The 44,707-nt window shown below is 41.8% G+C and carries 43 protein-coding genes (1 of these 43 running past the window's edge); 33 read left to right on the forward strand and 10 right to left on the reverse strand.

Translation table 11 applies throughout. From position 1 onward, the window contains the following. From dnaN to L5M28_RS05865, 5 genes are all read right to left on the reverse strand, one after another. Positions 1 to 746: the 5' portion of a DNA polymerase III subunit beta gene (gene dnaN, locus L5M28_RS05845; protein ID WP_263185290.1), read on the reverse strand. It extends 349 nt beyond the left edge of the window; 746 of the gene's 1,095 nt are visible here — the first part of the coding sequence; the start codon lies at positions 744 to 746; its stop codon lies off the left edge, out of view. Between the two features lie 71 nt (positions 747 to 817). Further along, positions 818 to 1,747, reverse strand: a complete 930-nt coding sequence (locus L5M28_RS05850; protein WP_263185289.1) for a hypothetical protein — start codon at positions 1,745 to 1,747, stop codon at positions 818 to 820. A gap of 2 nt (positions 1,748 to 1,749) precedes the next feature. Then, positions 1,750 to 2,664: a recombinase RecT gene (locus tag L5M28_RS05855; RefSeq protein ID WP_263185288.1), complete on the reverse strand. Its 915-nt coding sequence runs from the start codon at positions 2,662 to 2,664 to the stop codon at positions 1,750 to 1,752. Between the two features lie 9 nt (positions 2,665 to 2,673). Continuing rightward, positions 2,674 to 3,390, reverse strand: a complete 717-nt coding sequence (locus L5M28_RS05860) for a recombinase RecT (protein ID WP_263185287.1) — start codon at positions 3,388 to 3,390, stop codon at positions 2,674 to 2,676. Positions 3,391 to 3,450: 60 nt separating this feature from the next. Continuing rightward, on the reverse strand, positions 3,451 to 4,629 hold the full coding sequence (locus L5M28_RS05865; protein WP_263185286.1) for a PD-(D/E)XK nuclease-like domain-containing protein: 1,179 nt from the start codon (positions 4,627 to 4,629) through the stop codon (positions 3,451 to 3,453). A 224-nt stretch (positions 4,630 to 4,853) separates the two neighbouring features. On the opposite strand from L5M28_RS05865, the gene L5M28_RS05870 reads away from it, so the two are divergent. The 6 genes from L5M28_RS05870 to L5M28_RS05895 all read left to right on the forward strand — a co-directional run bounded on the left by L5M28_RS05870 (position 4,854) and on the right by L5M28_RS05895 (position 8,939). Continuing rightward, a complete protein-coding gene (locus tag L5M28_RS05870) occupies positions 4,854 to 6,200 on the forward strand; it encodes a hypothetical protein (RefSeq protein ID WP_263185285.1) in 1,347 nt (448 codons plus the stop codon). A gap of 11 nt (positions 6,201 to 6,211) precedes the next feature. Further along, positions 6,212 to 6,967 (forward strand): hypothetical protein, encoded by a 756-nt coding sequence (locus L5M28_RS05875; RefSeq protein WP_263185284.1) that lies wholly within the window; start codon positions 6,212 to 6,214, stop codon positions 6,965 to 6,967. A gap of 4 nt (positions 6,968 to 6,971) precedes the next feature. Further along, positions 6,972 to 7,424 (forward strand): metal-dependent hydrolase, encoded by a 453-nt coding sequence (locus L5M28_RS05880; RefSeq protein ID WP_263185283.1) that lies wholly within the window; start codon positions 6,972 to 6,974, stop codon positions 7,422 to 7,424. Between the two features lie 11 nt (positions 7,425 to 7,435). Next, on the forward strand, positions 7,436 to 7,957 hold the full coding sequence (locus L5M28_RS05885) for a hypothetical protein (protein ID WP_263185282.1): 522 nt from the start codon (positions 7,436 to 7,438) through the stop codon (positions 7,955 to 7,957). After that, a complete protein-coding gene (locus tag L5M28_RS05890; protein WP_263185281.1) occupies positions 7,947 to 8,399 on the forward strand; it encodes a hypothetical protein in 453 nt (150 codons plus the stop codon). The genes L5M28_RS05885 and L5M28_RS05890 overlap by 11 nt, the downstream gene beginning before the upstream one ends. Before the next feature lie 72 nt (positions 8,400 to 8,471). Next, entirely contained in the window at positions 8,472 to 8,939 is a 468-nt protein-coding gene (locus L5M28_RS05895; protein WP_263185280.1) for a hypothetical protein, read from the forward strand. Positions 8,940 to 9,368: 429 nt separating this feature from the next. Here the strand turns inward: L5M28_RS05895 and L5M28_RS05900 are convergent, their stop codons facing one another. Next, a complete protein-coding gene (locus L5M28_RS05900; RefSeq protein ID WP_263185279.1) occupies positions 9,369 to 9,938 on the reverse strand; it encodes a hypothetical protein in 570 nt (189 codons plus the stop codon). Positions 9,939 to 10,130: 192 nt separating this feature from the next. On the opposite strand from L5M28_RS05900, the gene L5M28_RS05905 reads away from it, so the two are divergent. The 6 genes from L5M28_RS05905 to traN all read left to right on the forward strand — a co-directional run bounded on the left by L5M28_RS05905 (position 10,131) and on the right by traN (position 24,085). Further along, positions 10,131 to 17,753: an Ig-like domain-containing protein gene (locus L5M28_RS05905; RefSeq protein WP_263202722.1), complete on the forward strand. Its 7,623-nt coding sequence runs from the start codon at positions 10,131 to 10,133 to the stop codon at positions 17,751 to 17,753. A 147-nt stretch (positions 17,754 to 17,900) separates the two neighbouring features. Continuing rightward, entirely contained in the window at positions 17,901 to 18,374 is a 474-nt protein-coding gene (lepB, locus tag L5M28_RS05910; protein WP_263202724.1) for a signal peptidase I, read from the forward strand. Next, positions 18,361 to 19,527 carry a TrbC family F-type conjugative pilus assembly protein gene (locus L5M28_RS05915; protein ID WP_263202725.1) on the forward strand — a complete coding sequence of 389 codons (1,167 nt, stop codon included), beginning with the start codon at positions 18,361 to 18,363 and terminating at the stop codon, positions 19,525 to 19,527. The genes lepB and L5M28_RS05915 overlap by 14 nt, the downstream gene beginning before the upstream one ends. Beyond that, positions 19,524 to 19,676 carry a hypothetical protein gene (locus L5M28_RS05920; protein ID WP_263202727.1) on the forward strand — a complete coding sequence of 51 codons (153 nt, stop codon included), beginning with the start codon at positions 19,524 to 19,526 and terminating at the stop codon, positions 19,674 to 19,676. Before L5M28_RS05915 ends, L5M28_RS05920 begins: the two co-directional genes overlap by 4 nt. Then, entirely contained in the window at positions 19,673 to 20,704 is a 1,032-nt protein-coding gene (locus L5M28_RS05925; protein WP_263202729.1) for a TraU family protein, read from the forward strand. Before L5M28_RS05920 ends, L5M28_RS05925 begins: the two co-directional genes overlap by 4 nt. A 6-nt stretch (positions 20,705 to 20,710) precedes the next feature. Beyond that, a complete protein-coding gene (traN, locus tag L5M28_RS05930; RefSeq protein ID WP_263202730.1) occupies positions 20,711 to 24,085 on the forward strand; it encodes a conjugal transfer protein TraN in 3,375 nt (1,124 codons plus the stop codon). A gap of 45 nt (positions 24,086 to 24,130) precedes the next feature. On the opposite strand, the gene L5M28_RS05935 is transcribed toward traN, so the two are convergent. Further along, positions 24,131 to 24,991: a hypothetical protein gene (locus tag L5M28_RS05935; protein ID WP_263202731.1), complete on the reverse strand. Its 861-nt coding sequence runs from the start codon at positions 24,989 to 24,991 to the stop codon at positions 24,131 to 24,133. Between the two features lie 244 nt (positions 24,992 to 25,235). Here L5M28_RS05935 and L5M28_RS05940 point away from each other — a divergent pair, with 244 nt between their 5' ends. From L5M28_RS05940 to L5M28_RS05980, 9 genes are all read left to right on the forward strand, one after another. Next, positions 25,236 to 27,101 (forward strand): ATP-dependent helicase, encoded by a 1,866-nt coding sequence (locus L5M28_RS05940; protein ID WP_263202733.1) that lies wholly within the window; start codon positions 25,236 to 25,238, stop codon positions 27,099 to 27,101. Positions 27,102 to 28,386: 1,285 nt separating this feature from the next. Then, on the forward strand, positions 28,387 to 29,082 hold the full coding sequence (locus tag L5M28_RS05945) for a hypothetical protein (protein ID WP_263202735.1): 696 nt from the start codon (positions 28,387 to 28,389) through the stop codon (positions 29,080 to 29,082). Positions 29,083 to 29,151: 69 nt separating this feature from the next. Further along, complete coding sequence (locus L5M28_RS05950; RefSeq protein ID WP_263202737.1) at positions 29,152 to 29,529, forward strand: hypothetical protein; 378 nt, start codon at positions 29,152 to 29,154, stop codon at positions 29,527 to 29,529. Between the two features lie 491 nt (positions 29,530 to 30,020). After that, a complete protein-coding gene (locus L5M28_RS05955; RefSeq protein WP_263185268.1) occupies positions 30,021 to 30,695 on the forward strand; it encodes a hypothetical protein in 675 nt (224 codons plus the stop codon). 75 nt (positions 30,696 to 30,770) lie between these two features. Further along, on the forward strand, positions 30,771 to 31,811 hold the full coding sequence (locus L5M28_RS05960; RefSeq protein WP_263185267.1) for an AAA family ATPase: 1,041 nt from the start codon (positions 30,771 to 30,773) through the stop codon (positions 31,809 to 31,811). Between the two features lie 23 nt (positions 31,812 to 31,834). Continuing rightward, positions 31,835 to 32,374, forward strand: a complete 540-nt coding sequence (locus tag L5M28_RS05965) for a hypothetical protein (protein WP_263202739.1) — start codon at positions 31,835 to 31,837, stop codon at positions 32,372 to 32,374. Between the two features lie 77 nt (positions 32,375 to 32,451). After that, on the forward strand, positions 32,452 to 33,567 hold the full coding sequence (locus tag L5M28_RS05970; RefSeq protein WP_263202740.1) for a DUF3150 domain-containing protein: 1,116 nt from the start codon (positions 32,452 to 32,454) through the stop codon (positions 33,565 to 33,567). Between the two features lie 6 nt (positions 33,568 to 33,573). Continuing rightward, positions 33,574 to 35,547, forward strand: coding sequence for a VWA domain-containing protein (locus L5M28_RS05975; protein WP_263202741.1), 1,974 nt, complete (start codon positions 33,574 to 33,576; stop codon positions 35,545 to 35,547). 319 nt (positions 35,548 to 35,866) lie between these two features. Beyond that, positions 35,867 to 36,970, forward strand: a complete 1,104-nt coding sequence (locus L5M28_RS05980; RefSeq protein ID WP_263202743.1) for a toprim domain-containing protein — start codon at positions 35,867 to 35,869, stop codon at positions 36,968 to 36,970. Positions 36,971 to 37,001: 31 nt separating this feature from the next. Here L5M28_RS05980 and L5M28_RS05985 read toward each other — a convergent pair whose 3' ends face one another. Then, positions 37,002 to 37,319, reverse strand: a complete 318-nt coding sequence (locus L5M28_RS05985; RefSeq protein WP_263185262.1) for a hypothetical protein — start codon at positions 37,317 to 37,319, stop codon at positions 37,002 to 37,004. Between the two features lie 320 nt (positions 37,320 to 37,639). Between L5M28_RS05985 and L5M28_RS05990 the strand changes: the two genes are divergently transcribed. The 12 genes from L5M28_RS05990 (at position 37,640) to L5M28_RS06040 (ending at position 43,189) form a co-directional block, all read left to right on the forward strand. Further along, a complete protein-coding gene (locus tag L5M28_RS05990) occupies positions 37,640 to 38,167 on the forward strand; it encodes a hypothetical protein (protein ID WP_263202745.1) in 528 nt (175 codons plus the stop codon). 194 nt (positions 38,168 to 38,361) lie between these two features. Then, positions 38,362 to 38,778 (forward strand): hypothetical protein, encoded by a 417-nt coding sequence (locus tag L5M28_RS05995; protein WP_263202746.1) that lies wholly within the window; start codon positions 38,362 to 38,364, stop codon positions 38,776 to 38,778. A 23-nt stretch (positions 38,779 to 38,801) separates the two neighbouring features. Then, a complete protein-coding gene (locus L5M28_RS24200; protein ID WP_411569120.1) occupies positions 38,802 to 39,053 on the forward strand; it encodes a 2Fe-2S iron-sulfur cluster-binding protein in 252 nt (83 codons plus the stop codon). Positions 39,054 to 39,063: 10 nt separating this feature from the next. Beyond that, positions 39,064 to 39,456, forward strand: a complete 393-nt coding sequence (locus L5M28_RS06000) for a hypothetical protein (RefSeq protein WP_263185259.1) — start codon at positions 39,064 to 39,066, stop codon at positions 39,454 to 39,456. Positions 39,457 to 39,458: 2 nt separating this feature from the next. Further along, a complete protein-coding gene (locus tag L5M28_RS06005; RefSeq protein ID WP_263185258.1) occupies positions 39,459 to 39,674 on the forward strand; it encodes a hypothetical protein in 216 nt (71 codons plus the stop codon). 79 nt (positions 39,675 to 39,753) lie between these two features. Beyond that, complete coding sequence (locus L5M28_RS06010) at positions 39,754 to 40,119, forward strand: hypothetical protein (RefSeq protein ID WP_263202747.1); 366 nt, start codon at positions 39,754 to 39,756, stop codon at positions 40,117 to 40,119. Positions 40,120 to 40,184: 65 nt separating this feature from the next. Then, on the forward strand, positions 40,185 to 40,421 hold the full coding sequence (locus tag L5M28_RS06015) for a hypothetical protein (RefSeq protein WP_263202748.1): 237 nt from the start codon (positions 40,185 to 40,187) through the stop codon (positions 40,419 to 40,421). A 70-nt stretch (positions 40,422 to 40,491) separates the two neighbouring features. Further along, positions 40,492 to 41,034 carry a hypothetical protein gene (locus L5M28_RS06020; RefSeq protein ID WP_263185255.1) on the forward strand — a complete coding sequence of 181 codons (543 nt, stop codon included), beginning with the start codon at positions 40,492 to 40,494 and terminating at the stop codon, positions 41,032 to 41,034. A gap of 73 nt (positions 41,035 to 41,107) precedes the next feature. Beyond that, positions 41,108 to 41,629 (forward strand): hypothetical protein, encoded by a 522-nt coding sequence (locus L5M28_RS06025; protein WP_263185254.1) that lies wholly within the window; start codon positions 41,108 to 41,110, stop codon positions 41,627 to 41,629. Positions 41,630 to 41,640: 11 nt separating this feature from the next. Then, on the forward strand, positions 41,641 to 42,531 hold the full coding sequence (locus L5M28_RS06030; RefSeq protein WP_263185253.1) for a DNA adenine modification methylase: 891 nt from the start codon (positions 41,641 to 41,643) through the stop codon (positions 42,529 to 42,531). Positions 42,532 to 42,637: 106 nt separating this feature from the next. After that, positions 42,638 to 42,901, forward strand: coding sequence for a Bor family protein (locus L5M28_RS06035; RefSeq protein WP_263185252.1), 264 nt, complete (start codon positions 42,638 to 42,640; stop codon positions 42,899 to 42,901). A 60-nt stretch (positions 42,902 to 42,961) separates the two neighbouring features. Then, on the forward strand, positions 42,962 to 43,189 hold the full coding sequence (locus L5M28_RS06040; protein WP_263202749.1) for a hypothetical protein: 228 nt from the start codon (positions 42,962 to 42,964) through the stop codon (positions 43,187 to 43,189). Between the two features lie 352 nt (positions 43,190 to 43,541). Here L5M28_RS06040 and L5M28_RS06045 read toward each other — a convergent pair whose 3' ends face one another. Further along, positions 43,542 to 44,153, reverse strand: coding sequence for a mobile mystery protein B (locus tag L5M28_RS06045; RefSeq protein ID WP_014610887.1), 612 nt, complete (start codon positions 44,151 to 44,153; stop codon positions 43,542 to 43,544). After that, entirely contained in the window at positions 44,150 to 44,638 is a 489-nt protein-coding gene (locus L5M28_RS06050; protein ID WP_263202751.1) for a mobile mystery protein A, read from the reverse strand. Before L5M28_RS06050 ends, L5M28_RS06045 begins: the two co-directional genes overlap by 4 nt. Between the last annotated feature and the right edge of the window lie 69 nt (positions 44,639 to 44,707).

Below are 44,707 nucleotides of genomic sequence, written 5' to 3' on the forward strand. Positions count from 1 at the left end.
CTATTGGGAATTACTCTATTTACATCGGGGTAACGACCTTCACCTAAAACTGATATGACAGACGTATCACTACTTGTAATCGAAGCGCGTTGTTCATCAAATGAAATGACAACTTGTGTTTCTGGTGGCAGCGATTGCGCTAACACGGCGGAAATCAAGGACGTAGGAACGAGATAGCTACCATTGCCACTACAAGTTAAATTCTCGTGGGTCAGTTGACTTAATCGGTGTCCATCAGTCGCGCAAACCTTTACCGTTTGGGCTTCTATTGAAACATTAACATGGCACAAGTAGGTACGAACATCCCCTTTAGCGACCGCGTAAGCCGCAGTATTAAATAGGGCTGATAACTCTGAAATATTGCAAATAATTGAAGCCTGAGATTCAATCACGGTAGGCGCGTCAGGGTAATCACTAGCAGGGCTTGCAGGAGATTTGAGTCGGCTTTTACCACTTTTGATGATGGCCATACCATCTTTTACCTCGAATTTAGCAGTATCAGCAGCGAGAGCACTTAACACTGTTGCCAACCTTTTGGCAGACAGGGTGAATGAGCAAGATTCACTTACCATTGCTTCAAGTTTAAAAGAATTAAATTGAGAGCCGTTAGAGGCGCTAAAACGAATCATATTGGCACAGGCATCGGCCTCGATTAGCACTTGCTCAAAGATAGGGTTAATTTTGCTGGTGGCATGGCTGCAAATTGACTGAATACGAGATTTTTGATCTAAAGGGAAAGTAAACATAGAAACGCCTCTTAAATGACTAATTGCTGTATTTCTATATATTTACACAGCCTTTAAAAGGCGCTACTCGGTTAAATAGATGAGATTTCCTCTTCAAATCCAAGAAATTTGAGGAATAAAAACTCCGAGGGTTTCCCATCCACAATAGAGTATTTCACTTCGGCATTTCCTGAGCGAGTCACGTTAGCTATCTCACCTTGATAAATTTGACAAAATTGTTCGTCACGGACACTGAATACTTTGCAGGTTGATGAGTATGTTGGTTTTTCAATATAGACCTTAGCATTCACCCAGGATTGAGTAATGCAGAAAATCAATTGGTTATCAGCATAGTAGGCAAAGTTCATACCTGCAGCTTCATCGAGTAGTAGGGTATTTGCATCCACCATGTCGAAAGTAGCGATATTCTTCGACAACGAGCGCAAATAGTGGAATGCATTTAGAGGTGTAGGTTTTGACTTAAACTCGAGAGATAATACCTTGATCTGGTTACCATCCACTACAGCAACCATATCAAACGGCAAAAAGTCGATATTTACCCTTATGCTTTCAAAGTAATTTTTTATTGTAGGTTCGTAAAACTGAGTGTTGTAACGCAAATCGATGAGATCTAACTTATGAAAGCTACATTCTATTTTTATAGGGATGTCTTTAGCTGAAATAGGCAGAACGTTGTTGTTGACTACAATCGAAACTTCGTCAGTAAAGCAGAAGGCGGTTGGCTTTGCGGCATTTTTATTTGGGGCCAAAGAGATCTCAGTTACAACGTCGAACCCCTTTTCTTCATACTGAGATACCCGGCATTCAAGTTCATCTTTAATTTGATACACAGAATGCCAAATTTTGTTGTTATAAAAATGGCGTGTTTTGCCATTGGTGACGGTAGAACATTGCAAACCATAGTTGCGGTTGCCATCGTGTTCGATCATCAATCGAACAATGTTCTTTGTTTCCGAGTGCTGTAGCACAGTGATTTTTTCAATGAAATCGTAATCAGGCATAATTAAAACCCCACGCCCATGACGTCAGATCCCCATGCAATGAAGTCTTCGCTGTTAGCTGGCGGCAGTGGTTCGTTTTTTGTTACCGACTTCTGAGCGAGTGGGGCAAACGGGATTACCACATTGCCTTGGTTGTTTTTAAAGAGCTGGTCAATGGTACTAGGTTGTTTAGAGCAACCGCGAAACTTGTAGTGATTTAAAGGCATAACTTTTCGCAATGCTTTGGCTTTATGGAATTGACGGTCATGCAAATTAAGCAACGTGGATACAATGTCGAGATCACCGTTGTTCTGCATTGCTGAAATCGCTTTAAGTCCACGACGTAGGCAAGAGGCTTTGTAGAACATCAATTTTTTAGTGTTAGTGATATACGGGTTCACACCATTGAGTCGGTCGTGAATGTTAGCGTACATGGCTTGCGATGCTTCTTCAGCTGACATTTGTGCAAAGAACGATTGGCCATTGTCTAAATCGATAATGCAATACAGTCCATGCAACTCACTGGGTTCAACGGCAACAGTGTGATGCACTTCTTGAGATGCGTGATTGATTTGCAGCGTATCATTCTCGTAAACAGGGTTAACTACAATCTTTGCAATGCTTGAATGCTCTAGTAATAACGCGGTTAAACCAGCAAAAGAATAGTCTAGTTCAAACTCAAACCTGAATTTTGATTCGTGATAACGCGCTTGCAGTTCCATCGTGTTGGTATCAATTTGCAAGCCAGCATGAACATAAGGGATAACAGCTTCGAGTAGCGTGGTAGGCACCACATCCTTTAGCAAGAAAAACTCATGACCAAATTGAAACCGACTATCCAAAGACGTCGATAAAAATTGGTTGATAGACTGCATTTCTGAATCGTTAAGCGAAAACATATTGCTAATGTCATTAATGGTGGTTTGAATAATATCCATAGCGAACTCCTAAAATTCAGTATCTAACAACGAGGATTGCATTTCAGGGGTAGCCTTGATTAGCTGACGCCAATCCTTTGCTGCGCGGCGGTACAAAGCGACCCGGTTCATTTCTGTTCTCCAAATACTATTCCAAGGGGTATTACCCATGTTCGCTTCGATTTGATGTTGTGCAATGCTATCCATTTCTTCGATGCTTAAATAGGACATAAGCACAGAGCCGTCCATCAGTACACTACGGCAGTACCCTCCAGAACATGCACCACGGACGCGGGGATCTATCGACAACGACGTCACAAAATGCTCAATTTCTCCGGTGGCTGCTTGAATGCGAAAATGGTCATTTTCATAAACCAGAACGGCATTAGCATTTTTGAGTACATTTGCGTTGGACGCGATGGCAATTTCTCCGCGATAGCCAGGATACAGTTTCATTATTTTCTCGCCAGTTTCAGTCAGCGATGGGATCACATAAGCCAGTTTTTTTTCTGGATCAAGTGAGAGCCCTAAACGGCAAACGTTGAGTAATAGCCTATACACTGACCATGATGCGGCGACATCCAAAGGGGAGGTGGTCGCAAGCGAATTAAACACGATTTGGTTGAGATAGCCGATTTCCTCATTGAGATCGACTTGATGGCCAACAATCTGTGAAGACAAGTAATTAAAATTATCTTGGAAAACCTGCTGGTGCGGTACTGACAATTTGACTTGTGCGGTTTGCATGGTGAACTCCTTAAACTGATATAGCCAGATTAAACTGGGCTGTTAATCCCGCAACTACAGTTAAACCTCTATAACCCAAGTCGAACGACTACGATCATGTCCGTACCAATTGCCGCTAGTCAGTGCTTCCTTAAACTCATCTAGCAAATCGAACATTTCTTCAGTGGATTCAATGATTTTTTTGCTAGACAGCTCAAATGTTTCACAGTTGTCAGCGTCCTTATATTCCGTTGCAATAAAGCAAAAGTGCTTAACTGGGATGCCTGCAAGGTTCGCGACGTAGCAGTAAAATACCTGCTGAAGATCATATCGAAGATCTCTAACTTGATAGCCAAACTTGGTCGGGTTGGTTGAAAGAGTTGTCTTTAAATCTACAGCAATGGCATCATTGCGTAGCCAATCAAAACGGACTTTGAGTAACAGGCCTGTGGTTGGGCAACGTGCGATAATCGATAATTCAGCGTAACCATCACTGAGCAGCCAATCCGCTTTTGGGTGGGCGCGAGTGCTGCGTTCTACTCGTATGGCATCGTCCCATACAATGTGATCGATAACGTGATGGTTGATTAAATTTTCCCAAATCGGTTGAGAAGGGCTAATCGCAAGAATTTCTTCTATTTTCTTTTCACGCGTCTGTGATGTATCTATTCCATAGAAGTACGCCATTTCATCCAGTTCAGCATCGGTTCGTAGATATTTGGCATAACGCTGGTCTAAAAAATTGACAATTAACTGTTCACGCAATTTTTCGAACAATGGCAATGTGGGGTCAAATGCGTAAAGACGTTCAACCAGTACGGCTTTTGCACCAGATACAGGTAAATTGTTTTTAGCTAATGCAGCCTTTAGTTGCGGAATGGATTCAATCAACTCTACATCGGGAAAATCTTCTGGCACAGGATTACGCATGAAGTTTCCATGGAAATTCTCAGGCTCTAATACTCGCATGTGTCCGAACGTACCTGCGTCGAATGTGTATTCTTGTTGCTTGGTTCTTAAACGACACACATCGGATAGATACTGACGAAAGTAGTAGTGACGTCCTTTAGCGAATGTCTTGATGCCTGTAGAGCTATGGGCGTCCAAGGCGTGATAGACCTCGTTAGGCATGTCAGTGTAAATCCCTTCAACGATTTCACCTTGAGCATCCAAAAAGTTAGGTTTGCCAGATGCGGTATATGCTGGTTGGATCATGTCTTGCCAATCTAACGATGTTGTTTGTATTAACGGTGCGCCCATAAATATTCTCTCATTCGTTCACTTCTTGTAATCATTATTTCATCAACCTAAAAACAGGCAACTGACTGTAAATCAGATAGATACATTGCAGTTGCGCGTTTTTAAATAGATGGATAATGGTTGGTGAAGAAATTTTTTATTAGCACGTCTTAAATTGTTTCTGAAATGAGATTTATGAACAATTTTCTTTGATATAACGGATTAATTGAAAATGAGGGGGCCAGATGAAATTTACGTTACTAGGGCTATCACTACTGTTACTAAGTTCGAGCAAGGTTTGCGCTGAAGAGCCGAACATTTATGAATATAAGGACATGGAAGTCTCAGTGCTAATGAGTGATAGCGAAACGGTGCAGCAGGCTGTTAATCGGGCTGAGTCATTGTTGCAGATAAAAGCTGTGACAATGACACCTAAATTTGTCACTCACACAACAAGTTACGATAGTCGGACCGATGAGATGTTAGAAAAAGGCGTTATTGCCCAAGGTGCTAATGTCTCAGTTACCAATACGCGGTACGTGAAAGCGTTGGACCATGATCAAGTGAATGTGATTGCCGATGTCACAGTTGATATTTCAGCGATGAAGTTGAAGATTTACAGTGAAAAACGCGAAAAACTGATGGAGTCAGCTATCGATGACCTCAATGCCGACTATCAAAAGCTGGTGGCGGTGTTAGACAAAATGAAGATGAACCTCACGTTAAGCACGCTTGACTCTGTGATCGTCGCTAACTACTACGCCAAATTGAACAGTAGGCTAGGGATGGTCGACGGCGATGTGGTTAAGGAACAGTTGCGAGCGCATCGAGAAGGGAAAACCCCAAGCGAAAAATTAAAATCAGAGATAGTTTCCGCGTATAAGCAGTTTGTATTCCCTTTCATGGCGAATCCAGTCATTAATTACCAAGTGATTGATATTATTCCACTTGAGCACTCAGTTGCGGAAATTAAAGTCAGGGTTACGATTGAAAGAAAGGGGGGCGTTAAAGACGCATGGTATCCGATAGCGGCTAATGAAAATGTTATTAAAAATTGTAAAAAGTTCTTTTTCGGATGTGACGCATTACTCAACCCTAATCAAAGCAATGTATCAATTGAGGTGAAAGAATTATTGGTACCCAAATATTGTGGACCCTCATTATATGAATTTCTGCCTTATCGATATCCGGGGGAAAGGTCGTTTATTGACGAAGAAGAGCAGGTTCGATGCGGAATTTCGAAAGGATTCGCTTTTGGAGACTCGCGTTTTTATCAATTGCACAAGCAAAGCCTGCTAACTCCTGAAATGCCGCTTCAACCGGAAGCTTTTGACAATGCGTTTCGAGAGTTGTCGAGAACGGCTTACTGGTTGCAAATCAACATTGGTAAGGAAAAGTTTAAAGTCAATATCAGTAATATTTGGTTGGATGACATCACATTGTCGGCTTACATGCCTGAGAAAGACGCCGAGGATGGAATAAAAATTAGCTTCAGGGTGCAGGAGGAAGAATACGATACAAATACAAGCAAGTGGACGAATACAGCAGGAAACTTTTTGCGATATCAGACCCGAAGAATCGGTTTTTATTAAGGAACATTAAAATGAAAAAATTATCTATCGCGTTAGCCGTTGCCTTTGTGTTGGTGGGTTGTGCATCTGATCCAGTGGAAAAATACGCTAAACAACAAGAAGCATTAAAGGACATTGCCGTTGAAGAAGCTAAGGCAAAGCTTGATAGTGCGCCAGATTGGTATATAGCCCCGCCTAAAAATGATGGTTATGGCTTGGTAGGGGTAGGAGCAGCATCATCTAAAGACATGCACCTTGCAGTTAAAAAGGCGCGTTTACAGGCTGAGTTTGAGTTGGCCAAGAATTATCGACAAGAGCTCTCTGGCTCAGAACGTTCTTATGAGCGTGAAGACGCGGCTGGTAATTTAGTGCAAGCTAGCCAGTTCTTAATCGATAAGCTGGTGGATTCAGTGCCGATTGTCGGATATGACCTCGTTGACCAAAAAGTGATGGTGTTGCCTGACGGCAAATTTCAGGCTTTCACGTTATTAAAGCTGCCATTTGATGAGTTTAATAAGGTTCTGCAGAGCATTAAGGCTGATTCGCAAGATGCCAAAGAATTAGAAGCATTTAACGATTTAGAGCGTCGTCTAGAGGCCAAGCGTGCTCGAAAATCGCAAGATGAAGAACGTGATCATGCGCGGAAATTAGAGTTAATGGATCAGCAAAATAAAGTGTTGTCAGGGGCTACCAGTCGAGCCATTCCTCCTGCAGCGGAGGAACCACAAGCAATGGATGTTCCGTCCAAGAAAACTCCGCTTGATGCTGCCATGGATTTGGTGAACTAAGGTGATGTTCCGCAACCATCTGATTGTTACAACCGCGGTCGCTATCGCTGCGGTGAAATATATTGATTTTGCTATGCCAGTGTGGGCTGTCATTGGTTGCGTATTTTTTGGCTCATTACTCCCGGATTTAGATCATCCAGGCTCTACAATTGGGCGCCGAGTGTTGTTTATTTCATTGCCGTTGTCGGGATTATTTGGACATCGACAAATAACGCACTCGATTTGGCCTTTTGTTGGTGTGCTATGGCTGTTTAATCTCGATATGCCTGAAAGCTGGCTGATTATGGCATTACTAATTGGTTACTTCTCGCATTTACTGGGGGATATGTTGTCAGATAGTGGCGTACCGCTATTGTGGCCATTTCCAATGCGATTTGGGATATCACTGTGTACGACAGGTGGTATTTTAGAACATATTACGGCTTATAGCTTGTTGGCTGCGGCTATCGTTATTTAAAAGGAAATATTATGGAAAAAACTAATATAGACGAATTTTTATTGGAAGTGTTGGAATGTAAAGTGAAGCCGAATGTCTCTGATAATTTCTCTGCGAGAGCGTCATCAGAACTCATTGAGAATATAACGACGAGGGAACTCATCAATTTACTTAATGATTTTAGCTTTTGTAACGCCAAAATTGACCTTGATGATAGCGATTCTATTTTTAGTATTACCGTTGAATCATCGAGACTTCTATTTTTCAGCAACGGCTCTTGGTCTGCTCATAATGGTGTTGATTTTTTCGGTGTGATGGTCACGCTCCCTGTTGGATTTGAGGGTGAGTTTATATCGAGATTTAATCAAAATACAAAAATCGGTCGGCTATACCGAATTAACAAAGAAAGCGAAGCAACGGTGTATAGAGTAGACGTCCATTTAACGGGTGGGGTTAGCAAACAACACATCTATTACATGATCAAAACGTTCATTGATTGTTTTAAGCAGTTGTACGCAGGTTTGTTGGCTCAGGAAGGTGTGTATGAACAATAAAATAGCATTGGTGAGCTTCATCGCGATATCGCTGGTTGTGGGTGGTGGAGGCTGGTGGAAACTAGAAGCCAGAAAGACTTTGATTGAATCGACACTGCACAATGAAGTCTATGGGGAGTGGGTGGCAGTTGGCGGTATATGTAATCAAGACATAGAAGGTATTCAGGGTATTGATATTTTTTCTGATCACACAATCAGGGAAGGCAAACGTGATGACATCGCTGAAATCAATTTAGTCGAAAAGGCGTTCTCAAGCGAGTGTGAACTAGGGCCATTGAAGTTCGATTTTGAAATTTCGATCATGCCTAATGAAGAAAAGTACCTACTTGGGAAAGTGAATGGGTTATCCATTTTAAAATCTAGCGATACTGGAGTGATGTACTTCAAGATGAGTCGGGATTTTAAGCAACTCTATGATAATTATAGTAGAAATTCAGGGTGAGCACAGGGTGGCTCGATAGTGAAACCATGGGATATTAGGATACACCGCTAATAATTATCGAATGGAAAAGTTATGAATTTTATTTTGGATAACCAGCTAACAAATGAAAATGGGATTTCAACTCACAATGTAATATGTACACTTAAAAAGCATCAAAATCAGAGATATACAAGGATTAGAAGCCAAGATTTGCAACGAATATGTACGGGTGATAACTCGACTGAAGTACAAAAGACATTAGCCACTGCTGAACTGGAAAGGCGGTCCTACGTAGATAGTCAGTCGATGGGGTGGAAATACGAAATTACCCTTCACGCACTCGATCGGCTCAGTACGCTTTATTTACACAAATTTATTCAAGAATTTGATGGTAGGGAGGGAATAAGTAGTTGGTGTAACCGCCTAGTGAAAGAAGCCTTGAAGTTAAATAAAAATTCTCTTAATTTACGGGAGTTTAGCCTAAAGCATGAGGGGATTACATTTTCATTCAAAGAAAGTGATTATGTAGAAAATACGCTAGTGTTGACAACAATTAAATAGGGAAAGTTAAATGGTACTCTCCCACAAGGCCGGTGTGTTTTAGAACATTTATGTCCGGCCACATATCTTGTATCGAGAAGTAAATAGACTAAGAAATGAAGTCGAAAAACTTGAAAAACTGAGAAAAGAGTTATGCTCAGATGGGCAATTACTGACTGTCGAAGAGTACATCCAGAAGTCAGATGCTCGATATGATAACCGTTTTCGTAAGCTAGAAAATAATTGGTTGATACTAGAATGATTAAAGCCAGAGCTACAAAAAACTGATTTTGTTAAAGCTGAAAATCGACGCCTCCCAAGCCTCCCAACACTAAATAAATATAAACAAGTTCTTGATTAAGGATGGTTTATTTGTAAAAAACCATCAATCCAAATTATCAGCAACGCCGAAATACAAAAGAGCCTCACTTGGGGCTCAAATTTGTGGTATCAAATGTTATGTCGAGCCATTATTTCTAAGGATCGAATGCAAGCATCGGCCGTTAGCGTGGGGAAATTCTGTAGATATTGAGCTAGCGCCATGTGTCCCAACATCATGGCTTCAAATCCCCCAATTGGTACTGCAATAGCAGGTTTTCCTCCCTCATAGATGTTGACGAACAATGTTGTCACGGTGCCCTGTGTTTGCCATTTTAGGGTAGCCCCTTTGTTCTTTTCTGCTCCGTGTGATTTCATCTCAAAAAGTGGTTTTATTCCCAAAAGTGTCGAAATTATATGCGGTAACTCGTTCTTAGTGATCTGAATCGAGGTCTTATTGCCCCAGTTAAACGTTTTAGGGCCAATAGCACTCGCCCCTTCAAGCATAACGGTTTCCCAACCTTTTCTAGAAATGGAGGGCTTTAATTCGATAGCGGCTTTAGTTCCGTGGCATTTTAGCGATGTGAACTCTCTAAATGCTCCCTTGTATCGCTCTGAACCTTGGGGAGCCGGAGCCAATGGCTCTGGAAACGGCTCATAATCAGGTGTTGATGAGTAGAGTTGATGCACTGCGCTATACATAAAAAATCCTCTCGTTAGTAATAAATAAATTATCCCTCGGTTGATCAATCCCGCAACTGGCTTAAAACCTTATTTCCAATTGAAAAAACCAAAAATTAATTAGCACAACGAAAATTGACTCTGAGTTGAAAAAATCAATGAAATATCGGGAATAGAATTATCAATGGAATAGTCTAATGTGGAGTTGTTGTCATGAAAGGTTTAATCAAGACCATAGTTTTGATTGGTATTATGGGATTTGTCTCATTTAGTTATGCGTCAAGCAATACCAGTGTTTTATTGCCAGAGATTAAAGCATTGGCTTTGGATAAATTGGTAATAGATCGTGCTGGACAGCCTGTAACGGTCTTAGAAACACCTATCATCACAGACAGTAATGGGAAGATAGCCCAGGGATTGACAGAAGTTACCATTTCATTAGACAGCAGCTCTTCAACGAGTCTTATCATCCTTGGGAAAACATTAGCGCCGGGCGCGAAGATGACTGTTGTGCAGGATCTTTCAGCAACAGGTGGGGTTATAAAAATTCCCGCATATCCTGCAACATCCAGTTTAGCAGGGCTTAGTCACTACTCATTAGACATTCCAAAAGTGACAGCTCAAATTTGTGAAGACTCTTACGCACATGATGCCGCATCTAATACATGCCAAAAGGTTAATACAACCAGTTTGTTGTATTTGTGTCCTAATAGCGAATGGACGATGACAGGTGATGTATCCACTTGCCGCCAACAATCGCAAATTGCAAAAGTAACTTGCCCAATTGGATTTGAATCGAACGGAGATGGAACTTGTACTAAGACTGAATTTCAAAACACAGTAGCAGATTGTCCTGCGGGTTATGCTTACTCAGTGGCAAACGACCGTTGTGAAAAAACATTAGTAGAAAGTGCTTATAAAACTTGTAGCGACCCGTCATATAGCTATCAAGCATCAACCAATGATTGCAGAAAAACAGTCAATCAATCTGTTAATTTTAATTGTCAGGCAGGATATTCATTCAACCCAACACTAAAGATCTGCGAACGCACTTTAACAGCTACGGCCTCGCCTGTGTGTGGCAGTGGGTACACGTATTCAACGGCCAATAAGCGTTGTGAGAAAACCCTGACTCAAACAGCGAGCAAAGTTTGTGCGAGTGGGTACAGCTATTCAGCCACCAATGATCGCTGCGAGAAGGTCACTACTTCATCGGCCTCGCCAGTGTGTAGCAGTGGGTACTCGTATTCAGCCACAAACAGCCGTTGTGAGAAGACCGTGACCGAAACGGCGAGCAAGGTTTGTGCGAGTGGGTACAGCTATTCAGCTATCAATGATCGCTGCGAGAAGGTCACCACCTCATCGGCCTCGCCAGTGTGTAGCAGTGGGTACACGTATTCAGCCACAAACGGCCGTTGTGAGAAGACGGTGACTCAAACAGCGAGCAAGATTTGTGCGAGTGGGTACAGCTATTCAGCCATCAATGATCGCTGCGAGAAGGTCACCACCTCATCGGCCTCGCCAGTGTGTAGCAGTGGGTACACGTATTCAGCCACAAACGGCCGTTGTGAGAAGACGGTGACTCAAACAGCGAGCAAGGTTTGTGCGAGTGGGTACAGCTATTCAGCCACCAATGATCGCTGCGAGAAGGTCACTACCTCATCGGCCTCGCCAGTGTGTAGCAGTGGGTACACGTATTCAGCCACAAACAGCCGTTGTGAGAAGACGGTGACCGAAACAGCGAACAAGGTTTGTGCAAGTGGGTACAGCTATTCAGCCACCAATGATCGCTGCGAGAAGGTCACTACCTCATCGGCCTCGCCGGTGTGTAGTAGTGGGTACACCTATTCTTCGGCTAATGCGCGGTGTGAGAAAGTTTCAACTATTACTGCTACAACAAACTGTCCTAGTGGTTCATCTGAAACAAATGGTAAATGTTATGAATCCACGGCAGTTTGGTTGTGCCAAAATTCAGCGTTACCGGATTTTGATGGTAAGTGGGGTGCTTGTATGAAAGCCATGACTGTCAGCTCTGGCGGGATAGTCACTAACTGGTGTAAGCAAACAGGTCCAACAACTTCTCAGTGCTACACAAATAGCAGAATACAAATAATGGGAAGTCAAAGTATAAGTGAATATTCTCCTGACGGATTTATTCGAACTTTAACGGAGGTAGCTCAATCAATTTCCTGTCCAGCTGGATATACATTGAGTGGTTCAACGTGTAGTCAGTTACAGACGGAGGCGAATACATGGAGTTGTCCTGTTGGTTATTCTCTTAATGGTTCAACGTGTTCACTGTTGCAAACTCAGGTATTTAGTTACAGCTGTCCCGCGGGATATTCGCTATCAGGTTCAACGTGTAGCCAGCTTCAAACGGCTGCAAATTCATGGAGTTGTTCAGCGGGGCAAACGCTCTCTGGCTCTACCTGTAGCCTGTTACAAACAGCCGCGTTTAGTTACAACTGTCCCGCGGGATATTCGCTATCAGGTTCAACGTGTAGCCAGCTTCAAACGGCTGCAAATACATGGAGCTGTCCGGCGGGACAAACGCTTTCAGGCTCAACGTGTAGCCTGTTACAAACGTCCGCATTTAGTTATAGCTGTCCAGTGGGATATTCGTTATCAGGCTCAACGTGTAGCCAGCTTCAAACGGCTTCAAATACATGGAGTTGTCCAGCGGGACAAACGCTCTCTGGCTCAACCTGTAGTCTGTTACAAACGGCCGTGTTTAGTTACAGCTGTCCCGCGGGATATTCGCTATCAGGTTCAATGTGTAGCCAGCTTCAAACGGCTGCAAATACATGGAGTTGTCCAGTGGATCAAACGCTCTCTGGCTCAACTTGTAGTTTACTAAATGAAATCTCTTACGCTTATAGTTGCCCTACTGGATATACTAATTTAAATAATGGGTCTTGTAGCCAGCTTCAAACGGGAGCAAATACATGGAGTTGTCCAGCCAATTACGCAAATCACAACGATGGTACGTGTAGCTGGTATCAAACTGTTGCGTATTCGTTGTCATGTACCGATCCAAGTTACACCCCCAATACGACCACTGAAATATGCGAGAAAGTATTAATAAGTGCTCATATTTATAAATGTAATAACCCCACGTATACGCTCTCTGGTGCAAGTTGTTCGTTGTTGTTAACGGAAACTGAAAACTGGATTTGTAGTGATTCTTCATATAGCAAAATATCAGAAACTCAATGTCGAAAATTGACAGATACGGATCTTGTGGGAACTTGTCCGGTAAAATTTGTGAAATCAGCTGATGGTAAGTCATGTACTTATAGCAATACGACATCTTTGATTCAGAGCTGTCCAGCTTCATATACATTAACGAATGGTGAATGTGTTAAAGATGTGTTTAAGGCCCCAACGTGTCCGACAACAATTGTTGACTCATCTTGTACTTGTGATGTTGGCATGTCATTAAATCAAACTACTTGGCAATGTGAGGGCGTTAATAAAACAACTGTCTTAACTAACTGTCCAGTGGGCTATGTATCAAATTCAGGTGGATGTACCTATTCAAAAACAGTCGATGTTGTTTATGATTTTTGCCCTACAGGTATGTCTGTCAGCGGTGGAAACTGCGTATTGACTCAATCAATAGGTTCTAACCCATCTTGTAACTCTCCATTTTCAGTGCAAGGCGATCAATGTCGTTATACCGACACTAAGCCTGTTGGATATGCACCTGGCATAGAAGCAAAGTTGTACGAAGGGGACGTTAAGACTGAGCTATCAGCCGTAAAACTTGATAAGACTGATTTTGAGGCGGTTGTCAGTGAAGTTGTTGGGCTAGTAGTAGATGAAGTAGGTGGCTGCCGGTTAGTTGCAACGGAGGCTCTAGCGAAAGGAGCCATAAAGAAAGGCGACGTACCTTGTTTCGTGAAGTGGACATCCTTACCTGAAGGGATTTCTGCAGCAAACAACAAAGTAACGGGCATATTCAAAAAGGCAGGGCAATATTCATTAGATTACTCTCTTGTTGGTTATAACGGGATGCAGTTGACTCAACTGGATATTGGAACAGGTTCTTTAACTGTTAATGTCACTGAGCCAGCAAAACCAACTGTGCTTGATGTTACTACAAGCTTGATGAGCAAGGTTGTGAAAGGTTTTGAAATGTATAACTACAGTGCAGCTAGTAAGCTGAATTTCACTACCGTGATGGTTGAACCTAGAACTTATGAACAGACGATCTCGATTGCTGGCGTGGGTACGTGTGATGTAAAAGTTAATACAAACTCATGTAGCATATACAGCAATGTGAGTTTTACAAAAGCTCCAGATCGTTTACAGATGGACAGTAACTATAGCATTTTAGCGAACAGTAAAATTGGCGGGTGGTTAACATCAGATTTAACCCCCAAAGATTGGGTTATTCATCATGATTTCCGTGGTCCTAACATTGTGTTTACTAAGTTTAATCCAACGCTTGAAAGCAATCCTTTAGTGAATACAGATCTAGGCTTCCCAGTGATTATCTCTGGTGGTGAGGGAGCTGTAGGGATTAACAATTTACGCAGTGAATTAGCCAGTACGGATGTTTGGTGGAAGCCGTCACGAGTTGATCTTGTTTTTACGGCCAAGGATGGTACACAGAGTACCAACACATTAAATATTGATGGCGTCGATTTCACATTTGATGTGCCAAATAACGTAACCAATGTAACGACAATAAACTCTCGAACTGCGATAACTGGAGAAAATTCACAGGCGTTTCCATTTGAAATGAAGACGCTAACCCCAGGAATGTACACTGTACAGGTGAGCGCAAAGGACGCCTATAGCAACGAAAGTTCAGTAATGTATGAAAACATTGAGGTGGTAAGACCGTTACCGCAGATCAAAGTGCTGCATAAGCGTTCTTCTATTGAAAAACTGACCAGCTCACAAACAATCAATATGTTAGATGATGTCGTTGTAGCTGTTCATAATGGCTTGGTGGGTGAATCTAAAATAACGAGCATTAAAATTGATGGTAAAGAGGCGTTAACGACAAATAGTGAAACTTATTTCAAGAAATTGACAAGTGAAGGTTTCAATTTAGAAGCTAATACATCGTACATGATGGAAATCACGGCAGAAGATAAGCAAGGCCGGGTTGTTAGTAAGACTTTGCCGTTTAATTATTTACAAATGACGTTTGGTTTAAGCCGAAAACCAACCACAGTGATTCAAAAAGTGGAAGATATAGCGATTACAGTGAATCGTACACGTGGTATTCGTTGCGATCTGTATGGAACCAAAGCAGCTGCAACACTGGCATCCAATGACTATAACTACGCTTGTTACATAGAATGGCGAGATTTACCTGAAGGTTTAACGTCTCAAGTAACAACGTTTCAATCAAAACTAACTGGAGCCGTAGCAAAACTCGGCACCAATAGCCTTGCTTATGATGCTTATATTGTTAATAAGTCAGGCAGCATTGGTAAAGTGGGCAGCGAAAGCGTGACATTTGAAGCCATTGCACCTTTGCCGATAGATATTCAATTAGACGAAAAGCAGATGTTGAGTGCAGGTGTTTATAGTGTACCGATTAATGATCGGTCACTGGGTCGATACAAGGGCCAATCAAGTCGCGCGAATATTGACGTCAGTTTAAGCAATGAAAATGGAGATCAAAAAAGCTATCAACATAACCAATTGCCGTTTGGTGAGGTTCAAACGTTTTCTGCATACGCGGAAAGATTAGGCGACTCAGTGTTGTGGGACAAAACCAAGTACACATTGAAAGCGAATTATCGTTTGGCGCCAGAATTGAGTGTTGAGAAAGACTTTGATTTGATTGTGACTCCACACCCTTATATGCAAGTGATTATGGATTTGGATAGTCCACGTTATGCCTCGACTGACTCAATTAAGGCAACGATAAAATTGGGTTTACGCAATAACATGACAGGCTTGTTTGAATATGATGAAAAGTCAATGGGAACAGGTTGGGATGTGTTTGTGGCTTTTAAAAACGGCAAGAACTATGAACCAATCACTGCCGTCACTCAAATTGGCTCAGATGGCAAAGGCATTGTGGAGCTGGATGCAAATATCATCTTTACTCGCAACGAAGCCGTATATGCAGTAGCTCGAGCTCGTTCTCCATATCCAGAAATCAACATTGAGAGAATTTCGACACCTCGCAGCATTACAGTCGTTAAAGGTACTGGGGTTGAAGGTAAGGTTGTTTCTCGTGTTGTGCAGTCACGAATTCCCGCGAATTTTGATATTCGATTTGATACCACATCATTTAATGATTTTATGGTACTCGGGGATATAAGCTGGCAATTTAAAGACAGCACTGGCAATTGGGTAGCGAATCCTGATTTTGATGATCGTCAGTACGTCTCTATTAAATCTGTTACTCCAGAAACAATTACTGTACGTGCTGTGGTTGCTAACAAAGTGACTGGCGTTTTGACAAACTCAGATGAAATCACGTTGATTAGCTACGACGTGCCTTTGTTGAATATTGCTGGTTCAAGCCAAGCCATTGCAGGTCAAGAAATTGAACTTACAGCTTTAGACAATAGTGATACACCGCAAACCGATGCGATTGTCGAGTGGTCAGTGGATAATGGTGTGACGTGGACTCCGGGTTCTGCAATATACAATTTGGCTGTGGGTGATTCGACGTTGAAGATCAATGCTCGGATGAAATATGCTAATACTTCAGTTGATGTGGCTGCTGGACAATGGAGTCAGGCGGTTAAATATATTTCAGTGACCAAGCCTAAACCGTTAACCGTGAACGTGACTAAGCCAAACATTGCTGAGATTGGTAAGGAAATCCAGCTACAGATGCAGATCATTAATCCATTTGTTGCTACAGGGGTGGGTGTTCATTCCGAGTGGCTATTGCCAGACGGTACAGTATTAGCAGACGAAGCCAGTCTCACATATATGGTAAATGATCTTGATTTGGATGCTTCGAATCGGGTTGTGATTAAGGCAAAAGCATGGCTTGACGGGTATAAAGATGTCACGCTCACAGAGTCAAACATCGTTATAAATACTTTCAATTACGAATTTCCTTCTGAAAGTGATTTAAGTTTAACCGTGAGTAACAACATTAAATTTGTTCCCTCTACGGGCTACGCTACGTTAAATATGCCATACATTAACGCGCCAGGAGTGGTATTCAGTTATCAGTGGACATTTGAAGCTGACGCCATAAAACAGACCAGTACCACAGGCAAGTCAATGAACTTTACCGTGATGAAAGCCGGTGTGCATAAGATCACGCTTACGTTGTCTGATAATCGAGGAAACTTTGCTTATATCGATGGCTTTGCAGATGCTATTGAACCAGCGCCGTTAGAGTTCACCGTGAATGATGTTTACTCTAATAAATTTATGAGAGCGCCTTTGACGATATCTTTGTACCCCAGTGTGAAGTTAAGCCACCCTTATGACTACATAAAGGAATATGTTTGGACCATCAATGGGGCGAAAGGGGAAGTATCAAGCAGAGCTGTTGGTGTATTTGAAATGCTGCCTGTTGGTCATTACGATGTCGAGTTGGATGTAACGTCGAACTTCGGCCAAAAAGGGAAATATACTGCGTCATTTGATGTACTGGAGAATAAACCTCCAGTATGTGAGCCTAGTGTGCGCGAGCAATACGGCACTCATATTGTCGATGCTAACTGTAAAGATAGTGATGGAACGATTAGTTACTATCGTTGGGTCGTTAACGGCACAGTCTTTAGTCCTTACGGGGCTCAAGTGCGGTTTAGTCAGCAAGATTTCCCTTCAGCGAGCATTGTGATTGAAGCGAAGGATGATGCAGGTGGTGTTGGTGTGGGTCGAGTGAGTTTTTAGTCCCATATAACTAAATAAAAACCGTCATATTTTGAAAAATATGACGGTTTTTTTATTTGGGCGTCGTAAATAGCCGCTGAATGAAAACCTCCACTTCAGAACAGGCTTTAAAATTGACCCACAAGACAAGAATGTGGGCTAACGAAGTTGAAAAATGTTATCGCAAGTTTTTCGTTAATAGCAGCTGTCATATTGCTATTGGCTTCAAAATTTACTCTTGCAGTACCGTCTCAAGAATATTCATGTCTTTTTGCGCGATATTTCCTTGTTGATAAAACCAATATCACAATCAAACGAGATCGCTTAGTTGCTTTTAATCTGCCAGTTGATACGCCCTATTTCAAAATGGGGAGTCGTTGGATAAAGAAACTTGTCGGAGTACCGGGTGACAGAGTGATTGTGAGAATCGATGAGGTGCTTATCAATGGTAAGTCATATAAAAACAATATGCGGCAGTTGCTTATGAAGATTGAATTAGCTGAGTCAGCAATTACCAGAGAATTTGTTTTAGCTGAGGATGAATACTTTATGGTCGGTGAAACACCATTGTCTTATGACTCTCGTTTTTGGGGCGTAGTTCATGCTCGAGACATGATTGGAGATGCTTATGCAGTGCTATAAGAAATGGGCTATTGCGCTTTTTTTAGTTTTGGCGCCGTTCACTGACGCAAGATCGTTAGTGATAAAGCAAATCACGCCTGAGCAGGCTATCAAGATGGCCAAAGAGAAGGGGTGGTTGGAGGGGCTAAATTTGGCGGGTGAAGAAGCTGCCACACCAAAAGACGTTGAAGAGTTTTTAAATAACGCGCAAAAGCAGATAAAAGAGATAACCGATGATGCGCTGTCAACGGATGTCAATGTAACTCGTCCATCTTCTGTGACATTCATGTTTGTTAGTTTATCTATGCCTCGCGCTTCATTGATCGATGCGTTGAAAAATGCCGCCTCTAGCAACGTTACAGTTTATATCAACGGTATGTTTGAAGGTGATAAGAACATTTTAGATACGATGGCGCGTTTAGATGCAATGTCCAAAGATATGCTTTTTAAGCCGACGGTTAAATTCGGTCCTACATGGTTTAAAAAGTACAACATTCAGAGAGTGCCCGCTTTAGTCTATGACGATGCCAAGTCTCAAATCATGATGACGGGCATGACACAAATGGCATTTTTCAATGAAAAGGTCGCCACAGTTAAGCAAAGTGTTGATTTTGGGGCGTATGGGGCAACATTTCCCGTTAAAGAGTTGTCGCTGATAGAGCAAATCAAGCGCCGAATGGAAACGATTGATTGGGAGCAAAAGAAGCAAGCTGCTACTCAAAATTATTGGAAAAAGAGAGCGAAATACCCATTAGAGCTCGCAGCAAAAGATGATGTTTTTTATATCGATCCTACCGTAACTATCAAACGTGATGTCATTAATAGAGCAGGTGTTGTGCTTGCAAGAGCCGGTAGCAAATTTAATCCATTAGCAGAGATGCCAAATGCGTACCTTCGTCTCTATATTCTAGACCCCACCGATCCAAAGCAATTGGCATGGTTAGACACGAAAATGGAAAGTTTTGATTACCGTGACCAGATTATTATCAACCAATTAGATGTTGAACGAGGCTGGGATGGTTTAGCGGAGTTAAGGCGTCGCTATGGTCGTGATGTTTTTTTACTAGAACAAGAGTTGATCACTAAGTTTGCTTTAAAAGCAGTGCCTTCGATTGTGAGCATGGAAAATCATTTCATCAAAGTTAGCGAGTACAACGTGAGGGACAAACTATGAAGCTTGTCTTGTTGAGCTTAGGCGTAGTGGCCGGCATCTATATCAGTTGGGAATATCCCAATCTCGCTGAACAGATTTTTTATGGATTTTTGGAGTTTGCCAACTGGATGGGCGCGGCTATTACATCGATGATAGGAGGGGGGCGATGAAAGCATTTTTAAAATCGACAATGCTAATTTTGGCTTTGCTGACAACAGTTTCCACTCAAGCCGCGTCGCCTACAGATAATATCTGCAAAGATGCAGAGATCTGGACAAAAATCGTTGATCAAATCTGCTGGAGTTGTTTTACCGAAGGCTTTTCGCTCATGGGCATCGGGAAAAAGCCTGACGGTGCAACGAGCAACAACCCGTTCTGTACGTGTAACGATAACTTAGGCGTTCCATTTGCAGGGACAAAACTTTCATATTTTGCGCCACTTAGATTAATTGAGACTGTGAAGTTACCTTGGTGCTCGCCATCGCTAGGTGGGATAACACTTCAGGATGACTATACAGGAATGGGTAAAGTCAATGCGTCTCAGGGGGAGGGGTTTTGGCATAGTCATTATTTTGCGTTTCCTTTAATGGAAATGTTGGAGATTTTATATATCGATTGCCACCAAGATGGTTATATCGATCTTGATTTGATGTACCTCTCGGAAGTTGACCCAACTTGGAACAATGACTTATTGGCCCTAATGCTGTCGCCTGAAGCTATTTTGTTTGCGACACCCTTAGCACAACCTTGGTGCGCTTCTGATTGTGCGTTAATTTCTGCCGATGCTGCGCCTGAATCGACATTTGGTTGTGCAGGTTGTGATGGTCATCTTTATCCGTTTACAGGCAATATTAAAGGCCAAACAGACAATGTGGCTCAATCGAGTTTGATTGCCCAACGTATGATCAGTTCGCTCCATCGAAAAGGATTAGCAAAAAAAACCATGGGGGAAAATAGCGTGTGCAAAGCGCAGATAGCGCCATTTACACCGCGTTCTCAATATAAGTTCAGCATGATTTACCCACGAGCCGAAGCTGAGGAAGGAGCCAATATTGATAGCTGCTGTCATCCTTTGGGACAGTCTACAAATTTATGGTGTTTACCTGCTGGTGGACGAATGAGGCCGGGAATGGAAGATGCGGTATACATGCTGTGGCAGTTCAAAGAATGCTGCCTCACCCTTGGTTCGAGGGATTAGAATCGTATGATAGAAAAACACATATTCAAAACTATCTGCGTTTATTTCACTTCGGTTTGCATGCTCGGAAGTGGTTTGCATTGGGCCTTCTTTTTTACTTTAGTTGGTCAAATGGCGGCATTTGATGTGTATGCAGTTGATGATTTAAAAAAAGAACTAGATTCGAAATATCAGTTAAATACCGCCCAAAATGTTGATGGAAATAACCTATTCAACAAGATCATGACTAACAAAGATAAAGGGAGTCCATCATCGGTTAATGTAGAGAGTGAAGTGTTAAGTCGCCCTGCCGGTGCGGGAACGTCCTTAGATTTTTCAGGTTATCAAGAGATAGATTTCCATGATGAGTTTAAGAGTTATATGGGAGAAGGTATTCCACAAGGGGCGCCCAAAGCACCTTCTATGACGAATGGTGATATCGACGTAGAGTATTACGAAAAAGCTGGCGTAAAGTTTAATCGGGATGAAAATGGCCAGCTAGTGACGGAAACGATTGCCGTTAGTGAACGAGGGGCAAAAACAACCAGTATTAAAGCAAGCGAAGCTTTTACCAATCAACAAAATCGGCCTGACGAAGAGTTTAATGCACCAGGAAATTACGGTAACGAAAGTGATTATATTGACGATTTGAAAGTTCAATATGGGAAAACTTCAGACGGTAAAACGATGAGTTCGGAGGCATATCGAGCGATCATGAAGGGCGCAGAAGTAAATCCTGTGCCTAGAATAAAATCAAATGCTTACTTTCTTGGTAACACAAACAAAGCCATAAATGACGCTCAACGAGGGAAGGGGATTTGGTCACAGTCATGTGTTGATGAAACGGTTGTTGAAACAGAAATTAAAAATCTACCAGTTTGGGAACCCAAGATTTGCGCTCAGCCTAACCATCAGAATTTAGATTATTGCGAAGTAACCCGAACGCTTGAGTTGAACCCTGACTATATTGAGAATGAGACTCCACAATATGTAGAAAAATACACTCAAATACCAGAAGGCTGTGCTGAAAAAATTGGCTGGAAACCGTTGTGTCCCGATGAGGAATGTCAGCAGTTTGCAAATAAAATAGAGATGGAACCTACTGTGTTATTAGCGCAGTCAAGTAATCGATTAAAGGCAGATTTATTAAATACTCTTCGCTATCTTGATAGCCCTATCCAAAATACGTCAGCTCCCCCAAGCAAGATACAAGCAACTGTAAGAATAGATCATTGGGGAGGGGATACAACAGGAGTACCGAGATTCAAACCTGTTGTTGGGTACTTACATCTCATTGGTGACCAGGAATGGAGAGTTTTGAGTTGCGAGCGAACTCACTATGAATATTCTACGTGTCTAGTCGAACTCTTAGAACCGAATCCGTGTGATTCAGAAGCAGTTGAGTTTACTTATAATACGGGTTTCATTACACCTAAGGATAACATTGATTCAATTCGTTATGCTGGGCAGTATGGAATAACTTATGTGGTGATAAAGGATAACCTTCAATTTGAATTGTCTAATTGCCGTTCATTAGGTTCAATTCCACTTGGGTCTGTTTGGGAATGTAAGGCTACTTTGAGGCAAAATGAATCATGCAGCAGTAAAGTTTGTCCCATAGTACCAGCTTGTATGGCTTATAAGCCTACAGTTGAAGTTAACCCATTTTGTACATTTGATAAATGGGAAGTGATAGAGCAAAGCACAAAAAGCTACCCTCAAAGTGTCATTTCAAAGTTATCTAGAATGTTTGACGGTGACCCGAATCCTGAGCACATATACGATGAGAATAGCGATGGTACTGGTGGTTATCATGTCGGCACATGGAAAATTAATGCTAAAGGATATAGTTGTGACCCACTTAAAGGTAACCAATATTGTGCTGCAATACTAAACCCTGAAACGAATGAATTTGAAGAAAAATGTTTTACTTATGAAGAGTTAAAGGCAACTGAAGGTAGTTGTGAAATCTATAAGAACAACGCTCGATGTGAAAAAACGGGCACGAGTTGTGCTGAAGGTTGGAAAGATACTAAAACGGGCCTCTGTTATATGTTTAGTGATGATTATCGCTGTGATGTATCAGAGCCAATACAGACATCTAAAACGACAACGACCAATGTGTGCGCCTCTATGTTGCCTTGCATGGGAAATGACTGTGCCTATGGTAAAGAAGAAAAGAGCGACGACTTTGAGAAAGCTGTGCTCATGGCTTCAATCGCCCAATCTGTAGAAGATGACGCTGCTTGCGCTACTACTGATCCGTCTACGTGTGAAATCTTTCCCGGAGAATCGGAATATTGTTCGTGGGAGGTCAGTGGCATGGGCAACAATTGTTGCGAAGCGCCGTCGGGAATCAACTATCTTGAAATGGCCGCAATGGGCTACAAGATGATGCAGACTGAAACCTTCAAAAATGTATCATCGACACTTTCTGGCGGGGTTACCGATCAAATTGGGGGCTTATACACTGATTTTACTTCAATGTTAGTAGATGGCTGGAATTCAGGAGCTACTGCGGTCGTGGATTTTGCAAGTTCCATGATGGGCGATCCAGAGTTTATGCAAGGGGCCGTTGATGCAATCACAGTCGGCGGGGAAACTGCAGCAGATGGAATCGTAAGTAGTTTGATGCATCAAATGCAGCAGCAATTATATAACTTCCTTAATGACCTTTTACCTGATGCTTTAGCAGATATGTTGTTTGAAGAGGCTACCGCTGAAATGGTTGACCAAGGGGTTGCTCAAGCTGGTGACGTAGTTCTTTCTGAGGCAGCTAATACCTTTTTAAGTATTCTAAGCTTTGTCGGTTTAATTTATACCATCTATAACGTGGTAAAAATATTAGCGAACCTGCTAACTCAATGCGATAAAAATGAACAAGATATGGGGGTGAAACTGGCCCAAAAGCAATGTTTTGCTGTAGGGGGAAAGTATTGTGCAGAGAAGGTTTTAGGTGTCTGTTATTTGAGAAGGCAAGATTGGTGCTGTTACTCTTCAATGTTGTCGCGAATAATTGCAGACCAAGGTTCAAAGCAACTTGGTAAAGATATGGCGAGTTGCCCAGGCTTCACTATTGAAGAATTTGGACGAATTGATTTTGACAGACTGGATTTGTCTGAATGGTTATCCACAATGTATCAAGCAGACATATTATCAACTTCAGGCTATGACATTGAGCGCTTAACGGGTGATGGCAGAATGTATGGAAATTTATCTTGTGACGATGGCGATCCTAATTGCATTGAAATGAATAGAAAAAACGCAGACGAGAGAGCATTAGAGCAATTTGAAGGGGATGCAGATGGCGCCGCAAATCAGCTTAGAGATACATTTGATCCAAGCCAAATCGATTGTTCTGTCTATCCTCGACCAATGATATGTGAACTAGAAGGAAATTAAAGATATGGAGCTCAGGAGGTATTAACCTCCTGAGCTGTGCCGCGGTTACTGTGCTGAACCGTAATGTTTTCTAATCCAAGGATCAATGTCCATTAGTTGTTCTATTGATAAGGTTGTTGTTTCGGAAGATTTGGAGGGCTTGATAAAAGGATAGATTGTTTGGGAATTTGAAACGAACGGAAATTTTGTGCGATTTCTAATAACAGGAGAAAAAACATAATATTTTCCGTCTAAATCTAAAGATAAGCCTCTTCCTAAATAAAATTTTTCGTAACCAATGACAGCAAATAGGCCTGATTCTCCTTGCGGATTGACGGTGGCATATCTAAGAAGCTTTGGAATATCATGGTGAATGAAATTACACGTTGTGTCGGGGCTTTGATTCATTAACTCTCTATTTATTTTACAATTTTCACCATTAAAAGTTAGCTTGACGGAGCCATTTTCCACAGTCTTCATTTTAAAAACCAAATTACGTTTTGTTTGCGCCTCAGAAATTAATTCTTGCTCAATTTTATCGAATACTGCCTGTACATCACCTCGTTCAGTGACGGGGTAATAAACAACACCATAATACGTATGAAGAGGTTCATTTCCTTGATTGGTACCCAACATACTTAAAAATGCACCACCTAAGCCACCGCCATTCCCGAAACCAATGATCGCATCTGTTGCATAAGAACCTGCACCTGGGGTCGTGTCTGCGTCCTTCGGTCTATTTGCATCAGTTAAACCGTTATGGAATCCCAGTGAGCCATCGATGACGTTCATCGCAAAACTTTTGGCAGGGTCATAAACAAAGTCTTTATCGCTTTGTGGCTTGTAGGGGTCAGTTGAAGCGCAGCCCATAAGCAGTGCCGTCGCTAAAAGCGAAATGTATAAACGTTTTTTATTGAATAGGCTCATTTGTAATTCCTTGTTTTAATTTACTAATGCTAGAGTATCATCGTTTTTAATTACGGCAACATCGAAATATTAGGCTATTGAGACGTCTCCAAACGGAAGTAGTAGAACAACATTGGAGACAGTTTACGGCATACCGTGGCTACTAGATTTTGATTCAGGGCAGTAATTCGTCGCTGAATCAAGGTAGCGTCATTATTTCAGATGGTACTATCTCGATTCAGAAACTGGATTTGAGGATTTTTCGGTGGGTTTAAGTGACGAGCAAGCACGAGCTGTAAAAAGTAGCGATCAACACAATTTGATTGTTGCGCTGCCTGGCGCGGGAAAAACTTTTACCATGATTTCCTTTATTGAAAATTTGGTGCAAATACCAGAGAACAAAATCTTAGCTTTAACATTCACTAAAGCGGCGGCTGAGGAAATGAAATCCCGGATAGGGAAAAAAGTGATGGGATTACAGCGTAAACAGGTACACATATCGACATTTCACTCCCTCATCTTAAAGCAGACGCAACGACATCCCTATTTTTCAGGGAGAAAGTTGATTAATGGCAATACTGCAGATCGGGTGACAGCACATATTGCAGAGTCGTATAGGGTTGCACTCGATATTTCTGAAGAGGTTAATATAGTAGAAACTGTCACACATAGTAAAACGGGGAAAGAGTTCCGCGAGCCCAAAATTAAGATTACAGCAGTGCCTTTTCGGGTAGTCAGTAAATGGTTGTTAAGTGAATACATCGCCACGCCACACCATGAGGAAGTCGAGGTGGATTACAGCTATGTTTTTCCGCGAGGCATAGATGATTTTTACCAATACTACCTAGAGCAGTTGGCCAAGTTAAAATATTGGCCAATGGATGTCATGTGCGTTGAGATCACTCGTGCGTTGATGATGGGGGACATAGAGCCAATCAGCTGTACTCACCTGATTGTTGATGAGTATCAGGATACCGACAAAGTGCAGTATGAGTGGATTAAATGTCATGGGATAGCTGGCACAAAGCTCACCGTAGTTGGGGATGATGATCAAGCTATTTTCAGCTTCAGAGGTTCATTGGGCGTTGACGGGATGAGATTGCTGCAAGCAGACTTCGACGTTAATTATCATACGTTAAGCATTTGTTTTCGATGTGGTAATGAGATTTTAAGTGCGGCGGGGAATTTAGTTAGTTTTAACAAAGAACGTATTGAGAAAAATATGTTGTCAGGAGCCAAAGAGGATGGAGACGTGTATCTGCACGCATTTGTGGAGGCAGATGAGGAAATGATTCATTTAGGTGAAGGTTTGTTGGAGAACATAGGCAGATCTAGGGCTGTGTTGGCGAGAACAAACAAAGAGCTCGATGTGATAGAGAGTTACTTAACGTCGAACGATATCGAATGTAACCGTATGAATGGTTCGTCAATTTGGGAAAGTGATAATTTAAGGATTTATTTACATTTCATGGGGACAATTCTACAAGTAAACAGTGCTGAACATCTAACGCCCATACTGGTTTTATTGAATGAATCACAGGATAACATTCTAGAGATTACCAGCACTTTACAGGGGCTTGGTTTTGGTCATTGTGATGTAGATACAGCAAAGTGGCTTGAGATGACAATAAAGTTGTATCACTTATGCCAAGAGAGTTGGCACTTAGCGTCCACTACAGATACGGATAAAATGAGAGAACTGGTTGAGCATGTAAGTAATCAGTTTGGCGGGATTATGTCAAAAAGCGTGAAGGACTTTAGTTCGCTTTTCAGTGATATTTTAATAAGTATGAATGGCAATTCGCTTGCTAACCGCGTTGAAGCAATAGAAGAAATGTGTCGCCGGCGCAAGAAAAAAACAATGAGCAATGATGAAGTCGTATTAACGTCATTCCATGGCTCCAAAGGGCTTGAGTGGGATTGTGTTTGGCTGGTGGGGTTAGATGCAGATAACATTCCCCACAGAATGCCGAATGTTAAAATTAATGACGTTAACGTTGAAGAAGAGAGAAGATTGCTTTACGTAGCCATGACGCGTGCTAAAACCAGACTGAATCTATCTTGGGCGGGTAGCCCATGTAAATTTTTAACTGAAAGTTTTTCTGAAGAAGATTTGATGATGAACGTCTAATTTTTTAAAATGGTTATTGAAATTGCAAAAAACTTGATGTACTTTTTACCTGTAGTTTGCCTTTCGCTCACTACCATCAGAGATGATGACAATAGGGGTTCGCCCCCACATACAACCGCTAGCTGTGAGTTTAGCAACAATAAGGGTTAACGCCCTAGCGTAAACAGATGTGTTTACAAACCGCTATAAAGCCGACGATGTTCGGTTATTCAACCCAGTACACAACCTAATGACATCTCAATATCGCAATGTAAGATAGCGATATAGACAGGTGCTTTTAGCATGTGTATTTTTCAAGTTTCCTCAATCGTTTATCCCTATTTTTTTATTTCTGCCTCAAGGTAGTTATTTAAATTTTATATAAGCGCATGTCAGCTAAACATGGGAAAAATTAGCGATTAAATATCTTTCGAGGTATTTGATGACAAACGTGCGAGTTTTCCTCGAAATCAGACCACGTTTAACTCAATCTAACCCCAATTAAACAACCCCCCAAGGGACACATCATCCCTTGTGGATCATTGTGTTCTCTTGGTTTTATCGTCCCGGAGGACACACTATGGAAATCGCAATCATCGCTACTTTAATCATTCCAGCATTAATCATTAATCGCGTTATCGTTCAACCAATCCTTTGGTTTGCTGCGCGTTAACAATTTTGATGTTCTTGAGGCTAAATAACACCAAGGATTACCCGTTTGGGTAACCCTTTTTGTTGGCCTCTTCAAATATTCCTATTTGCGGTAGGGGCATTTGATGAGGTCAACAAACTAAAATATTAGGGTGGTTATTATGGAAATTATTATCGTGGTTTTAATGGCGATCCCAGCGTTGATTATCAACAAAGTTCTAGTTCGTCCATTGTTATGGATTATGGCTGGACGCTAATCACTATGAATAAAAAATGTTCGCGAAGATTAAATTCTTCGGCGGTAAAACCGCGAGTGGTGGGAAACCACCACTCAAACATTACAAATCCAAGTCGATTCGAGAGTCGATTTCGGTTTGTGAAGTTCCTCAATCGTTTATCCCTACTCATCTAATCTTTAAGCCTCTTTTGGCTTTGGAATATTTGATTATATAAGCGCATGTCAGCTCACCATGGGAAACCTGAGCGGCTATTTTCAGCAATGAGGATAGTGACCGGCATTAAGCAATATCAAAGCGATATTGATGATGTGAGAGCCATTTGGCTAACAACCTACCCATTGGGAGACACTTTTCCCTTTGGGAATATTTGTCTTTCCATTTTGGGTTTAACTACTTATTTGGAAGGACACATTATTATGAACAACTCTAATCAAGCAACTCGTCAAAACTCAATCGTTTTTACTGGCAATGTTTCTCAAGTTAAACCGTTGCAAAATGGTGGCGCTGCGATCTCGTTGGCATATAACGAAGGTTCAATGATTAATGGACAGTGGGAAACTAAGGACACGTTGTTCTTGGAATCCTACCTGCCTGCAAAACTGAATTTTATCCCGAATGTTGGCGATAAAATGACGATTTCAGGGTTTATGGCATCGAACAATTACCAACCGCAAGGTGGTAAGAAAAAGTTTGGAGTAAGAGTTGTTGTGAATGAAATTATTGAGTATTCCCCTAAACAGGCTTCTCAGCAACAACATGCACCACAACAGCAATATGCTCCACAGCAACATGCACCACAGCAAGGTAGTTACCAAAATCGACCTGCACCGCAGAATGCTCCACAGCAACATGCACCACAGCAAGGTAGTTACCAAAATCGACCTGCACCGCAGAATGCTCCACAGCAACATGCACCGCAGCAAGGTGGTTACCAAAATCGACCTGCACCGCAGAATGCTCCACAGCAACATGCACCGCAGCAAGGTGGTTACCAAAATCGACCTGCACCGCAGAATGCTCCACAGCAATATGCACCGCAGCAAGGTGGTTACCAAAATCGACCTGCTCAACAGCAAGGCGGCTTCCAAAATGGAGGTGGCTTTGGTCATTAATTAACTTCAACCCTAGTGGGAAATCTTTCCCACTAGGGCATGGTTTCGCCATTTTAATCAGGAGAAATCATGAAAAATTTGAAAAAAAAATACACTAACAGTCTCAATACTCTAGGTATTGGCCTGTTCTTCCTTGGTACTAACAATCTTGCTAGTTCTACTGTTGTCACGGTAGGTTACTGTTCGATGGTTGTACTTGGATTGTCGCTAATGTTTAGTCATTTTGCATTAACGCTTATTGATGGTTGGAAGTTAGGGGGTATCCATAACGCGATTTCTTCAATTTTGGTAACATATTTACTAGATATTGGAGTGGCGTTGCTCGGTGTTTACCAAGGCTTTTCTCCAATGGTAAGTGCAATAATGCTGGTGTTAGCGGGAAACCTTATTGTTTTGCATTTTGGTTTGATTTGGTTACTGAATAAGTATAACGGTGGGTCGCCTTGAACACTGTTAATTGCTCGAAATTGAATCAAGTGCTAAAATTTAAGGTAAGGACATCCTTATGAGTAACTACATAGTGTCACCTGAAACGTTTATTTTGTATTCATTAGCTGGTTTTTCTGTTGCGACTTTAATGCTCGTAGCAGTAGGTTGTTTCGCCATCAGGCAAGATAAAAACAAACAACCTAATAAATAACACAGTTATAAACAACTTACCCTTGAGGGACACTCCCTCAAGGGCTTGTGTTCCTCTAAATTTGGAGAGAAACACATGAACAATCGAAAAACTTTATCTTCTCAGGCCGCTTACTTGCGTAGACGCAAGCAGAAGATATTAAAAAAACTTAAACAAATTCACGATACCAAACGATCTGACGCAAAGTTTGCTAAAACTTCGCGCCTATTGTCGCGTACTGACTCTGAAATGAGCCAGCTCATGAATTCAGTTAACTAATCTAAATATTTACCACACCCATGCGGGAAACACCCCCGCTATGGGACTGGTGTTTTCTCGCGATCCTGGAGGATACACCATGCGCCAATCAAATTCTCAAAATGGACAGCCTTTTTGGTCTGATCCACAAACCATTCACCACCAATTAGACAGCGACATTGTAGCCTCGATGGTTAGAGGTAACGAGAAATGCAGTTTGATGATGATGATGGACCCACACTTTGAACCCAATAAAAATCTTTATCACATCAAATGGACTAAAGATGAAATCAACACTCTTTTAGAAGGGATGTTGGTGCGGTCTTTAGAAGTTTTACGCAATGCGGAGCCATCTAACGTCCTCTTTAAAGAAGAAGTTTTATGGCAATCTACACCGCAATTTGCAGAGATTTGTCGTTTGATGCACCTAGATCCATCCGTAATTCGGTATGAGATCAGGCAGATAATGTCCCGGTACGGCAAGCAAGTAGAATTTGACTTACTTGCTGAGTTTACTCACTGGGTAGATTTTTTTGCTGTGGAATTCAAAGAGAAAATTGGTGTAAAAGTGGTAGAACAAAATTTGTTCAAAATTTTACTTCAACATTGTGATGGCCAATATGAACTCACTACTCTGCTAAAGCAGATTGGTGAACTCATGGACGATTTGTATCTCGCAGGCTACAGCCGTAACGAGATGGTTAGTCTTTTCGCTGTCTCAATTAATAAAGCTTAACCAACCCCCAATGGGCGCACTTATTTCCCATTGGGGATAAGTGCGCCTCTTTACTTAGTCCTGGAGGACGCACTTATGTCAGTAACACAATTAAACACAACATCAAACAGCGTAGTCGATTACTCAGAAATGGAGCAGGTGGCAGCACAAGCGATTTTCCCTGAGTTATTCGAGCAAGGCAGCACAGCAATGTTAAAACGCCGCAAGCACCGTCACCCTGATTGTATTTCATCGAATTCGATGTATGTACCTGATGCAGAAACGGCAAAACTTGCTTTAGTTTGGCTTATGGCACCGAAGCAGATGCTAAGTCTAGGTCTGCAAGGACACACTGGGACGGGTAAAACCGAGCTAGCGTTGTACTTAGCAGACAAGCTAAATCTCCCTATCTATATCGTAAAAATTCATGCTCGCATGAATCCACAAGATCTGGAGGGGAGCTATGTGCTTGATGTGGAAAATGGCCAAACGGTCACACGGAAAGAATACGGCCCAGCAGCCAAGGCTTACCTAAATGGTGGGATTTTGTTGTTGGACGAGTTTGATAAGGCTAGTGGTGAGCTCACGTCAGCAATGCATTTGCTTGTTGAAGGAAAACCATGGCCACTGGAAATGTTCAAAGAAACGATACAAAAACATGATCAATGCTTCTGTATTGGCACAGCAAACACCTATGGGGCTGGTCACGACGAGCGTTACATTACGTCAAACCAGATGGATAGTGCATTTTTGAGTCGCTTTATGTGGCTTGAAACGCACTATCCAAACATAGTTCAAGAGTCAATAATCCTTGAAAAGTTTGCGCCGCGGTTACCGCTTCATCTTCGCAATGATGCTATCAAGCTAGCAAACGCATTTCGCGATGCTGCGCTTGGAGTTAATCGTGATGGTAATGTGGATGATCCGATTCAGTGTATATTTTCAACTCGTGTGCTGGTCGCTTGGGTTTACTATATCCAAGCTTTTGGGGCGTTTCGCACTTTAAAACAATCTCTTGATTCAGTGTTTTTAAAGTCGGTTCCTGCCGATGACGCTGACATTGCTAATGAGATTGTGAACAAAATATTTGGCGATGACATCAATAAACCACTGAAAGAAATTCTTGCAAAAAAGTAATAATACCTGCGGCAAGTATCGACTTGGACACTTTGCCTTCTGGCTTAGTGTTTGAGGCGTTTAATGAAAACTCTGAGAATTGGGGCGACGGATCACGTTGGTTCGCTCGCTCTAAAGACGATGGGTTTGTTGTAGGTATCGTGCGAGAAGGCAAGCCCATAGTGGTATCTATTCGTGATGGTAACAGCCATACACCGGCTGGGATCATTAAGAGTTATAGACACTTAGTAAGCGAAATTATAGATGGCAACATTGAATTGAAATTTGCTAACTATAGAACCACATTGCTGACAGTGGAACATACAAATTTAAACTTCACATTGTTTCAACAGCTCTGCGGAAAGAAATGGGCGATAAGCTCATATACTGGCAGTGCAAACGACAAAGTGGTTGTCATGTTCAAAAATGAACAAACGCTAGACCAATGGGCGCTGTATGAAACTGACATTGATTTATCAGTACCAGCAGGCGTCGCTAAACGAGATAAGTTAATCAAGTCCAAGTTAAGTAAAGGCTATGTAGCCGATACACTTTGGGCTTATAGCTCTCTCATCAAACTTTAAAATTACCCAACCCATAAGGGATACACTCTATCCCATATGGGTAGATGTATCCCTTTTTTGTCCTAGGAGGACACATCATGGATACATCAACATCAACAAATCAAGCATTAAACACCACAACTGAAATCTGTTCGCGTCTGACGCAACTGGAAGATGGTGTGTGTGTAGTTAACGTCATTACACTTGCCGCTTGCGGTGAGAAAGCACTTCCGAAGGTGAAAGTGGAGCTCGATGGAAAACTAGAGGATTCGGACTCTATTAAAGGGGCGAAAATCCGGTGGTTTCCAAAAGAGCCGCTTAACTTTGTAAGCAAAGCGAAACAGGCAATCAGTCGTACTTTAAATGCTTACGGTGTTCGTTGGGGTGACATGACAATCGTGCCTTTGGCTCGTTTGGGTGAGCTCCAATGTGAGATCGCGGCAATCGAAGCTGATTGGAAGTTGTCGCTCGATGACATGCTTGATAATTACGATAGCCTTGTAAGTGATTGGCAAATGTCTAACTTGGATGTTGCAGATATTATGCGACGTTACACGTTAGACAGAAATGAGTTTGGCGGTCGATTCAAAATGAAGATGTTGCCCCCGGTAGCATTTAATCCATTGATTGCTGACGGTGACACTGAATCAGCTGAAGAACTTGCCGAGGACATACTAGACAATCTTTATGAAGAAGTCTCAAAGATGGCTAGCGATATTTATGATCGCTCATTCTTTGTTGCTGACGCATCAGGTCGAAAAGTTGCTCGAACCAAAGCTAACAGACGGATCAAAGATTCGTTTCAACGCTTAATTTCTAAGTTGCAAGGCTTATCATTTCTCGATAGCAATATCGAAAAAGTGGTAGCGCAAACGAATGAAGTTCTGGATTCCATGCCGAAAGCTGGCTGGATTGAAGGTGCTAATTTGGCAAACTTGGCGCGTTGGACGTTGGTTATGTCAAATCCGGACATGCTGAAGAATCATGCTTCTAATGAGTTTCTGTTAGAAGAGGAGCCTGAAGTAATCGTGGATGATTTTGGCGTATTAGGGGAGACAGTTTCAACCAGTTTAGATGAAGATCTAACAGTGTTTGAATCCGAACCTGAAAAAAATCCAGATCCATTGTCTGCTGAAATTTCAGTAGATAATTCATTTGGAGTAGCAAATCTAGATCAAGAGCAAGATGATTTTAGCTTTGGTCTTGGATTTTAAACCCCAATGGGAGTACATCTGTCCCATTGGGGGATCGGTGTGCTCCTTTCAAGTCTCTTGGAGGACACACCGATGGCTACACAAACTAAAGCAAAACTACTGAGGAAATACAATAATATCAGTAGAGTGCTTACAACCAATAACGATCTAACTATCCAGTTTTCCGGGAATCAAGCTTATTATGTTCCAGGTCTGATTAATTTGCCTGCGGGTGATTTTAGTGATGATGATTTTATCACTATGTCTCTGGGGTTTTGCGATCACGAGCTTGGTCATGAAAACTACACCGACTTAAACTGGTATGAGCTTGCGTCCCAAAGATCACAGTATCTTCAAAGTCTACTTAACGCCCTTGATGATGTTCATCAAGAAAAGCGTTTAATGGCAGACTTTCGCGGCACCAAAACCACATTGCGTAAGCTTGTAGAGCTTTGCAAAGTAAAAGGTTTGTTTCCACCGATACCTGAAGATGCACCAGTACCTAGTCTATTACACGCATGGGTATTGATGAAGGGACGTTGTTACTTAGAACAACCCGTAACCGACTTGTTTAATCAAGCCGATTCTGCTGTGTTGGCTAAGTTTGGAGAGCAATTTTATAGAGATCTTCATTCACTCTTAGACGGCTCAATATTAGATGGCTTAACAAGCACTGAACAGTGTTTTAAAGCCGCCGAATCAATATATGAGTTATTGATTGAATGGGTGAAAGATCAAAACGTTGAACCAGAAGATGACTCAAGCGACTCTGACGATGCCAACGGCTCAGATGATAGCGAAGGTGACTCAAGCGAYTCWGACGATGTCAACGGCTCAGATGATAGCGAAGGTGGCTCAAGCGACTCTGACGATGCCCACGGCTCAGATAGTAGCGAAGGAGACTCAAGCGATTCAGATGATGCCAAGGGCTCAGATGATARCGAAGATGACACAAGCGACTCTGACGATGCCAACGGCTCAGATGATAGCGAAGATGACTCAAGCGACTCTGACGATGCCCACGGCTCAGATAGTAGCGAAGGTGACTCAAGCGATTCAGATGATGCTAACGGCAATGGCAAAGTTACTCAACAAACTCCCAATGGTACTCAAGAATTTGTATTAACTGAGAAAGTCTTGGACATGCTTCAAGAAATTGAAGATTTTGACGATGATTTTCATGAGAAGTTAGCCGCAGCTATTGAGGAAATGGTCAAAGATAATCTAGATGATGGAGGTTTTTTTGCGTTACCTATCAGCAAAAGAAACCATCAAGTTAGCCTATTGAACAGGCGTTACATTAGTGAAAACTGTCGAGGATTAATCGCGAAGCTTAAAAATCCATTAAAACGGATTTTTCACGACCAAAACTACGTCAACAATTCATACAAAAACAGAGGTAAAAGCATAAGTTCATCTCGTCTAGCGAGTGTGGGCGTAGGCAATTCCAAAGTTTTTGATAGTGAAACCATTCATCGTTCACCGAATGCGGCCATTGCTTTAATGGTCGACAAGTCAGGCTCGATGCGAGAAGCCGACATGATCATGGCCAACAGCGTTGCTTACTCGCTAAGCACAGCTTTAGATGGTATTCACGGTGTTGAATCCATGGTTGGGTATTATCCAGTGAGCGATGACTCGAGTGGTCAATATAAGGTTGCAGTAGTAAAACCATTTGGAGAGAAAAAAAGCCAAGCAGCATTCAATATGAATTCTGATGGGGGAACACCGACCGCAGAAGCGATCACAACCGCAGTATCGTACTTAGTGATGAGATCGGAACCAAGAAAGTTACTGTTCGTGATTACCGATGGAGATCCAAACAGTGAGTCTCAGACCGAGCAAGCGATTGCAGATGCATTGGCGTTAGGTGTAAAAGTCTTTGGAATTGGCATCAACGCCCGCGTTACTGGATTTTCAGAATCAGATTTTCAGGTGATTCATTCAACTGACGAACTGGTTAATGCGTTAACCAAAGGACTAAAACACGCTTTTAATTAGCGTAAAACAGATTTATCAACCCAAGGGGGTCTACTTTTCCCCTTGGGGATTAGTGTGCTCCCACAAAAATGCCTTGGAGGGCACACTATGGAAAAGCTAATCACAGAAAAAAGAGCGAGTGGGTGTATTGCTGTTTACGAAGTTCGTAACGGCAAAAAGATACTTATAGGGGCCTCATGGATAATGAGCCCTCTTCTAAAACGGTAACAACAACAAGCACGTCTTAATGGCGTGCTTGTCCATTTGCTTGCGGAAACCACCAAAGTTTCTTCTTGCGAGGGAGTTTTGGGGTTTCCGTAGGCAAAATTAGGAGAATATTATGTATCAACCTACTCAATCTAAAATCAAAAAAGTAAAAGTACTTGTTCAACAACATGGTGGCTGGCGCAATATATTCGAACGTTTCAGTGGTTTAAAATTCGCTATTGATCGATATCCTGCGCAAGTGCCATGCCCACAATCAGGAAATGGAAACACCGTGTTTCGTCTGGTTAAAGGTTGGGAAGAAACAGGACAAGCATTTCACAATCAAGTTGGAAAACTAACTGACGGATTGAATGTTATTGCATTTTATCTTAACTGCTCTATTCGAGAAGCTGCAGATGAAGTATTGCAAATCACGGGAGATGACTACCGTGGCATCAGTTCCAAAGAAGTATCAGTTCAACTTAACCGAGAAAAAGCACAGCGTTCTGAATACTGTAGTAAAGTGGAAAAAGATAAACGATTAATGGCGTTGCAGAAAGTATACCTCGAGGCTATACCTGCTCATCGTTCAGAAATCGCAATGAATTATTTCTACAGTCGGGGGTTAACTTTGACTACTGAAGAGGTTCATCGTTTTTCTCACTCATTGGGTTTCCATCCGGGACTTGATTATTACTGTACAGAAAATAAAGCGTTTATCGGCAAATTTCCTGCCTTACTTGGAATCTTTAAAAGTAAGAACGGCAGCAATTTAACGATCCATCGTATCTATTTGAAACCCGACGGCAGCGGTAAAGCTGAAGTCAGCAATCCTAAAAAGTTATTGAGCCCTCCCGATTACATGGGTGGTGGTGCATTTCGTTTAGGGGAGCCGATGCCGCTTACGGGTGGAGGCAAATACATTGGTGTAACCGAGGGGATTGAAACAGCGCTCGCGCTCTACAATGCCAACCGATTGCCATGCTGGTCGTTATATAGTGACACCGTACTTGCACTATTTGAACCGGATTCTGACATCACACATGTCGGTATTTGGGCAGATAGAGAGCCAAGTGGTGCAGGACTGTCTTCGGCAGAAAAGTTGAAGGCGAAATTGAAGGACCGAGGGATTAAATGCCAGATTTATTATCCTGAGTTTCTTAACACAGAAAAAGAAGATTGGTTGGATGTGTTTAACGCAGATCCTACGCTAATCCCAGGCTATATAGCCAGTTGATTATCTCTGTTACCTAGTCCCTTTGTAGGGGCTAGGTAACTGGGTTATCCATCACAAAACGCATTAATTCAGTGCCTTTTGCGATGGATAACCTTACTAAAATTTTTATTGTGGAGAAAATAATCATGGCAAATTCAGAATTCGTGCAGGGCATATTTGACACCGACTCATGCATATTGACGATCAGTTCTAAATTAACGCGCTCATTTAAAGTTGGGAATGACATTTCACAACTTGATAGCGATACCAGAATTGAACGATTGACAACGTGGGCCAGAAAAAAATTACTCATAAGCGATAAAGGAATAATAGCTGAAATTTGAAACTGTGGAGAGGCGGCGACTCGCAAGATAGCCGCCTCATAAACCCAAGTCGATTCGAGAGTCGATTTTGGTTTGTGAAGTTCCTCAATCGTTTATCCCTACTCATCTAATCTTTAAGCCTCTTTTGGCTTTGGATCATTTGATTATATAAGCGCATGTAAGCTCACCATGGGAAACCAGAGCGGCTATTTTCAGCAATGACTATAGTGACCGGCATTAATCGATATCAAAGCGATATGGATGATGTGAGAGCCATTCGGCTAACTAACCCACCCATCGGGAGACATTCTTTCCCTTTGGGAATTATTGTCTTTTCGGTGGATTAATAACTACTGGAGGACACATTATGAACAATTCTACTTATTTAGGATTTGAAACTTTTGATAAAGCACAATACAACCATTTCATTATCGACAATGTTGTAGACCATGATGGATATAGAAGCCAAGAAAAATGTCCGAATTGTGGTCAAAATTCATCCAGACGTGATTTTGAGGCTTGTCATAGTGGAAGTGTCAATCAACATTATACTTTAGATTGTGAACACTGTGGATTTCATAGTTGTGATCGAGATGTGTGTCATAAATGTGAATACCCATTTGAGGATGACAAAGTATATAACGAAGTATTCATGTACCAGCATGATTTAGAAACCTTGGTATCCATCGCTTTGGATAATCTTAATGTCGAAGATAACAAAGTATTTGATGACATCAAAACAATGATTTATCGAGAAGACAATGAAATCGATTATTCTCGGTTTTATTTTACGGATAGATTCACTTATCGGTTCAATTTCATGAGTTATCTATTAATAGAGATTATGGATAGAAGATTCGACATTTGGCTCGACCATTTAGATGACACCTTTTAAACCATAAATACAACCTACCCATTGGGAGATATTCTTTCCCTTTGGGAATTATGTCTTCCAAATATATACCTGGAGGACAAAATATTCTAAACCAATACCGTTAATGCTGCCTTAGCAGCGTAACAATAAATTCAACCCTTGGGGGATCACTGCCCTAGGGCTGGTGGTTCCCTGTCAAACATGGATCCACAATTATGACAACACTAGAAGTTACAACAGAAAATCTTGAATATGAGTTCAACGATAAGACTCAGCAGTCACTCTATAAACAAAAGCTTGCACTGCAATTTGATGATTGGCGATTGAACATTGTTTATTCAGGATATTTAAGCTGGGGAGCACAGTGGCATTCAGATTACGATGACTCATCGTACCTCGATGCTAGCTTCAAGGTTAAAAGTATTACTCACGCTGACAATAATGTTTGCACAGAGGGTTTTAGCTTCGGTAGTAAACTGTGCAGTTTTTTGGAAAAATGTGTTAACGCAAAAGAGGATACAAACCATACCAATGATGGTCGCTTGACATTTTTATTCGATTTTTCAATGGAAATTGACAATATAGTCAGAGAACTAGAGTCGGTAGTAACTCAGGCAGGCGTAACAGCTTGAACTGTAAACTAACCCAAAACTGGGTGCATAATGAGAATTATCTTGTTGCGCCACTAAGCGAATCGGCATTAAAAATCGAAGAAAACATTGAACTAAGAAACCTCCCCAACAAATTAAAATTTGATTGCAAAAGTTGTTTCTGTGGTCAATGTAAATCGAAACTAATCAGCGGCAAAGTCAGTCTCATTCAATCTCCGATAGCAATGTTGGATGAAGATGAAATTCTGCCTTGTTGCTGTAAATCAATCACCTCGATTGTCATACAACAACTTTAAGGAAGCTATTATGCAAAACATTGTGATAGATAACCTCCTTATGATGGAGTTGATCAAGGCGTTAGGAAATATTCTGACGGCTGCGGTGCCATCAACTGTGGCGTATTACATCGGTAGAAAGGTGATAAATGAACGTAAATTACAGAGCAAGCTGGACACCGCTTTAGGTGATATAGCCTTCTTATTAATGGTAGAGAATTTTCATTGTCGAGAGCATCTTCTGACCCAAGGAAAAAGCAACAAACTAAATATACGTTATTGCGTCAAGCAAGAAACAAATTTGGTTTGGAGTGGTCGTAACACTTTGTCGAGAATAGAGAAAGCCGTCGTGCAACAGCAAGATGGCGTTATCGTCAAAATGGACAAGCCTGTACGACCGGCCAGAATGAAATCGAGGTACTAAACATGGAAATACTACTAAAGATAGAATTGCAGGACTTAGTAAAGCAGTTCCGCGAGTATGAAGCTGACTGTAATAAACGTTCGGATGCCGATGAGGGAGCGAGAGCCTTTCAATTCTGTGCAATAGCACTGGAAGAGACGCTTAGGCGCCACGGAGTCCATATTGGTCAAACAATTGAGTGTGGATCTGTGCAAGCAGCTCGCATCTCTTTTGATTAACTAAAAGAAAACTAACCCCACTAGGGCATATCACCCTAATGGGTCGGTGTGTCCTTCAAATAAATCGGAGAGACACACTATGAAAGAACTTATCAAATTATTGCCACTACATCTCAAGTCATTAGATGCTCAATTAATGGCGCATACCGGCGATGGGTTTGGGTATCGCAGCTTTCATAATGAAGGCGACGAGTCCTTACTTACGCCAGCCGGCATTTTGGTCCACAAAAAGTCGCAATTGCGCTTTGAAGTCCCCCTTCCATCATTCACTGTTGAACAGTTTGAAAAAATACCGTTTACGGGCGTATGGAAGACAGAAAGGGATGATCTCGAATGTTGGGCAGATATCAGGCATGAGTATGTGGGTAAGAGAACCCTTCTTTCTCATGAGAATGGAAAGACGGTCTTACTGATAGAAGATAAGCACTTTAAAATTCACAACTAACCCCGTAGGGCATATCACCCTATAGGGTCGGTGTGTCCTTTTAGTTCTACTTGGAGAGACACACTATGAAATTATGGCAATCCATTGCAATGTCAGTTGTTTTTGTTGCTATAACCAACGTTCCAAAGCTATTTGAGGAACCGGATTTTAATTCAACAGATGACATTGGAAACGCAAAACGAAGCGGTTTTGCAATAAAAATAGATAACTTAACTGGATGTGAATATCTAATTGCTCCGTTTGCTGGCTTAACGCCACGAATGGATAGCGATGGGAAAACGCAACTAGGCTGCTATCACTAACCTTTACAATCCCGTAGGGCATATCACCCTATAGGGTCGGTGTGTCCTTTAATTTTTAATGGAGCGACACATGATAAAAGCACATGTTATCTATTCTAAAATCCAACAAGAATCTAAACTGCATGGTTGGCCTTTAACTCATAGAGGCGATCTTGAAAGTGATGAGATTTTGTTGAAACGGGCGGAAATTGAAACGCCAAATAGAGAGTATATTTGGATACTTAGAGATGGCGGTACTTGCCTTATTCCTCTTTACGAGGGAATAGACCCGGTACATGTCGAAAACTGGTCTGATGGGCGGTTTTATCACGCTGTAGACGACAAACTTAATAGTATCCCTAAGGCGATGGCTTTTAGTTTGATTAAAGAGCCGCCGTTTAACATTAAATCGTGTACGTCATTACCAATGCTGGTAGATAAGATGGATCGATTGTTAGGCTCGCCTTGGTCTCAAAACGAGACGTTTTCTCTTCACAATAGTAGCACCAACTTAGCTTCGTGGGAGTCGTGGAAAAGAGCGTTTAATGAAAGCGGTAATCAGCTTATGGTTGATTTTATTGCGGACGTTCAGCGTCACGCCACAACACTAAATAAGATGCGTTTGGTCGCTTAATTCTTGTAACTACCCCAATGGGCATAACTTCCCATTGGGAGGTTGTGCCTTCAATGTCTTTGGAGGACACATCATGTTATCTCAACATCAAATCAACAAACAATTGAAGTATGAACAATTTAAAGCAGAGATTGCGTTAGAGTCACTAATACCTTGTGATTTTAAGGTCGGTGACTTTGTTACGTTAACCAATATTTATAATGTGTTCATTAGAAAGCCGAAGCAAGTTATCGGGTTTGATAACGATAGCGATTTACCAGAACGTTTTATCTATACCGATGGTATTGATGATGCATATTGGTTTGCTAGCGCTCCTAGCCAATTGCACAAGGTTGAAACAACAAGTACTGGTTGTATATTGGTACGCGAATTAACGCCGCAAACTTTGTATCAGTTTGAAATAACGCTAATTGAAGAAGACCAAGATTGGACTCGACTAGCTTTTGAAAACGAACTGCATTGTGTGTGGCGGAATGATTCAACACTGGAGCTAGTGACCTATTGTGAAGGAGACATAATCTGGACCACTGCGTTAAACAAAGAGATGTACCGAGCTGAGATTTTCATAACGGTTTCATTTTTTAACGAATTATGAGGGACTAGGTTATGTTTACGAGTTCTATAGCGTCATATCCTGATCGTGGTCCTTTTGGTGACAACAAGTATCGCGGAAATTGTTCAGGTCATATCGTTGCTGATTTGATCGACAATTATCTGCCTGCTGGTGGCTTGTTCGTAGATCCTGCTGTCGGTGGCGGAACCTCGCAAGAGGTTGCTGCATCGAAAGGTGTGCGCTTCTTTGGCACCGATCTGCATAGTGGGTTTAATCTGCTAGTCGATGACTTATGTTCTACCGTTGGTGAAAAGGCTAATTTAGTCTTTTTCCATCCCCCATACGGCAGCATGATCCAGTATAGCGGTCATATGTGGGGTAACGAGCATAAACATGATATGAGCCGGTTGTCTGATGATGATTTTAGAGCTGCGCTGAAACTGGCGTTGCATAATATCTCGGACGCTACCCTCGCTGGTGGTCATTACGCAGTATTAATGGGTAATCACCGACGGAAAGGAGTCTATATCAACTGGTCTTCGATAACAGAAGCGCTAGCTCCTGATCCTTTGGTCGACGAAATAATCAAGCTTCAGCATAACGTAGTAAGCAATTCCTCCACTTATAACAATCGTGGGAGAACGCCGCTTGTACGCATCATGCACGAAAAGTTGCTTGTTTTTAAAAAGGCTAAAAACATTAACGCTGTAAGCAGCCTTGAGCAGTACGTTCAAAATATTGAGAACAGCTTAACTCAAGAATTGTTAGCAACACTTAGACGAGTGATGCAATGCAGAACATGGAGCGAGCCTGAAATATTGTCACTAATATCAAATGTTTATACTAAAACAAGTTTAAATATAGATTGGCAAGGAATAGTGCAAAATTTGTTATCGAGTCACCATTTTGTCAACCAAAACGGGCGCTATCGACTCGCTTATTAGTTTCGGCTTTCGAACTGATTAAAACGATTAATTAACCCCATAAACACCCGCAGGGACATTCTTACCCTGTTGGGGTCAGTGTGTCTCTGTAATCTGGAGAACACACATGATTATTCCAACACTTTCAGAAAATGCTCATTTGGCACTGGCGAAACTTGCTGGTGGCTCCCGAATCACTCGTGTACATACACAATGGAAACCGGGGAATTCACTAACAAACGTCGTTACCTATGGGATTAGAGACAAACAAACTGTAATGCATATTCTACGAACAGGTAGAGAGTGTGTTGCATTCGAAGTCAAACAACTTGAAAGTTATTCAATGAGCCTTGCTATAAAACAAGCTCGAGAAATTCTTGATGAAGTTTAATCCCAAAGTAAAAAATGTAGATTTTTTGAATAAACAACCAAAACAATAGGTGGATTAATAATGATCGTCACTAGACCTATTCACAACGGGGAACCAGATTTATTAGTTGGTTTTGAGTGCTTAACGCTAATTATCCAGGATTTAGATGGAAATGAAGTTGCAAAAGTATCAGCCCCCAACGGCCATTGGACTCATGATGCATTAGAATCGTTAGATATCTACGCATATAGTCCTAATGGTTGGAATGCTTATCTGGATAACCACTGGATAGGTAGTTCAGAAGTATAAACCACCAAAAACCACGGCTATGCCGTGGTTTTTTTTTGCGTATTTTGGCTTCCCTTGTCGCTAAGGGCATCGGCTAAACGCCACGGAATCGATGTCTTTTGTGTGAGTAGAATAAGTTTCATACTGAGTATTAAAGTATCATACTTAAATGGCAGCGATCAGAGTACACTGCCTTTTCTAAAACGTTTATGTCCAAAAGTTACTTAGAATTGTCGTTGTGGTGTACTCCATTTCTGGGGACAATGGGGGTTGTTTTGGTGAGCTTGCTCTCTGTACAAAGAAAAGAGGCTTACGTTCCAGCCTCTTTTAACTATCCACACTGTAATTGTATATTTAGCTCTTAACGCTTGGTTTAAGTCACATTCCCTTTCGCCTGAAGATATTGAATTAAAGGCGCATAATCGCCGGCATCAGCTTGGCGTAAGCTCGCAATGTACTCACCCCGCTCTTGGCTTTGTTTATCCAAATCTGTATTGGACCAAACTAAAGGCTTTTGTTTGAGTAGTACCATTCGTATGTAGTCCGTCATCACGCGCGAGTGACGTCCGTTGCCGTTAGGAAAAGGGTGAATTTTAACTAACCTGTGCTGTATCCGGGCCGAGAGTTCTAGGCTGTCATAGTGTTCAAACTCAATCCAGCATTTGATGTCTTCCAGTAAGTTGTGTAAATCTGGCCGGATATTCAGCGGATCTACACCAATGTTCAACTCTCGGTGACGGTAGCTGCCGGCCCATTCCCACACATCACCAAGCAAACGTTGATGCAACTCTTCCACAAACGCCATAGAAAGAATGTCATCCATGCTGGTTTTAGGCGTCGTGGCTAACCAACTCAACCCTTGTAGTATGTTGGCATTTTCAAGCTCATTAAGCTCTTCGCGAGTCGTGATGTGATCAAATTTCAGCCCGGCAACATCATCGGCATTTAGTTGGGTTGCGCCCTCTGGYTCAACAAACAGACTCATTGGTATTTCTCCTGCAAACTGACTTTCCACAAATCTCGGGTGCTGCCCGATTTAATCTCATTGGCTAATTGAACCAGCGCTTGCTGTTGTTGCTCTGAGGTTAACTGCTGTGCTTCTAAAAACATCGATTGGTGGCTCATGGCCAAACGCTGCTTGGCCAACTCCATAGCGCGCGCTTCTATCATGTCATCAATCGACTGACGCGGAATAATCGCATAAACYAGTTCGGCATCGAGCCCGCTCGCCAGTTGTTTAAGTTGTTTGAGTGTGATGGTTTCATCGGCTTCTTTACGCTCCAATATGGAGACTTGATTACGAGAGAGATTAAGACGTTCACCTAATTGCGCGCCCGACATCCCCAAGGCCTCACGGATACTGCGCACCCAACCATTTTTCGGCGGTTTAGGCACAGATAAACCGAGTAAAGCGCTGATTTTTGCTTTGACTTGCTTGAGTGCAACGGCATAGACACCGGATTTTTTCATAATTTTGTATCTCTAATTAAATACACTACAACGACAATAGTATCTAATTTTGCATACATTATAAAGATT

Origin of the sequence: Shewanella sp. SW32 (assembly GCF_025653365.1) — a bacterium.
GTDB classification, from domain to species: Bacteria; Pseudomonadota; Gammaproteobacteria; order Enterobacterales; family Shewanellaceae; genus Shewanella; species Shewanella oncorhynchi.

Coding starts and splice junctions, on each gene's coding strand:
- L5M28_RS05875 (WP_263185284.1), top strand. CDS start 6,212: ATGAAAAAATTATCTATCGCGTTAGCCGTTGCCTTTGTGTTGGTGGGT.
- L5M28_RS05850 (WP_263185289.1), bottom strand. CDS start 1,747: ATGCCTGATTACGATTTCATTGAAAAAATCACTGTGCTACAGCACTCG.
- L5M28_RS05980 (WP_263202743.1), top strand. CDS start 35,867: ATGTATCAACCTACTCAATCTAAAATCAAAAAAGTAAAAGTACTTGTT.
- L5M28_RS05960 (WP_263185267.1), top strand. CDS start 30,771: ATGTCAGTAACACAATTAAACACAACATCAAACAGCGTAGTCGATTAC.
- L5M28_RS05915 (WP_263202725.1), top strand. CDS start 18,361: ATGCAGTGCTATAAGAAATGGGCTATTGCGCTTTTTTTAGTTTTGGCG.
- L5M28_RS05945 (WP_263202735.1), top strand. CDS start 28,387: ATGAACAACTCTAATCAAGCAACTCGTCAAAACTCAATCGTTTTTACT.
- L5M28_RS05990 (WP_263202745.1), top strand. CDS start 37,640: ATGAACAATTCTACTTATTTAGGATTTGAAACTTTTGATAAAGCACAA.
- L5M28_RS05880 (WP_263185283.1), top strand. CDS start 6,972: ATGTTCCGCAACCATCTGATTGTTACAACCGCGGTCGCTATCGCTGCG.
- L5M28_RS06035 (WP_263185252.1), top strand. CDS start 42,638: ATGATTATTCCAACACTTTCAGAAAATGCTCATTTGGCACTGGCGAAA.
- L5M28_RS06000 (WP_263185259.1), top strand. CDS start 39,064: ATGCAAAACATTGTGATAGATAACCTCCTTATGATGGAGTTGATCAAG.
- L5M28_RS06005 (WP_263185258.1), top strand. CDS start 39,459: ATGGAAATACTACTAAAGATAGAATTGCAGGACTTAGTAAAGCAGTTC.
- L5M28_RS05895 (WP_263185280.1), top strand. CDS start 8,472: ATGAATTTTATTTTGGATAACCAGCTAACAAATGAAAATGGGATTTCA.
- L5M28_RS05920 (WP_263202727.1), top strand. CDS start 19,524: ATGAAGCTTGTCTTGTTGAGCTTAGGCGTAGTGGCCGGCATCTATATC.
- L5M28_RS06040 (WP_263202749.1), top strand. CDS start 42,962: ATGATCGTCACTAGACCTATTCACAACGGGGAACCAGATTTATTAGTT.
- L5M28_RS05860 (WP_263185287.1), bottom strand. CDS start 3,390: ATGCAAACCGCACAAGTCAAATTGTCAGTACCGCACCAGCAGGTTTTC.
- L5M28_RS05970 (WP_263202740.1), top strand. CDS start 32,452: ATGGATACATCAACATCAACAAATCAAGCATTAAACACCACAACTGAA.
- traN (WP_263202730.1), top strand. CDS start 20,711: ATGATAGAAAAACACATATTCAAAACTATCTGCGTTTATTTCACTTCG.
- L5M28_RS05905 (WP_263202722.1), top strand. CDS start 10,131: ATGAAAGGTTTAATCAAGACCATAGTTTTGATTGGTATTATGGGATTT.
- L5M28_RS05995 (WP_263202746.1), top strand. CDS start 38,362: ATGACAACACTAGAAGTTACAACAGAAAATCTTGAATATGAGTTCAAC.
- L5M28_RS05855 (WP_263185288.1), bottom strand. CDS start 2,664: ATGGATATTATTCAAACCACCATTAATGACATTAGCAATATGTTTTCG.
- L5M28_RS05950 (WP_263202737.1), top strand. CDS start 29,152: ATGAAAAATTTGAAAAAAAAATACACTAACAGTCTCAATACTCTAGGT.
- L5M28_RS06010 (WP_263202747.1), top strand. CDS start 39,754: ATGAAAGAACTTATCAAATTATTGCCACTACATCTCAAGTCATTAGAT.
- L5M28_RS05890 (WP_263185281.1), top strand. CDS start 7,947: ATGAACAATAAAATAGCATTGGTGAGCTTCATCGCGATATCGCTGGTT.
- L5M28_RS06030 (WP_263185253.1), top strand. CDS start 41,641: ATGTTTACGAGTTCTATAGCGTCATATCCTGATCGTGGTCCTTTTGGT.
- L5M28_RS05865 (WP_263185286.1), bottom strand. CDS start 4,629: ATGGGCGCACCGTTAATACAAACAACATCGTTAGATTGGCAAGACATG.
- L5M28_RS05925 (WP_263202729.1), top strand. CDS start 19,673: ATGAAAGCATTTTTAAAATCGACAATGCTAATTTTGGCTTTGCTGACA.
- L5M28_RS06015 (WP_263202748.1), top strand. CDS start 40,185: ATGAAATTATGGCAATCCATTGCAATGTCAGTTGTTTTTGTTGCTATA.
- L5M28_RS05900 (WP_263185279.1), bottom strand. CDS start 9,938: ATGTATAGCGCAGTGCATCAACTCTACTCATCAACACCTGATTATGAG.
- L5M28_RS05935 (WP_263202731.1), bottom strand. CDS start 24,991: ATGAGCCTATTCAATAAAAAACGTTTATACATTTCGCTTTTAGCGACG.
- L5M28_RS05885 (WP_263185282.1), top strand. CDS start 7,436: ATGGAAAAAACTAATATAGACGAATTTTTATTGGAAGTGTTGGAATGT.
- L5M28_RS05955 (WP_263185268.1), top strand. CDS start 30,021: ATGGGACTGGTGTTTTCTCGCGATCCTGGAGGATACACCATGCGCCAA.
- L5M28_RS06020 (WP_263185255.1), top strand. CDS start 40,492: ATGATAAAAGCACATGTTATCTATTCTAAAATCCAACAAGAATCTAAA.
- L5M28_RS05870 (WP_263185285.1), top strand. CDS start 4,854: ATGAAATTTACGTTACTAGGGCTATCACTACTGTTACTAAGTTCGAGC.
- L5M28_RS06025 (WP_263185254.1), top strand. CDS start 41,108: ATGTTATCTCAACATCAAATCAACAAACAATTGAAGTATGAACAATTT.